Annotated in this window: 46 protein-coding genes and 2 tRNA genes (2 of these 48 cut by a window edge); 20 read left to right on the forward strand and 28 right to left on the reverse strand. The window is 62.7% G+C overall.

The window, feature by feature from the left end:
• The 8 genes from KYT97_RS26030 to KYT97_RS26065 form a co-directional block, all read left to right on the forward strand.
• Positions 1-1,403, forward strand: the 3' portion of a protein-coding gene (locus KYT97_RS26030; RefSeq protein WP_219111014.1) for an MFS transporter. 43 nt of this gene lie to the left of the window's left edge; only the last 1,403 of its 1,446 coding nucleotides appear in the window; the start codon falls outside the window, past its left edge; its stop codon occupies positions 1,401-1,403.
• Positions 1,400-2,266 (forward strand): ribokinase, encoded by an 867-nt coding sequence (locus KYT97_RS26035; protein ID WP_219111017.1) that lies wholly within the window; start codon positions 1,400-1,402, stop codon positions 2,264-2,266. Before KYT97_RS26030 ends, KYT97_RS26035 begins: the two co-directional genes overlap by 4 nt.
• A 3-nt stretch (positions 2,267-2,269) precedes the next feature.
• Positions 2,270-2,746, forward strand: coding sequence for a GyrI-like domain-containing protein (locus KYT97_RS26040; RefSeq protein WP_219111020.1), 477 nt, complete (start codon positions 2,270-2,272; stop codon positions 2,744-2,746).
• Positions 2,747-2,785: 39 nt separating this feature from the next.
• Entirely contained in the window at positions 2,786-4,885 is a 2,100-nt protein-coding gene (locus KYT97_RS26045) for a RecQ family ATP-dependent DNA helicase (RefSeq protein WP_095887773.1), read from the forward strand.
• A gap of 140 nt (positions 4,886-5,025) precedes the next feature.
• The gene (gene ectA, locus KYT97_RS26050; RefSeq protein WP_033232901.1) at positions 5,026-5,541 is read left to right on the forward strand and encodes a diaminobutyrate acetyltransferase; all 516 of its coding nucleotides are present in this window, start codon (positions 5,026-5,028) and stop codon (positions 5,539-5,541) included.
• 48 nt (positions 5,542-5,589) lie between these two features.
• On the forward strand, positions 5,590-6,852 hold the full coding sequence (ectB, locus tag KYT97_RS26055; protein WP_045066943.1) for a diaminobutyrate--2-oxoglutarate transaminase: 1,263 nt from the start codon (positions 5,590-5,592) through the stop codon (positions 6,850-6,852).
• A gap of 16 nt (positions 6,853-6,868) precedes the next feature.
• Positions 6,869-7,267, forward strand: a complete 399-nt coding sequence (locus tag KYT97_RS26060) for an ectoine synthase (protein ID WP_033232898.1) — start codon at positions 6,869-6,871, stop codon at positions 7,265-7,267.
• Positions 7,268-7,276: 9 nt separating this feature from the next.
• Positions 7,277-8,209: a D-isomer specific 2-hydroxyacid dehydrogenase family protein gene (locus tag KYT97_RS26065; RefSeq protein ID WP_095885903.1), complete on the forward strand. Its 933-nt coding sequence runs from the start codon at positions 7,277-7,279 to the stop codon at positions 8,207-8,209.
• Between the two features lie 3 nt (positions 8,210-8,212).
• Here the strand turns inward: KYT97_RS26065 and helR are convergent, their stop codons facing one another.
• Positions 8,213-10,396: an RNA polymerase recycling motor ATPase HelR gene (gene helR / locus KYT97_RS26070; RefSeq protein ID WP_219111023.1), complete on the reverse strand. Its 2,184-nt coding sequence runs from the start codon at positions 10,394-10,396 to the stop codon at positions 8,213-8,215.
• A 138-nt stretch (positions 10,397-10,534) separates the two neighbouring features.
• Here helR and KYT97_RS26075 point away from each other — a divergent pair, with 138 nt between their 5' ends.
• Positions 10,535-11,395 carry an NAD-dependent protein deacetylase gene (locus tag KYT97_RS26075; protein ID WP_219111026.1) on the forward strand — a complete coding sequence of 287 codons (861 nt, stop codon included), beginning with the start codon at positions 10,535-10,537 and terminating at the stop codon, positions 11,393-11,395.
• On the opposite strand, the gene proB is transcribed toward KYT97_RS26075, so the two are convergent.
• The 12 genes from proB to KYT97_RS26135 all read right to left on the reverse strand — a co-directional run bounded on the left by proB (position 11,368) and on the right by KYT97_RS26135 (position 30,800).
• A complete protein-coding gene (gene proB / locus KYT97_RS26080; RefSeq protein ID WP_033232894.1) occupies positions 11,368-12,471 on the reverse strand; it encodes a glutamate 5-kinase in 1,104 nt (367 codons plus the stop codon). The genes KYT97_RS26075 and proB overlap by 28 nt on opposite strands.
• 33 nt (positions 12,472-12,504) lie before the next feature.
• Positions 12,505-13,956, reverse strand: coding sequence for a GTPase ObgE (gene obgE, locus KYT97_RS26085; RefSeq protein ID WP_033232892.1), 1,452 nt, complete (start codon positions 13,954-13,956; stop codon positions 12,505-12,507).
• 215 nt (positions 13,957-14,171) lie between these two features.
• Entirely contained in the window at positions 14,172-14,441 is a 270-nt protein-coding gene (rpmA, locus tag KYT97_RS26090; protein ID WP_003944532.1) for a 50S ribosomal protein L27, read from the reverse strand.
• Between the two features lie 43 nt (positions 14,442-14,484).
• The gene (gene rplU / locus KYT97_RS26095; protein ID WP_033232889.1) at positions 14,485-14,796 is read right to left on the reverse strand and encodes a 50S ribosomal protein L21; all 312 of its coding nucleotides are present in this window, start codon (positions 14,794-14,796) and stop codon (positions 14,485-14,487) included.
• Positions 14,797-15,118: 322 nt separating this feature from the next.
• The gene (locus tag KYT97_RS26100; protein ID WP_219111029.1) at positions 15,119-18,373 is read right to left on the reverse strand and encodes a translation initiation factor IF-2 N-terminal domain-containing protein; all 3,255 of its coding nucleotides are present in this window, start codon (positions 18,371-18,373) and stop codon (positions 15,119-15,121) included.
• A gap of 452 nt (positions 18,374-18,825) precedes the next feature.
• Positions 18,826-19,245 (reverse strand): nucleoside-diphosphate kinase, encoded by a 420-nt coding sequence (gene ndk, locus KYT97_RS26105; RefSeq protein WP_045066939.1) that lies wholly within the window; start codon positions 19,243-19,245, stop codon positions 18,826-18,828.
• Between the two features lie 18 nt (positions 19,246-19,263).
• Positions 19,264-19,683 carry a DUF4233 domain-containing protein gene (locus KYT97_RS26110; protein ID WP_095885901.1) on the reverse strand — a complete coding sequence of 140 codons (420 nt, stop codon included), beginning with the start codon at positions 19,681-19,683 and terminating at the stop codon, positions 19,264-19,266.
• Positions 19,680-21,086 carry a bifunctional tetrahydrofolate synthase/dihydrofolate synthase gene (folC, locus tag KYT97_RS26115; protein WP_033233167.1) on the reverse strand — a complete coding sequence of 469 codons (1,407 nt, stop codon included), beginning with the start codon at positions 21,084-21,086 and terminating at the stop codon, positions 19,680-19,682. Before folC ends, KYT97_RS26110 begins: the two co-directional genes overlap by 4 nt.
• A 44-nt stretch (positions 21,087-21,130) precedes the next feature.
• Complete coding sequence (locus KYT97_RS26120) at positions 21,131-23,812, reverse strand: valine--tRNA ligase (protein ID WP_116102844.1); 2,682 nt, start codon at positions 23,810-23,812, stop codon at positions 21,131-21,133.
• 72 nt (positions 23,813-23,884) lie between these two features.
• On the reverse strand, positions 23,885-28,018 hold the full coding sequence (locus KYT97_RS26125; RefSeq protein WP_219111031.1) for a bifunctional nitrate reductase/sulfite reductase flavoprotein subunit alpha: 4,134 nt from the start codon (positions 28,016-28,018) through the stop codon (positions 23,885-23,887).
• Positions 28,019-28,164: 146 nt separating this feature from the next.
• The gene (locus KYT97_RS26130; RefSeq protein WP_033232878.1) at positions 28,165-30,192 is read right to left on the reverse strand and encodes an alpha/beta hydrolase family protein; all 2,028 of its coding nucleotides are present in this window, start codon (positions 30,190-30,192) and stop codon (positions 28,165-28,167) included.
• Entirely contained in the window at positions 30,192-30,800 is a 609-nt protein-coding gene (locus KYT97_RS26135; RefSeq protein WP_033232876.1) for a GNAT family N-acetyltransferase, read from the reverse strand. Before KYT97_RS26135 ends, KYT97_RS26130 begins: the two co-directional genes overlap by 1 nt.
• 82 nt (positions 30,801-30,882) lie before the next feature.
• On the opposite strand from KYT97_RS26135, the gene KYT97_RS26140 reads away from it, so the two are divergent.
• Together KYT97_RS26140 and fdhD are read left to right on the forward strand one after the other, a co-directional pair.
• Positions 30,883-33,192, forward strand: a complete 2,310-nt coding sequence (locus KYT97_RS26140; protein ID WP_172936710.1) for an FdhF/YdeP family oxidoreductase — start codon at positions 30,883-30,885, stop codon at positions 33,190-33,192.
• A gap of 1 nt (position 33,193) precedes the next feature.
• The gene (fdhD, locus tag KYT97_RS26145) at positions 33,194-34,063 is read left to right on the forward strand and encodes a formate dehydrogenase accessory sulfurtransferase FdhD (RefSeq protein WP_219111033.1); all 870 of its coding nucleotides are present in this window, start codon (positions 33,194-33,196) and stop codon (positions 34,061-34,063) included.
• Here fdhD and KYT97_RS26150 read toward each other — a convergent pair.
• From KYT97_RS26150 to aroQ, 3 genes are read right to left on the reverse strand one after another with little or no spacing between them, the layout of a single operon-like run.
• Positions 34,020-35,927 (reverse strand): sugar phosphate isomerase/epimerase and 4-hydroxyphenylpyruvate domain-containing protein, encoded by a 1,908-nt coding sequence (locus KYT97_RS26150; RefSeq protein WP_172936711.1) that lies wholly within the window; start codon positions 35,925-35,927, stop codon positions 34,020-34,022. The genes fdhD and KYT97_RS26150 overlap by 44 nt on opposite strands.
• Entirely contained in the window at positions 35,924-36,802 is an 879-nt protein-coding gene (locus tag KYT97_RS26155; RefSeq protein WP_172936712.1) for a shikimate dehydrogenase, read from the reverse strand. Before KYT97_RS26155 ends, KYT97_RS26150 begins: the two co-directional genes overlap by 4 nt.
• On the reverse strand, positions 36,802-37,251 hold the full coding sequence (gene aroQ / locus KYT97_RS26160; protein ID WP_033232866.1) for a type II 3-dehydroquinate dehydratase: 450 nt from the start codon (positions 37,249-37,251) through the stop codon (positions 36,802-36,804). Before aroQ ends, KYT97_RS26155 begins: the two co-directional genes overlap by 1 nt.
• 114 nt (positions 37,252-37,365) lie before the next feature.
• On the opposite strand from aroQ, the gene KYT97_RS26165 reads away from it, so the two are divergent.
• The 3 genes from KYT97_RS26165 (at position 37,366) to KYT97_RS26175 (ending at position 41,856) form a co-directional block, all read left to right on the forward strand.
• Positions 37,366-38,040, forward strand: a complete 675-nt coding sequence (locus KYT97_RS26165) for a TetR/AcrR family transcriptional regulator (protein ID WP_219111036.1) — start codon at positions 37,366-37,368, stop codon at positions 38,038-38,040.
• Between the two features lie 50 nt (positions 38,041-38,090).
• Complete coding sequence (locus KYT97_RS26170; protein WP_219111039.1) at positions 38,091-40,313, forward strand: glycoside hydrolase family 3 C-terminal domain-containing protein; 2,223 nt, start codon at positions 38,091-38,093, stop codon at positions 40,311-40,313.
• 205 nt (positions 40,314-40,518) lie between these two features.
• Positions 40,519-41,856, forward strand: coding sequence for an MFS transporter (locus tag KYT97_RS26175; protein WP_033232862.1), 1,338 nt, complete (start codon positions 40,519-40,521; stop codon positions 41,854-41,856).
• A gap of 85 nt (positions 41,857-41,941) precedes the next feature.
• Here KYT97_RS26175 and clpX read toward each other — a convergent pair whose 3' ends face one another.
• The 5 genes from clpX to KYT97_RS26200 form a co-directional block, all read right to left on the reverse strand.
• A complete protein-coding gene (clpX, locus tag KYT97_RS26180; protein WP_033232860.1) occupies positions 41,942-43,222 on the reverse strand; it encodes an ATP-dependent Clp protease ATP-binding subunit ClpX in 1,281 nt (426 codons plus the stop codon).
• Positions 43,223-43,466: 244 nt separating this feature from the next.
• On the reverse strand, positions 43,467-44,129 hold the full coding sequence (locus KYT97_RS26185) for an ATP-dependent Clp protease proteolytic subunit (RefSeq protein WP_033232858.1): 663 nt from the start codon (positions 44,127-44,129) through the stop codon (positions 43,467-43,469).
• Between the two features lie 48 nt (positions 44,130-44,177).
• Complete coding sequence (locus tag KYT97_RS26190) at positions 44,178-44,765, reverse strand: ATP-dependent Clp protease proteolytic subunit (protein WP_007730960.1); 588 nt, start codon at positions 44,763-44,765, stop codon at positions 44,178-44,180.
• Positions 44,766-44,965: 200 nt separating this feature from the next.
• The gene (gene tig, locus KYT97_RS26195; RefSeq protein ID WP_033232854.1) at positions 44,966-46,339 is read right to left on the reverse strand and encodes a trigger factor; all 1,374 of its coding nucleotides are present in this window, start codon (positions 46,337-46,339) and stop codon (positions 44,966-44,968) included.
• A 127-nt stretch (positions 46,340-46,466) separates the two neighbouring features.
• Positions 46,467-46,540: transfer RNA gene (locus tag KYT97_RS26200), tRNA-Pro, on the reverse strand.
• A gap of 318 nt (positions 46,541-46,858) precedes the next feature.
• Between KYT97_RS26200 and KYT97_RS26205 the strand changes: the two genes are divergently transcribed.
• Together KYT97_RS26205 and KYT97_RS26210 are read left to right on the forward strand one after the other, a co-directional pair.
• A tRNA-Gly gene (locus KYT97_RS26205) sits at positions 46,859-46,932 on the forward strand.
• Between the two features lie 164 nt (positions 46,933-47,096).
• On the forward strand, positions 47,097-47,852 hold the full coding sequence (locus KYT97_RS26210; protein ID WP_045067886.1) for a hypothetical protein: 756 nt from the start codon (positions 47,097-47,099) through the stop codon (positions 47,850-47,852).
• Between the two features lie 13 nt (positions 47,853-47,865).
• On the opposite strand, the gene KYT97_RS26215 is transcribed toward KYT97_RS26210, so the two are convergent.
• Genes KYT97_RS26215 through KYT97_RS26225 form a run of 3 tightly spaced genes read right to left on the reverse strand, consistent with a single transcriptional unit; the run spans position 47,866 to position 49,834 of the window.
• Positions 47,866-48,663 carry an Fpg/Nei family DNA glycosylase gene (locus KYT97_RS26215; RefSeq protein ID WP_033232850.1) on the reverse strand — a complete coding sequence of 266 codons (798 nt, stop codon included), beginning with the start codon at positions 48,661-48,663 and terminating at the stop codon, positions 47,866-47,868.
• A gap of 15 nt (positions 48,664-48,678) precedes the next feature.
• Positions 48,679-49,152, reverse strand: coding sequence for a ribose-5-phosphate isomerase (locus tag KYT97_RS26220; RefSeq protein WP_033232848.1), 474 nt, complete (start codon positions 49,150-49,152; stop codon positions 48,679-48,681).
• A 58-nt stretch (positions 49,153-49,210) separates the two neighbouring features.
• Positions 49,211-49,834 (reverse strand): DsbA family oxidoreductase, encoded by a 624-nt coding sequence (locus KYT97_RS26225; RefSeq protein ID WP_033232846.1) that lies wholly within the window; start codon positions 49,832-49,834, stop codon positions 49,211-49,213.
• 160 nt (positions 49,835-49,994) lie between these two features.
• Here KYT97_RS26225 and KYT97_RS26230 point away from each other — a divergent pair, with 160 nt between their 5' ends.
• Positions 49,995-51,239, forward strand: a complete 1,245-nt coding sequence (locus KYT97_RS26230; RefSeq protein WP_219111043.1) for an NAD(P)/FAD-dependent oxidoreductase — start codon at positions 49,995-49,997, stop codon at positions 51,237-51,239.
• Between the two features lie 57 nt (positions 51,240-51,296).
• The gene (gene pepN / locus KYT97_RS26235) at positions 51,297-53,876 is read left to right on the forward strand and encodes an aminopeptidase N (protein WP_219111046.1); all 2,580 of its coding nucleotides are present in this window, start codon (positions 51,297-51,299) and stop codon (positions 53,874-53,876) included.
• A 67-nt stretch (positions 53,877-53,943) separates the two neighbouring features.
• Here the strand turns inward: pepN and KYT97_RS26240 are convergent, their stop codons facing one another.
• The 3 genes from KYT97_RS26240 to KYT97_RS26250 all read right to left on the reverse strand — a co-directional run bounded on the left by KYT97_RS26240 (position 53,944) and on the right by KYT97_RS26250 (position 55,445).
• A complete protein-coding gene (locus KYT97_RS26240) occupies positions 53,944-54,423 on the reverse strand; it encodes a DUF5130 family protein (RefSeq protein WP_033232840.1) in 480 nt (159 codons plus the stop codon).
• Complete coding sequence (gene ctaJ, locus KYT97_RS26245; protein ID WP_033233164.1) at positions 54,410-54,673, reverse strand: aa3-type cytochrome oxidase subunit CtaJ; 264 nt, start codon at positions 54,671-54,673, stop codon at positions 54,410-54,412. Before ctaJ ends, KYT97_RS26240 begins: the two co-directional genes overlap by 14 nt.
• 82 nt (positions 54,674-54,755) lie before the next feature.
• The gene (locus tag KYT97_RS26250; RefSeq protein WP_172936716.1) at positions 54,756-55,445 is read right to left on the reverse strand and encodes an HNH endonuclease; all 690 of its coding nucleotides are present in this window, start codon (positions 55,443-55,445) and stop codon (positions 54,756-54,758) included.
• Between the two features lie 161 nt (positions 55,446-55,606).
• Here KYT97_RS26250 and KYT97_RS26255 point away from each other — a divergent pair, with 161 nt between their 5' ends.
• Complete coding sequence (locus KYT97_RS26255; protein WP_033233162.1) at positions 55,607-56,002, forward strand: globin; 396 nt, start codon at positions 55,607-55,609, stop codon at positions 56,000-56,002.
• Between the two features lie 4 nt (positions 56,003-56,006).
• Here the strand turns inward: KYT97_RS26255 and KYT97_RS26260 are convergent, their stop codons facing one another.
• A complete protein-coding gene (locus tag KYT97_RS26260; RefSeq protein ID WP_219111049.1) occupies positions 56,007-56,426 on the reverse strand; it encodes a cupin domain-containing protein in 420 nt (139 codons plus the stop codon).
• Between the two features lie 148 nt (positions 56,427-56,574).
• On the opposite strand from KYT97_RS26260, the gene KYT97_RS26265 reads away from it, so the two are divergent.
• Positions 56,575-57,671 carry the 5' portion of a glycoside hydrolase family 13 protein gene (locus KYT97_RS26265; protein ID WP_219111052.1) on the forward strand. 502 nt of this gene lie beyond the right edge of the window, so the window shows 1,097 of its 1,599 coding nt (coding positions 1-1,097); it begins with the start codon at positions 56,575-56,577; its stop codon lies off the right edge, out of view.

Genomic DNA, 57,671 nt, shown 5'->3' on the forward strand with positions numbered 1-57,671 from the left:
AATCACCTGATGTCACCGTCACCGACGACGCATCGGTGAAACGGGCAGTCAAAGCGACCATGCTCGGAAATGCCATGGAGTGGTTCGATTTCGGCGTCTACGCCTATCTGGCCACCACTATCGGCAAGGTATTCTTCCCAGAGGCCAGTGGCAGTGCGCAATTGCTGTCGACCTTCGCGATCTTCGCTGCTGCCTTCATCGTCCGGCCATTGGGTGGCCTGTTCTTCGGGCCACTGGGTGACCGCATCGGCCGCAAGAAAGTCCTGGCCACCACCATAATTCTGATGGCCGGCAGCACCTTTGCCATCGGTCTCGTACCGAGTTACGAGTCCATCGGCATGGCGGCGCCGATACTGCTCGTGCTCCTTCGCCTACTGCAGGGGTTTTCGACTGGCGGCGAATACGGCGGTGCCAGTACGTTTGTCGCCGAATACGCCCCGGACAAGCGTCGCGGCTTCTTCTCCAGCTTCCTGGAATTCGGCACCCTGGCCGGCTATGTTGCAGCAGCCGGCATCGTGACGATCATCCAGACAGTGGTCAGCCCGGAAGAGCTCCTCCAGTGGGGCTGGCGCATACCGTTTCTCCTTGCCGGGCCTCTCGGCCTGATCGGCCTCTACCTGCGCCTTCGACTCGAGGAGACGCCCGCGTTTCAGCAGATGGAACAGGCCGAAGAACATTCTCTCGCCGACGAATCCACGGGGAAGAAACTGCGCGAAACGCTGGTCGAGAACTGGCGACCACTTGTTCTGTGCATCGTGCTCGTCGCGACCTACAACATCGCTCACTACGGCCTGCTCAGCTACATGCCGACCTATCTGACAAATACCCTCGGCTACGACGAATCCCACGGACTGGTTCTCATGATCGTGGTGATGCTCGTCATGATGGTCGGCATCAGCTACGTCGGAAAATTATCCGATCGGGTGGGACGTAAGCCGTTGCTGCTCAGCGGTTTCATCGGATTCTTCGTGTTGTCACTGCCCGCGTACCTGCTGATCGGAGTGGGCAACTACGTCACCGTTTTCCTCGGACTCGCCATTCTCGGCGGACTGCTTCTCCTGTTTGTCGGAGTGTTCCCCTCGGTCCTTCCCGCACTGTTCCCGACCGGAATCCGATACGGCGGCTTGGCAATCGGATACAACCTTGCCGTGTCGATCTTCGGCGGCACCACTCCCCTGGTCTTGACGGCACTCGAGAGTTCGACCGGTAGCAATCTTGTCGCGCCGATGTACATGATGATCGCCGCAGTCATCGGCGGCATCGCGGTGCTGATGATTCCGGAAACAGCGCGCAAGCCACTCGAAGGCTCACCACCGGCGGTGTCCACCGACGAAGAGGCCAGGCGGATCATCCGCAGGGTTCGACGGAAGAAAACTGCTGCCGCCGATAACCTGGAGGTATGAGCAAGCCCCGCATTGTTGTCGTCGGCAGCATCAACATGGACCTGACCACCTCGGTCCCCCGATTTCCTGCCCCCGGTGAAACCCTGCTCGGCACTGCCTTTGCCACTACGCCAGGTGGCAAAGGCAGTAATCAAGCGATCGCGGCAGCAAAGGCAGGCGGTGACGTCACGTTCATCGGCGCAGTCGGCGACGACGGTTTTGCTACCCAATTGCGGAGCACTCTCGCCGACGCCGGGGTGGATACCTCACTGCTGCGTAGCGTGAACGGTGCCAGTGGAGTTGCCGCAATTACCGTCGACGCTGACGCCGAAAACAGCATCATCGTGGTTGCCGGCGCAAATGCTTCCGTCACCGAGTTGACCGAACACGACCTCGGTGCCATCGCTGGCGCGGATATCCTGCTGTGCCAGCTCGAAATTCCCCTTGCCACTGTTACCGCCGCGGCGCGACACGCCCGGCGCAACGGCACCGTCGTCATCCTCAATCCCTCACCGGTGCAGGACCTTCCGGAAGAGCTGATCGGCTCGGTGGACATCCTGATCGTAAATCACACCGAATCGACCCAGCTCGGCTCGGTCACCGATCGAGTTCCGTACCTCGTCACAACACTGGGCGCGGGTGGTGCCGATCTGCGCGAGCGCGACACGACCGTTCACGCGGATTCCCCGACGGTGACGCCCGTAGACACCACCGGCGCGGGTGACGCCTTCACCGGTGCCTTCGCGGTGGAATGGGTACTCGACAGCGATCGCGCTCTACACTTTGCCGCCATCGCAGGCGCTCTCGCAACTACTGTGAACGGCGCAGCGGTGTCATCGCCGACCCGATCCTCCATCGAGCGTCACTTACCGAAACGAGGCTGAAAGATGACCGACTACGAAGTTTCCGTGAAGTCCGTGCCCACCGTCCGGGTGGCGGAGTTGACCGGCACCGCCGAAGCCATGGACCCGTCGTCGATCGGCCCGGTTGTCCAAGGACTCTACGACCAGCTCAGCGCCGGATTAGGACGCGCCGGTCTGGTTCCGACCGGCCCCGCGATCGCGTACTACGAAGATGCCGATGACGGGGCGAAGACCGTCGTCCACGCCGCTTTGCCAGTAGAAACGGACCCCAGTGACGAATATGACTTCACCGTGACCGATCTGCCTGCCGAACCCCAGATGGCGACGCTTCTGCACACCGGGTCGGTGGACAACTGCCTACCCGCCTACCAGGCACTTGACCACTGGATCAAGCAGGGCGGATACCGCGCAACCGGGCCGAGCCGCGAGGTGACCTTGGCGTTCACGGGTGACGCCGACGGCTGGGTAACCGAACTTCAGCAGCCGATCGAGAAGGTCTGAAACGCCCACCTGTCGGTGCCGTCCTGCACCATGGAAGCCATGACCGCCACCACTGCACCCGTACTGCGCGATGAAGCCGAGCGTCTGCTCCGTGAACTCGCCGGGCCAGACGCCCGCCTGCGCGAGGACCAGTGGACGGCTATCGAGGCTCTGGTGGTGCAGCGCAAGCGCGCGCTGGTGGTGCAGCGCACGGGCTGGGGTAAGTCCGCGGTCTACTTCATCTCCGCGAAGTTGCTACGTGCGTCCGGTCACGGCCCGACTGTCATCGTCTCGCCACTGTTGGCCCTGATGCGCAACCAGGTTGCCTCGGCCGAGCGAGCGGGTGTTCGAGCCGCCACCATCAACTCCGGCAACGTCACCGAGTGGGACGACATCCACGCGCGGGTGGCTGCCAACGATCTCGACGTTCTACTGGTCAGCCCAGAGCGTCTCAACAACCCCGACTTCCGCGATCAGGTGCTGCCGTCATTGGCAGCTGATGCGGGCCTCGTTGTGGTGGACGAAGCGCACTGCGTGTCCGACTGGGGTCACGACTTCCGTCCGGACTACCGGCGCATCCGCACCTTGATCGCCGAACTCGGCGACGGCATTCCCGTCCTCGCGACAACGGCTACGGCCAATGACCGGGTAGTGGCCGACGTCTCGGCACAACTGGGTGTTGGCGGCGAGGAAACACTGATCCTGCGCGGCGGACTCGAGCGAGAATCGCTGCACCTGTCCGTCGTGCACATTCCCGAGGCAACAGCGCGCGCAGCCTGGCTTGCGCAGATGCTCGACACCTTGCCGGGTTCCGGCATCATCTACACCCTCACCGTCTCAGCTGCACGAGATCTGGCAAGTCTGTTGTCCGAGCGTGGGCATACTGTCGCCGCCTACACCGGACAGACCGACCCCACCGAGCGCGAATCCCTGGAACAGGACTTGCTGGGCAACCGCGTCAAAGCTCTGGTTGCAACGTCTGCACTCGGAATGGGTTTCGACAAGCCGGATCTCGGTTTCGTGATCCATCTCGGCGCTCCGTCGTCGCCGATCTCGTACTACCAGCAGGTCGGCCGCGCCGGCCGATCGACCGATCGCGCCGACGTCATCCTGCTTCCCGGCGCCGAAGACAAGCAGATCTGGAGCTACTTCGCGTCGGTTGCCTTCCCTCGCGAACACCTGGTACGCAGTGTGATCGAGCACCTGGACACCGAAAAGGCAACATCGACACCGGCATTGGAACCCCTTGTCGAACTGAATCGCACGCGCCTGGAGATGGTGCTCAAAGTGCTCGACGTCGACGGAGCCGTCAAACGTGTCAAGGGCGGCTGGATCAGCACCGGCGAACCGTGGGTCTACGACGCCGAACGCTACGGCCGTCTCGACGAAGCTCGCCTGAGCGAGCAGGCCGCCATGGTCGAGTACCAGAGCATCACCACCTGTCGAATGACTTTTCTCCGTGAACAACTCGACGATCCCGGACTCACGCCGGACAACTCGCAGTGTGGACGCTGCGACAACTGCACCGGTCAGCGGTACGACACTTCCGTCGACAGCGCAGCGCTCGACGAGACTCGGGCGCGCCTGCAGCGGCCCGGTTTCGACCTCGAACCTCGCAAGATGTGGCCGACCGGGCTGAGCAAACTGGGAGTCAACCTTTCGGGAAAGATCAAGGACGGGCCCGAATCCGGACGCATCCTCGGACGCCTGTCGGACCTGGGCTGGGGCCAGCGCCTGCGCGCGTTGCTCGACGGCCCCGATGCCGAGGCGCCGGACGCCGTGGTCAGCGCCTGCATCAGCGTGCTGGCGGCCTGGGATTGGGCCGAGCGACCCACCGGTGTGATGGCGCTCGAATCCCACACTCACCCACTGCTTGTCAGCAGCCTCGCAGCAAAGCTGGCTCAGGTGGGTCGACTCACAGATCTGGGTGTGCTGTCACTACGCCCAGAACACCCGCCCGTCTCAGCGGCAAACTCCGCCTATCGCGTAGCCGGATTGGTTGACGCCTGGGATGTCCCGGATATGAGTGCCCACAGCGGGCCAGTGCTCCTGGTCGACGCAACGGCCGACACCGGTTGGACTTTCACGATGGCAGCCCGCGCATTGCGTCAAGCGGGCGCACATTCGGTACTCCCACTGGCGCTCGCGAGCCCCAAATAGTCGCTCGGACAACACCAAAAGTTACACAATGTGAGGACCGTCACATACATGGCCTCACCTGGGCCGTACCCGCTTCCACACGGCCCTAAACGGACATCTGCATGACTTCTGTGTCGATGCTTGTTACGTTCAGATGACCGATGAAGCCAGTTGATACGAGAGCTATCCCGACCACCGCGCCGGACGCGGTGTTGTTACGAAGCCCACAGATCGATGACGGAGTCCGGCTCTGGCAGATCGCACGTGATTCACGAGTGCTCGACCTCAATTCGAGTTATGCATACCTGTTGTGGTGCAGGGATTTCAGTGCAACGTCCATCGTTGCGGAAGTTGACGGACGTGTGGTCGGATTTGTTTCCGGCTACACCCGGCCCAGCGAGCAGGAAACCCTGTTCGTGTGGCAGGTGGCTGTCGACGAAGACCAGCGCGGCAAGGCGATTGCCGGCCGCATGCTCGGCGCATTGATGGATCGCACTGCACCACTCGGCGTTACAACTATGGAGACGACGATCAGCCCCGACAACGAGGCTTCGATCGCACTCTTCACTGCGCTTGCCCGACGGCGCGATGTGCCGATCAGTAGGCAGAGCCTGTTCTCGCCCAACAACTTTCCCGATGGACACGAAGCCGAAGATCTGTACCGAATCGGCAACTAGCGCGTTTCCGCGTTGGTAAACAACCTGCCCCGGAGGAACAAAGAAGATATGAATACCGTCGAAGCAAGCATTTTCGAAACCCTCGAATCCGAGGTTCGCAGCTATTGCCGTGATTGGCCCGCAGTATTTACCAGCGCATCCGGATCCTGGATTCGTGACGAGAACGGCCGCGACTACCTGGATTTCTTCGCCGGCGCCGGCGCACTCAACTACGGGCACAACAACCCGGTCATGAAATCCGCACTCGTGGACTACATTCTCAGCGACGGAATTACCCACGGACTCGATATGTCCACCGTTGCCAAACGCGACTTCCTCGAGACTTTCCAGCGCAACATCTTGGAACCCCGCGGCCTGGACTACAAAGTCCAGTTCCCCGGCCCGACCGGAACCAATGCCGTCGAATCCGCGCTGAAACTGGCTCGTAAGGTGACCGGCCGCGAAGCAATCATCAACTTCACCAACGCTTTCCACGGCATGACTCTTGGTGCGTTGTCCGTCACCGGCAACTCGATGAAGCGCGCCGGCGCGGGCATACCACTCGTGCACTCGACACCGATGCCGTTCGACAACTACTTCGACGGCGTCACCGAGGACTTCCAGTGGTTCTCCCGCGTCCTCGACGATTCGGGTAGCGGAATCAACCGTCCCGCCGCAGTCATCGTCGAGACGGTCCAGGGCGAGGGCGGCGTGAATGTCGCTCGCCCCGAGTGGCTTCGGGCGCTCGCAACACTGTGCTCCGATCGCGAAATCCTCCTGATCGTCGACGATGTCCAAATGGGTTGTGGCCGTACAGGTCCGTTCTTCTCCTTCGAAGAGGCCGGCATCGTTCCGGATATCGTCACACTCTCGAAGTCGATCGGCGGCTACGGCATGCCGATGGCACTCACCCTGTTCAAACGCGAACTCGACGTGTGGGGCCCGGGCGAGCACAACGGAACGTTCCGCGGCAACAACCCGGCATTCGTGACGTCGAAGGTTGCACTCGATCACTACTGGTCGGACGACGCACTCACCAAGAGCACCCTGAAGAAGGGCGCGCGTATCAGCGAGTGCTTCGCCAATCTCGCCGATCAGTTCCCCGGTGAGGTCTCGACCCGCGGCCGGGGCCTGGTTCAGGGCCTCGTCTTCGAGCAGCCCGAGCGGGCCGGCAAGGTCTGCCAACTGGCATTCGACGAGGGATTGCTGGCGGAAACCTCCGGCCCGTCCGACCAGGTAGTGAAATTGCTTCCCGCGCTGACGATTACCGACGACGAGATCGAACACGGCCTGTCCATTCTGGCCGAAGCGACCGTCAAGGTATGCAGCTAGAGAAAGGAACTCCCCCATGATCGTGCGCACCACCACCGAGATCACCGACACCGATCGCGACATCACCAGCGAGGACGGCAACTGGCGCAGCAAGCGCATCGTCCTGGGTGGCGACCGCGTCGGATTCTCGTTCCACGAGACCACCATCAAGGCAGGATCGGTCAACACCTTCCACTACGCTAACCACGTCGAGGCCGTCTGGCTCGTCGAAGGCACCGGAAAGCTGATCGACCTCGACAACAACACCGAGTACGACCTCGCTCCCGGATCGATGTACCTGCTCAACGGGCACGAGCGTCACCGCGTCGAACCTGACACGGAAATGCGGATGCTGTGTGTGTTCAATCCGCCGGTCACCGGGCGTGAGGTACATGACGAGAACGGAATCTACCCACTCGTCGAGGTGCCCGCGTAGCGTCAAACCATGACGACTGACACCTCACCACGTGTAGCGATCGGCCCGTCCCCCGATGCACTGCTCGACAGTGCTGTGCTTCGGGGTGGCGGTTTGATCAGTCCGCTCGAGTCGGCCGACGCCCTGATCTGGGCCGGATCACCGGATTCGTTTCCGAGGGATTTGCCACCGTCGATCCGGTGGGTGCAGCTCCCCTCGGCCGGGATCGAGGACTGGTTCGAGGCCGGGGTGATTCCGAAGGACACCTACATCACGTGGACGTCTGCTGCGGGCGCGTTCTCGTCGTCGGTGGCAGAGCACGCCCTGATGTTGCTGCTGGCCGGAGTCAAACATCTGCCGGCCCACATCGAGGCAAAGACGTGGCGTCAGTTCGAGTTCTTCTCGAAGGTCGGCACACTGCGGGGTTCCACCGTGGCCATTATCGGCGCCGGTGGGATCGGCCGTGCGTTGATCCCGATGCTGGCCGCACAGGGGGCGGACAGCATCGCAGTCAATCGCAGCGGCAGCCCCGTGCCCGGCGCCCTGTCGACCTACCCGGCAATGCGTATGAACGAAATCTTTTCTCGCGCAGATCACTTCGTCATCGCGGCCCCGGCAACGCCCGAAACCCGCCATCTCATCGGAGCGACGCAACTCGCCGCGATGAAGCCACACTCCTGGGTGATCAACGTCGCCCGCGGTTCCCTCGTGGACACCGATGCGCTGGTGGACGCAATCGCGACGGAACGGATCGGCGGCGCCGGACTCGACGTCACCGATCCCGAACCGCTACCCGACGGCCACCCGCTGTGGGATCTGACCAACGCCATCATCACTCCCCACGATTCCAATCCCCCCGGAGTGCGGCCGGCCGCGTTCGCCGATCACGTGTCCAAGAACGTGACGCGGTTTGCGAACGGAGAGACCCTCGCAGCACTGGTCGATCCAATCGCGGGCTACTGATCCTCAGGCTTCGTCAAGTCCGGCCAGGGCTACCGGCAACGGGCCATGATGTAGGACGCCGAGGCGTTGGGTGGCACGGGTGAGGGCTACATACAGTTCGGCTGCACCTCGGGAACCCTCGGCCAGGATCCGTTCCGGTTCCACCACCAGAACGGCGTCGAACTCCAAGCCCTTCGTCTCCGACGCCGGCACCGTGCCCGGCACACCGTGTGGACCGATGACAATGCTTGTGCCCTCGCGACCGGCTTCATCGCGTACGAATTCCGCTATGGCGGAGCCGAGTTCAACGGGGTCGACTCGCTTCGACCACGGGGCTACGCCACACGACCTGACCGACTCCGGCGGCAAGACCGACGGCGCAAACTCCGCGAGCAGGGCCGCAGCGACGCTCATGATCTCGGCGGGAGTGCGGTAGTTCACCGACAGTGATCGGTAGACCCAACGGCCAGGCACGTACGGTTCCATCATCGCGCTCCACGTGGTCGCGCCGGCGGCCGACCGTCGTTGAGCAAGATCGCCCACCACGGTGAAGGATCGATCGGGGCAGCGACGCATCAACACCCGCCAGTCCATTTCGGATAGCTCCTGGGCCTCGTCCACCACGACGTGCCGGTACGTCCAATCCCGGTCAGCGGCAGCACGTTCGGCGAGGTCGCGGGTATCGAGCTCGACAAAGCGATCGGCCAGATCCTCGGCGTACAGCATGTCCTGAGCCAGCAGATGGTCCTCGTCGTCCATGAGGTCCTCGCGGCTGATCATCATGTCCAGCACGCCGGCGGCATAGGCGGCTTCCTCCTTGCGTTCGTGTTCGGCGGCCTGATCGACGGGTTTGTCTCGGCCCAACAGGTCGACCAATTCGTCGAGCAACGGCACATCCGAAACCGTCCACGCGTCACCCTGCGCGCGCAGCAGCACGTCGTCACCGCCCGCCGCCTGCAGTCGCGCGGTAGACGTATACAGCTCTGCAAGAAGCGTTTCCGGCGTCAGGATCGGCCACAGATCGTCAAGCGCGGCGATGAACCCGGCATGTTCCGTGAGCTCCTCGATCAGGTCCTCCCGCAGTTGTTCCCACGCGTCGCGATCCGACCGGCTCAGCCAGCCCCGGCCGATCCGGGATATCGCGCGCTCGGTGAGCGCCCACGTGAGTACCTCGGTGAACACCGCCCGGGCGTCGTTGTGCGCGTGACCACTGGCGCGTGCCTCTTCTCTGGCCCACTGCGCAGTCTCGGCGTCGATCCGCACCGTAGCGTCCGCGAGTTCGATCACCACCGGTTCCGTGGGCAGTTGTTGCCAGTCGGCAACAGCAGCCGCGAGCACGTCCAGGAACTTCAGGGAACCCTTGATTCGGGCAGCCTCCGGAAGGTCCTCAGCCGTGACACTGCGACCGGGCACCAGATCACCCGTCGTCATGAACACCACGTCGGATTCGCCCAGCGACGGTAGTACCCGGCCGATGTGGGTGAGGAATGCCGGGTTGGGCCCGACCACCAGTACGCCGTGGCGTTCCATCCGCGCCCGCTGGGTGTACAGGAGATACGCGACGCGGTGCAGCGCCACCACAGTCTTCCCGGTTCCTGGTCCACCCTCGATCACCAGTACCCCGGGGTGATCGAGTCGGACGATGTCGTCCTGCTCCGCCTGGATCGTTGCCACGATGTCGCGCATTCCGTCGCCACGCGGTGCATTGACCGCCGCGAGCAACGCCGCGTCGCCCCGCTCGGTACCACCCGGCCGGCCGAGCACCTCGTCGGTGAAATCGACCACACGACGCCCGCGCGTGTGGAACTGGCGGCGTCGACGCATGTTTTCCGGGTGAGCAGCGGTGGCGACGTAGAACGGCCGTGACGCCGGCGCCCGCCAATCGAGCAGCACCGGTTCGTACTCGTTGTCCGCGTCCAGAAGGCCGATGCGACCGATGTAACTGTGCTCACCATCGAGACTGTCCAGCCGTCCGAAACACAGCCCGTTGTCTGCCACATCGAGCCGCTTTGCCTCGGTGGCAAGGGCGCGCACCTCGTCGTCGCGTTGCAAGAGGTTTCCGCCGTCTCCCCGCAATGCTGTGGTGTACCTCCCCTTCACTCGCGCACGCTCGGCATCGAGCCGCGCGTAAAGCCCCTCCACGTAAGCCTGCTCGGCGCTCAATTCGTCTTCGTACCCCTGGGTTGGCACGTGCCCCTCCACTTCCATGGCTCTTCCGATCCCTCAGTCACCTGGGATCGGAAGAGCCATTCTGCGGCACTGCCCCGGCCTTGCCGCAAGCCCCCCAGTCGGCTATATATTGAAAGTGGAAGCGCGCGCCTACTGACGCCGACGGCCTATCCTGGAATGGTGCCAACCAGTGACAGTCGCCTCGACGCCCTTACCGAGCTCCTGTCCGGGCGCCGACTCGCAATTTTGACCGGCGCGGGCATCTCCACCGACTCCGGAATCCCTGACTACCGCGGGCCCGATTCCCCGCCGCGCAATCCGATGACTTTCCAGCAGTTCATCGGCGATTCCGCGTTCCGGCGCCACTACTGGGCGCGCAACCACATCGGCTGGCGGTACATGGACAGCTCCCGGCCAAACCAGGGCCACCGGGCGGTGGCGACGCTGGAGCGCGGTGGCCGAGCCGTCGGAGTCATCACCCAGAATGTCGACCTCCTGCACACCAAGGCCGGAGCCCGCAATGTCATCGACCTACACGGCACGTACGCACAGGTTCGCTGCTTGAACTGTCAGCGTTTGATCTCGCGGACAACACTGGCCGAACAACTCGAGGAAGCCAACCCAGGATTCGCCGAAACTGTTGCTGCGGCAAAGGGAGTCGAGATAGCACCGGACGCAGATGCGGTCATCGAGTCGACCGCCCATTTCCGGGTTGTCGACTGCGGCGCGTGCGGCGGAATTCTCAAGCCCGACATCGTGTACTTCGGTGAGTCCGTCCCCAAGGAACGAGTTGCCCGCGCGTACAACCTGGTCGACGAAGCCGACGCCGTACTGGTTGCCGGTTCGTCGTTGACCGTCATGTCGGGACTACGGTTCGTCCGCTACGCCGCGAAAGCGGGAAAGCCCGTTGCGATAGTCAATCGAGGACTCACCCGCGGAGACGAATTCGCCGCCCTCAAACTCGACATCGGTTGCACCGAAGCACTTTCCGCTCTCGCGGCGAGCGAAAGCTACAGCGCTACCAAGTCATCGGCGTGAACAACCGGACGCTGCATATCCGCCGGCAGATCCGCGGTGGAGCGTCCGAGGATTTCCTCGATCTCCGACGCATCGAACGCGACAACACCACGGGCAACGGGCTTCTCCCCCGGCCCCATCAACGACACCACGTCGCCGGCATGGAAATCACCTGAGACACCGACGATTCCGGCAGACAACAAGCTACGACGCTTTGTGACGACCGCCCGAACTGCGCCTTCATCGAGATGCACGTCGCCCTGCGTATCTGCGGCATGACGCACCCAGAACCTGCGGGCCGAGAGCCTGGTGGGCCGCGCGGCAAACGCGGTTCCCACATCGGCGCCGCTCAAGGCCGCAGCCGCGTCGGACGCAGCCGCAAGCAGAACGGGCACACCGGAATCGGCGGCCAAACGGGCAGCTGAGAGCTTGGACGCCATGCCGCCCGTACCCAGCGCGCCACCCGAACCGGCCACGACGCCGTCAAGATCCTCGGGGCTGTTGACCTCGGGAATCAGTGTGGCACTACCCTTCCGGGGATCACCGTCGTACAGACCGTCGACATCCGACAGGAGAATCAGCGCGTCTGCTCCGACGAGGTGAGCCACCAATGCGGCCAGTCGATCGTTGTCACCGAAACGGAGTTCTGTTGTTGCGACAGTGTCGTTTTCGTTGACGATCGCCACCGCGTGCAATGCCCGAAGTCGATCGAGGGTGCGCTGAGCGTTGCGGTGTTGTGTCCGCCGAGCGATGTCGTCAGCGGTGAGCAGAACCTGCCCCACGGTTCGCCCGTAGCGCGCAAAGGACGTACCCCAGGCATGAGCCAGCGCCAATTGTCCGACGCTGGCTGCCGCCTGCTTTGTTGCGAGGTCGCGAGGTCGTTTGGTGAGCCCCAGTGGAGCCAATCCGGCACCCACGGCACCGGAGGACACCACAACGACGTCCGAACCCGCACGCATGCGAGCTTCGATGGCGTCGGCCAGCAGATCCAGCCGATGGGTATCGAGGCCCGCAACCAAACTGGTCAGTGCGGACGACCCGATCTTCACGACAATACTGTGAGCCGACGCAATCGACTCCCTGGTGGAACCGAGCACAGTCCCGTTCCCTCGCTTCTGGTTTCGCGTGTGTTAGCTGTCTTCGTCGAGCAAACCGCGGCGAACGCGTCGAGCGTGCTTACGCTCGTCGGCGCCAATGCGCTCGACCTGATCGAGTCGCGGATCGGTACCGCGACCCGTACGGGTCAAGTCGATGCCGGCCGGAGTCATCGGCTCCCACTCGAAGCTGACGTCACCGATCGTGACCGATGCCCCGGGCTGTGCGCCCTTCTTGACCAGTGCATCTTCGACGCCCAACCGTGCGAGACGGTCGGCAAGGTAGCCAACGGCCTCGTCGTTGTCGAAGGCCGTCTGACGGATCCACCGCTCCGGACGCGTACCGCGGACGACAAATCCACCGGGAATATCGGGATCCTTCTCGATGGTGAAGCTGGAATCCTTGACCTTGATCGGCCTGATGACCTGACGCTTCGGCTCCGGCTTGGGGTTAGCCTCCTGGTAGTCGCGCACCATCTTCGCCAACGCGAATGTCAACGGGCGCAAACCTTCACGGCTCACGGCCGAAATCGTGAATACCGGCCATCCGCGGGCTTCGATCTCCGGTGTGACCATCTCGGCCAACTCCGCAGCCTCAGGCACGTCCGCCTTGTTGAGGATGACAACGCGCGGGCGCTTGTCGAGGTCACCGAGTCCCGAGTCGCCGGACAGCGCGGGCGTGTACGCGGCCAGTTCCGCTTCGAGGGCGTCGATGTCGGACATCGGATCGCGTCCCGGATCCAGAGTTGCGCAGTCGATCACGTGCGCGAGTACGGCGCAGCGCTCGATGTGGCGCAGGAAGTCCAGACCCAGACCGCGGCCTTCGCTGGCACCGGGGATCAGTCCGGGAACGTCGGCGACGGTGAACGTGGTCTCACCACTGGAGACGACACCGAGATTGGGAACCAGCGTCGTGAACGGGTAGTCCGCGATCTTCGGCTTGGCTGCCGAGAGGACGGAAACCAGTGAAGACTTACCGGCGGAGGGGAATCCGAGCAGACCCACGTCGGCAACCGACTTGAGCTCGAGAACCAGATCACGCTCGACGCCGTCTTCACCGAGCAACGCGAAGCCGGGGGCCTTGCGGGCCTTCGAGGCCAATGCCGCGTTGCCGAGTCCACCACGTCCACCTTGAGCGGCGTCGTAGCGGCTACCAACGCCGACGAGGTCAGCCAGGACATTGCCGTCTGTGTCGAGCACGACGGTGCCGTCCGGAACCTTCAGGATGAGATCTTCGCCGTTGGCACCTTCACGGTTGCTGCCGGCACCCTGCTTGCCGTTGGTGGCCTTCGCATTGGGATGGAAGTGGAAGTCGAGGAGAGTGTGGATGTTCTCGTCGACGACGAGAACGACGTCGCCGCCGCGTCCGCCGTTCGCACCGTCCGGGCCGCCGAGCGGTTTGAACTTCTCGCGGTGTACGGAGGCGCAACCATTGCCGCCTTTTCCAGCGCTGACGTGCAGCACAACACGGTCAATGAATCGGGACATGACTGCCGGATCCTTCCTCAGTCAATTGCGGGTCTCACGCGATGAGCTGAACTTCTGGTGAGCAGGGTTGCTCGGGGGGTATTAGGTACTGCTTAAACAAACAATAGGGGCGGACCGGGTTATTTCAACCCTGGTCCGCCCCTATTGGGAGCTTGGAACGCGTCACGGCCTCACTGAAAACAGCAGCACCTGTGACACACAACTAGCGAGAGAGACTAGACCTCAGCCGCAACGACGGCCGGAACGATGTTCACGGTCTTGCGTCCACGCTTCTGGCCGAACTCGACTGCACCGGCAGCGAGAGCGAACAGGGTGTCGTCGCCGCCACGGCCGACGTTGACGCCGGGGTGGAAGTGCGTGCCGCGCTGGCGAACCAGGATTTCGCCTGCGCTGACGGACTGGCCGCCGAAGCGCTTCACGCCGAGGCGCTGGGCGTTTGAATCGCGACCGTTACGGGAGCTGGATGCACCCTTCTTATGTGCCATGCTATTGACCCTCCTCGGGTGAAATTAGCTAGAAAGAACTTAGTTACTTGATGCCCGTGACCTTGAGCACCGTAAGCGGCTGCCTGTGGCCCTGACGCTTGTGGTAACCGGTCTTGTTCTTGAACTTGTGGATGCGGATCTTCGGGCCCTTGGTGTGCTCGACGATCTCACTGGTGACTGCGACCTTGGCCAGCTTGGCCGTGTCGGTGGTCAGGTCAGATCCGTCAACCACGAGAACGGGAGCAAGCGAGACAGCAGTGCCGGGCTCACCCTCGATCTTCTCGACCTTGACGAGGTCACCAACAGCGACCTTGTACTGCTTTCCGCCGGTCTTGACGATCGCGTACGTTGCCATCGGAGGGCTACCCCTTGCTTCTTCGAACTTGCTCGCGCTGCTGCCTGAGGCGTCAAATGCATCGCGACTGGTCTGGTTTATGTCACCTCGGCTCGATGCTGATGCATCGGGACATTCCCGCACTCTAGGCACACGGAATCTCTACCGCCGGGTGGCGACTATGCAAGGTTACGGGAAAGCAACCGTCATGGTCAAACCGCCCCGCCGAGGGGTGAAACGATCCTGCATTTACTGCGTCTACCAGCAGAAACTTCGGGTCATGGCTTCGGCGCCCGCCACAGCGGGTCGGGCACCGAAGCCAATTTCCGAAAGGAGGTAGTTCTTACTCGCCGTCAACCGGCGGACCGGCCGGACGGGCTGCTGCTCGGCGTCGACGCGGCCTCTTGACCACAACGACGTCGTCTTCGACCGGCGCCGCTGCGCTGGCAGCAACAGGCTCCGCTACGGCTTCCGCCACAGGTTCGGGCGTCGGCAGGACAAAGACCGTGCCGACCTCGGGTGCCTCGACACTGGGCGCTGCCGCAGCCCGAGACGCCCTGCGACTGCGACGACGACTCCGCGGAGCGGTCTCAACTGCTGCGGCATCACCAGCGCTATCTGCCTGCGCCGCAACACCATCCACAGCAACATCAGTAGCCCGGCCAGAATCGGCAGCGGACGAATCCGCGGCCACCGGCGTCGGCTCGGCACTTTTGGATGCATCTACCTCCGCCGGCACAGCGCTCTGCTCGTCGTGACTGTGCTCGTCGTGACTGTGCTCGTCGTGATGTGCAGCCATCGCCAATGCCACGGGATGTGCCCGCTTAACTGTCGCGTCGACTGCCGGAACCTCCGGCGTCGGCGCTTCGTGTCCGTTGGACTCTGCGGCGGCCGGCTTGTCCGAGCGGCCACGCTTGTTCTTGCGTGAGCTTCCGGATTCGCTGCGCTGCTGCGATGACCGTGCACCGCCGTCGTCAGCGGTCTTCATCTCGACCGGTTCGGAATGGACGATGATGCCGCGACCGTGGCAGTGCTCACAGGTTGTCGAGAAGGCCTCGACCAGCCCGGTGCCCAGCTTCTTACGGGTCATCTGGACCAAACCGAGCGACGTGACCTCGGATACCTGGTGACGCGTGCGATCACGGCCCAGGCATTCGGTCAGTCGACGCAGGACTAGATCGCGATTCGATTCGAGAACCATGTCGATGAAGTCGACGACGATCATTCCGCCGATGTCGCGCAAGCGCATCTGACGAACGATCTCCTCGGCAGCTTCGAGGTTGTTGCGCGTCACGGTCTCTTCGAGGTTGCCGCCGGCGCCGGTGAACTTGCCGGTATTGACGTCGACGACAGTCATGGCCTCGGTGCGGTCGATCACCAGCGTGCCGCCGGACGGCAACCACACCTTGCGATCGAGAGCCTTGGCCAACTGCTCGTCGATGCGACGGGCCTGGAAAATGTCGATGCCGTTGTTCGGCGTGTACTTCTCGAGGCGCGGCAGGAGATCCGGAGCGACGGAGTTGATGTAGTTCTCCACCGTGCCGTGAGCCTTGTCGCCCTCGATGACCAGCTTGGAGAAATCCTCGTTGAACAGGTCACGAATAACCTTGACCAGCATGTCCGGCTCTTCGTACAGCGCCTGCGGGCTGCCCGACTTTCCGGAGTCCGCCGCGGCGGCCTGCTCTTCGATTCCCGCCCACTGAGCCTGCAGACGAGTGACGTCGCGCGCCAACTCCTCTTCGCTGACACCTTCGGACGCCGTGCGGATGATCACGCCGGCATCGGCCGGAACGATGTCGCGCAGGATTTCCTTGAGACGCTTGCGCTCGGTGTCTGGCAGCTTGCGGCTGATACCGGTGGACGAACCACCGGGCACGTAGACGAGGAAACGTCCGGCCAGAGAGATCTGCGTGGTCAGACGGGCACCCTTGTGTCCGACCGGATCCTTGCTGACCTGCACCAGAACCTGATCGCCCGGCTTGAGAGCCTGCTCGATCTTGCGGGAATTGCCGCCGAGACCGGCAGCTTCCCAGTTGACCTCACCGGCATACAGCACACCGTTGCGTCCACGTCCGATGTCGATGAACGCGGCTTCCATGCTGGGCAGCACGTTCTGGACGCGGCCCAGGTACACGTTGCCCACCATCGACGCGGCGGCCGAGTTGGTGACGAAGTGCTCGACGAGGACGCCGTCTTCGAGGACTGCTACCTGCGTCGTCGCGTGCGGCTGACCGCTGTCGGCGCGATCGCGTACAACCATCACGCGATCAACGGCCTCGCGGCGGGCCAGGAACTCGGACTCGGTCAGGATCGGCGGACGACGACGCCCCGCATCACGCCCGTCGCGGCGACGCTGACGCTTGGCTTCGAGTCGCGTGGAGCCACTGATTCCCTGAACCTCGTCGCGCACGACACGCGTCTTGCTGCGCGGTTCGCGCTCGTGAACGACCGTGTTGGGCGGGTCGTCCTCGGACGTCGTTGTGGCATCGGCTCCGCTGTCGGAGCCGGTCTTACGACGACGGCGACGACGGCGACGACGGTTGTTGCCATCCGCGTCGAGATCGGAATCTTCGCTGCTCTCGGACTCGGCGTCGCTCTCGGCTTCTTCGGACTTGACCGCGACGTCCGTCGACGTGCTCTTGGCGGTATCAGGAGCCGACTCGGAGGTCGATTCGTCCGATTCGGACTCGTCCTCATTCTGTTCGCCTGCCTGCTCACCGCGCCCACGGCCACGGCCACGGCGTCCACGGCGACGACGACGCGGCTGGTCGTCGTCTTCCTCGTCGGATTCAGCCTCGGCGTTCTCGCCCTCAGCCTGCGGTGCGGTGACGGTCTCCGGCGCCTGCCCGGTTTCGACTCCAGCTGCTTCGACTGCCGCTGCCTCGACGACAGCTGTTTCGGCCGGTGCGCTCTCGGTCTCGACCGGTGCGCTCGACTTCTCCTCGACCACCGGTGCTGCCGGTTCACGACGAGCCCGGCGACGACGCGGCGCAACCTCGACCGCTTCCATGTCAGGCTGCAGGAAGAGCGGGACCTGAGCCGGTGCCTGCTCCGCTTCGGGTGCGTGAGTCTGCGCTGCTTCGAAGGACGTGAAGAGATCCGACTGCTCGGGCTCGCTAACCTGCAACGCTGCGGCCGCATCAAGATCTGCGGCGATCTCGGCAACCGCGGGGTCAACCACAGCGGGCTCAGCGACTGCGGACTCAACCACTGCCGGCTCTTCTGCGACAACCTTCTTGCGTGAACGACGCGCACGGGCCGGCTTTTCCGCAACGGACGGAGCCTCAGGCGTCTCGACAGGCGTCTCGACAGGCTTCTCGACAGGCTTCTCGACAACGGGGTCGATCAGAGCGTCGAGTTCTGCAGCTACCGGCTCGATGGCATCGGCAACAGCATGCAGAGACGCATGGATGCGCTCGGCGACATCACGGTGCACGCTCGACTGAGCGCTGCGAATCTCGGTTCCGAGCGCAGCAGCCTCCGCGAGGACCTGCTTGCTGGTGATTCCCAGCAACTTAGCCAGCGCATGTACGCGCATCTTGTCCGGAAAGACCGGAGTTTCGTTCGATTCTGAATCTGTTGGGGCTTGATCGGCCACGTAAGTCTCCTCAGCCCCCGGGCGCGTCCAACTCTGCAATCGAGTTGTCACGCGGCCACGCAGGGGCGCGCTGTGTGTACTCGCACTCAGAAGTGAGTGCGAGATTGTAAGGTCTCGCTCCGCATGGTCCGTAGTGCCCGTTATTCACTGCGTACACATGAAGTGCCTGGCTGGATGGCTGTTGTCCGTGAGGTTCGTGGCCCGAGCGCCTGATCATCCAGCGTGCAAAGGTCCAGGGATTTCCTGTTGACCGATAGCAGCGATGAAAGGGCATCGAGCGCAATGTCACGTCGAACCTGGTGTCACATCGAAACTTGGGTGTCATCCGGTTGAACACACGTAGAACAAAAATTGCGCTTCAACCAATAGCAGTATCCCACACCGATGCGCCCGTTACTTGCAAGGGCGCACCAATGTGGGACAAGTACTGCTCGGGGAAACGCGTCGAAGAGTCAGATGGACGACAGAGCCGGGAACCACAGCGCAATCTCGCGCTCGGCAGATTCGACGGAATCGCTTCCGTGCACCAGGTTCTGCTGCGATTCGAGACCGAAGTCGCCACGAATCGTGCCCGGTAGCGCCTTCTCGACGGGGTCGGTACCGCCGGCGAGCTGACGGAATGCGGCGATGGCGCGAGGGCCTTCGAGCACTACGGCAACCAACGGACCGGACGTGATGAACTCCAACAAGCTCGGGTAGAACGGACGCTCGGCGTGCTCCGCATAGTGGCTACCAGCCACGTCTTCGGAAGCGGTGCGAAGGTCGAGTGCTGCGATGGTCAGGCCTTTGCGCTCGATACGACTCAGGATTTCTCCCACGTATCCACGGGCAACGGCGTCGGGCTTGATCAGTACGAGGGTGCGCTCAGTCACGTCGGCCAGCCTAAATGGTCAGTCGCGCTGACCCGGAAGCAGGCCCTCATCCATCCGTCGCGCGATGTCCTTACGCAGGTAGACCAGGTACGCCCACACCAAGGCAAAGACGATTCCCATGATGCCGATGGAGTAGTGAACGAAGAACCCGAGGATCAGTAGGACCTGCAGAGCAATGTTGTACTTCATCGCCCACGGACGTCCCTGGATACCGCAGCCCAGGATCATCAACACTGCCAAGCCCAGAATGTACGTACCGGAGAACCAGTTCAGTCCGTCGCCGACAACCTGCACGACGGGGATCGTCAGCAGGACAACGATCACCTCGAGAATCAAGGTTCCCGACGCAATTCCGCGGAAACCCTTCCACGGATCCTTGGTCGGCGCGCCGAACTGAGATCGACCGGGCTCCGGGTTCGATTCTGACGGGGTACTCACGCTGGATCCTTTCCGAACAATGTGCGGGCCGCGCCGGCTGTCACGACGGATCCGGTGACCACAACACCTGCCCCGGATACTGCTTCGCCTGGTTCGGCTACTTGTTCCGCAATTTCGATGGCGGTCTCCAAGGCGTCCACCAACTGCGGAGCGACGACCACCCGCTCGTCGCCGAACTTGGCGACGGCGATGTTCGCGAGTTCCTCGACGTCCATCGCGCGCGGTGAACCGTTATGCGTCACCACGATCTCGTCGAAGACGGACTCGAACGCGGTCATGATCGCGTCGACGTCCTTGTCCTTCATGACGCTGACAACTCCGACGAGCTTGCGGAAGTCGAACTCGGCCGCCAGCGCCGCCGCGAGTGCGCGCGCTCCGTCCGGATTGTGTGCCGCGTCGAGGAAAACCGTCGGCGCACTCCGAACTCGTTCGAGGCGACCAGGATTGACGACGGAGGAAAAACCGGCGCGAATGGCGTCCTGATCGAGTTGCCGATCGGGCCCCGCCCCGAAGAAGGCTTCGACGGCTGCCAGGGCTAGTGCCGCATTTCGCGCTTGGTGCTCACCGTGGAGCGGCAGGAAGATCTCGGTGTAGACGCCGCTGAGTCCTTGAAGTTCGAGCTGTTGTCCGCCGACGGCGATCTGGCGGCCAAGCACCTTGAACTCGGATCCTTCGCGGGCCACCGCAGCGTCGACCTCGACGGCGCGGCGCAGCAGCACCTCCATGACTTCGGGGGTCTGCTCGGCGATGATCGCGACAGTGTCGACCGGCACCAGGCTCTCGCGGCCCTTCTTGATGATCCCGGCCTTTTCCTCCGCGATTCCCGCGAGGTCGTTACCCAGGTACTCGGCGTGATCGAGGCTGATCGGGGTGATGACCGCAACCTGGCCGTCGATGACGTTGGTGGCATCCCATCGTCCACCCAATCCGACCTCGACAACAGCCACATCGACGGGCGCTTCCGCAAACGCGGCGTACGCCATCGCGGTAAGCACCTCGAACTTGCTCATGGCCGGTCCCCCGGCGGCTTCGGACTGCTGATCGATCATCTGCACGTACGGTTCGATCTCGCGGAACGTGTCCACGTACAGACGCGGCGAGATCGGCGCCCCGTCGATGCTGATCCGCTCGGTCGCGATCTGCAGGTGCGGACTGGTGGTCCGGCCAGTGCGGCGATGCAGCGCGGTCATGAGCGAGTCGATCATCCGGGTCACCGAGGTCTTGCCGTTGGTTCCGGTGACGTGCACGGACGGATAGTTGTGCTGCGGCGAGCCGAGCACATCCATGAGGGCCTCGATGCGCGTGAGTGACGGCTCCATCTTGGTTTCCGGCCACCGCTTGTCGAGTTCTGCCTCGACCAGCGCCAACTCGGCGATGTCGACCGGAGTCGGCACCGAACTGATCGGCGGGAAACCGGACTCCCCGAATTCCGGAGGTTCTACCGAGCTCACTTGTCGCCCAACTCCTTCAAACGGTTGGTGATGCGCTCGATCTCTTCGACGGCGATCTGACGGCGCGTCTTGATCTTGTCGACGACGGCGTCGGGAGCCTTCGCGAGGAAGGCTTCGTTGGCGAGCTTGTTGTCTGCGGTGACCAGTTCCTTCTGTGCTGCCGTCAGGTCCTTCTCGAGCCGCTTCTTCTCGGCGCCCAGGTCGATGGTGCCCGAGGTGTCGATGTCGACCGTGACTGTGCCCTTGCTCAGGCGCACCTCCACCGAGATGGAGGCGGTGAAGCCTTCTTCGGGTTCGGTGAGCTTGGCGAGGGCCTGGACATACGCAAACTGGCCGTCGAGGCCGGCTTCGGAGAGACCGGACGCACGCGCCGGAACCTTCTGAGAAGGCTTGAGGCCCTGATCATTTCGGAAGCGGCGAACCTCGGTGATCAAACGCTGGGTGTCCTCGATGCGAGTAGCAGCATCAGCGTCGACAGCATTGCCGGACTGAGTCGGCCACTCGGCAACAACAACCGATTCACCGCCCGTGAGGACCTTCCACAAGGTCTCCGTCACAAACGGGATGACCGGGTGCAGCAGGCGCAGCAATGCGTCGAGCACGTTGCCGAGCACCGCGCGGGTGTTGGCGGCGACGGTTTCGTCGGCGGCAAACTGAACCTTCGCCAATTCGAGGTACCAGTCACAAACCTCGTCCCACGCGAAGTGGAACAGGCCTTCGCAAGCCTTGCTGAACTCGTAGCGATCGAACGCCGAATCGGCCTCGGCTGCAACGGTATCCAGGCGATCGAGAATCCACCGGTCGGCGTCGGTGAGCTCACTGCGCGCCGGCAGCGGTGCCGGTGCAGCGCCGTTCATGAGTGCAAACTTGGTGGCATTGAACAGCTTTGTAGCGAAGTTGCGCGAGGACTGTGCGGAATCCTCACCAACGGAGAGGTCACTGCCGGGGTTTGCACCGCGGGCGAGTGTGAACCGCAGGGCGTCGGCGCCGAAACGCTCGACCCAATCCAGCGGGTCGATACCGTTGCCACGCGATTTCGACATCTTCTTACCGAACTGGTCACGGACCAACCCGTGCAGGAACACGTCCTTGAACGGAACTTGCGGACCCGTTTTGCCGGCTCCGGCAGTGATCGACTCGTCTTCCGAGACATACGTGCCGAACATCATCATGCGAGCAACCCAGAAGAACAGGATGTCGTAACCCGTCACCAAAACGCTGGTGGGGTAGAACTTTTCGAGTTCGGCGGTGCTCTCCGGCCATCCCATGGTCGAGAAGGGCCACAGACCCGAGGAGAACCACGTGTCGAGAACGTCAGGGTCCTGGACCCAGCCTTCTGGTGCCGTCTCGTCAGGACCGAAGCTGGCAACTTCGCCTTCGGGGCCGTACCAGACGGGGATGCGGTGACCCCACCACAGCTGACGCGAGATGCACCAGTCGTGCATGTTGTCGACCCAGTCGAACCAACGCGGCTCCTGGCTGGCCGGATGAATGACGGTGTCGCCGTTACGGACTGCGTCACCGGCAGCCTTGGCCAGGCTTTCGACCTTGACCCACCACTGCAGCGACAGGCGCGGCTCGATGGCTTCACCACTGCGCTCGGAGTGTCCGACGCTGTGCAGGTACGGGCGCTTCTCGGCGACGACGCGACCCTGCTCGGCCAGAGCTTCGCGAACCTTGACGCGCGCTTCGAAGCGGTCCATGCCGTCAAATTGTGTTCCGGTGTCGGCGATCTTGCCGGTCTTGTCCATGATGGTGGGCATGGGCAGGTTGTGCCGCACGCCCATCTCGAAGTCGTTGGGGTCGTGAGCCGGCGTGATCTTGACTGCGCCGGTTCCGAACTCGGGGTCGACGTAGTCGTCCGCGATGATCGGGATCTGACGGCCGGTGAACGGGTGCTCGAGTGTGGTTCCGAGCAGGTGCTTGTAGCGCTCGTCGTCGGGATGGACCGCCACCGCGGTATCACCGAGCATCGTCTCCACACGAGTAGTGGCGACAATCACGTGCGGCTCGCTGTCGTCGAGTGAACCGTAGCGAAGGGAAACGAGCTCACCTTCGACGTCCTCGAACTTGACCTCGATGTCGGAGATCGCGGTCTGCAGCACGGGCGACCAGTTGACCAGACGCTCGGCGCGGTAGATCAGGCCCTCGTCGAACATGCGCTTGAATACGGTCTGCACCGCACGCGAGAGGTTCTCGTCCATCGTGAAGCGCTCGCGGCTCCAGTCGACACCGTCACCGATGCGGCGCATCTGGCCGCCGATGGTGCCACCGGATTCGCGCTTCCACTCCCAGACCTTTTCGATGAAGGCTTCGCGGCCCAGGTCTTCCTTCTTGGTGCCCTCTGCTGCCAGCTGCTTCTCGACGACGGACTGCGTCGCGATACCGGCGTGGTCCATGCCCGGCAGCCACAGAACTTCGAAGCCCTGCATCCGCTTGCGGCGGCTCAGAACATCCATGAGGGTGTGATCGAGCGCATGGCCCATGTGCAGGCTGCCGGTCACGTTCGGCGGCGGAAGCACGATCGAGTATCCGGGCTTGTCGCTGGTGGCGTCGGCGCGGAAGTAACCCGCATCCACCCAGCCCTGATACAAATCAGCCTCTACAGCACTGGGGTCCCAGCTTTTGGGGAGGGCGTCGGCGGGGGTCTGCGGGTTCTCTGGAGCTGCACTGGTCACGCCTTGATCCTAATGACTCCCCCGTCCAGCGTGAATTTGCACCTCTCACCGCCGCAACTGAGGCTTCGTAAATCAGTAGACGTCACGCACGTAGCGTTTCTCCGCTGCCAGTGCCTTGACGTATGCCTCGGCGCTACGGGGTGCAAGCTTTCCGTATTGTGCAACCACACCGCTCAAGGCGCCGTCGACATCCTTGGCCATCCGCTCGGCGTCACCACACACGTAGAAGTGTGCGCCGTTCTGCAGCCACTCCCACAGCTGCGCACCCCGCTCACGCATTCGGTCCTGGACGTAGATCTTCTCCGATTGGTCCCGGGAGAACGCGACGTCGAGTTCTGTGAGGAATCCGTCTCTGCGGAGCTCTTCGATTTCTTCGCGGTAGTAGAAGTCGGTAGCGGCGTGCTGTTCCCCGAAGAACAGCCAGTTCGGTCCGGTATGCCCCAATGCTCGCCGTTCGTGCAGGAACGCTCGGAAGGGCGCGATGCCAGTGCCCGGCCCCACCATGATCATGGGAGCCGCAGGATCCGACGGCGGCCGGAAATGACTGGATTTTTGCACGTAGATGCCGATGTCGTCACTACCGGCGTAATCGGCCAGGTACGTCGAGCACACCCCACGTCGCGGGACACCCACGACGTTGTACCGGACGGCGGAGACAGTCAGCTGCACCTCGTTGGGATTCTCCTTCGGGCTCGACGAAATCGAATACAGCCGCGGTTGAAGAGGTTTGAGCACACCGAGCCAGTCGTCGACGGAAGCCCGAACCGGAGACTGGGCCAACACGTCGACGGATTGCCTGCCCCACGACCAATCCTTGAGCACAGCCTTGTTCTCCGGCTTCAGCAGTTCCGCCAGATCAGTGTCCCGGGTCCGCTGATGCACGAATCGCAGCAGATCACTGTTGACGCGCGTGATCTCGAGGCGTTCGGAGAGCGCGGTACGCAGCGTCATCGCGCCGTACTCCCCCAGTTCGACTGTGCTCTCGCCGTCGAGACCGGCAACCGAGAGCCATTCGTCCACGATCGGAGTGCTGTTGCGGGGCCAGACACCCAGGGCGTCGCCGGCCTCGTAGCTGACGGTGCCCTCCGGCAGATGAAAGCCCAACTGGCGCACATCTTTTGTCGAACCCGGGCGATTGAGAACAACATTTCGGGTCAGGCTGGTGATCAGTGGAGATTTCTTGCTGTACTGGCGCGAACTGTCCGGCGGTGAACTCACACGAGACGTTCCGACCACAACGGGGCTGGGCTGATCTCCTACTGCAGTCGCGTCCCCCACTGCAGCCGCGACTGCGTCCAACCAACCGGCAGCATCGTCCTCGTAGTCCGGTTCACAATCGACACGATCGACGATGCGGGTTGCGCCGAGTTCAGCCAGCCGAGCGTCGAGTTTGCGCCCGTGACCACAGAAGTCGTCGTAGTTGGAGTCACCGAAAGCGATGACGGAATAGCGGGTCCCCGCTAGCGAAGGCGCTTCGTCCCCGGTCAACGCGTCCCACAATCCGCTGCCATTGTCCGGCGGATCTCCGTCGCCGGTCGTGCTGGTGATCAGCAGCAGTTCACGAGTGTCCGCAAGATCGGCGACCGAGAACTCATCCATCCCGTATACCCGCACCGGCAAGCCGACTCCCCCCAACCGAGTCGCACAGGCTGCGGCAAATTCCTCGGCGTTGCCGGTTTGCGACGCCCAGAGCACAACGATCTGTTCCCGCTGCGCGTCGGGCTTCGGGGGGCCACCCGAAACGAGAGATCGTGAGTACAAGCCGGCCAGGACACCGTCGACCCACATCCGCTTGCCCGAATCGAAGGGCGCAGTCGGTGGCAAGGTCGGAACCCCAGGCGTACGGTCGGCATCCGATCGCAGCGCGGCGAGAAGTCCGGCGAGATACTGCTGTTCGAGTGGATCGAATGCTGGTGCAGGCGCATCGGTTTGACCGAAGACATCAGCGAGAACGTCGACCCTCGACACGTGCGTTGTCCTCTCGACGGGAGTAGCTTCCGGCGCTCTGACGGCGACCTTGGTCAAGGTGACAGCGCAGGCCTTGAACTCCGGTTGCTGCGACGCCGGATCGATTGCATCGTTGGTGACGGCGTTGATGGTCAGGTATTCACCGAATGCGTCGTTCCAGTGAAATGGCGCAAAGCAGTTCCCCGGGCGCACCCGGTCGGTGACCAGAGCGGGCAGCACCGCGCGGCCGCGGCGTGAGGCAACCTCGATCGCGTCCTTGTCGGCGATACCGAACCGAGCGGCGTCGTCGGGATGCATTTCGACAAATGGGCCGGGGTTGAGTTTGTTGAGTTTGGCGACCTTGCCGGTTTTGGTCATGGTGTGCCACTGATGTGCCAGACGTCCGGTGTTGAGCAGGAACGGGTAGTCGTCGTCTGGCATTTCGGCGGGCAGCATGTGTGGCCGGGCGAAGAACGACGCGCGGCCACTGGCGGTAGGGAATGCGAGGCGCGGAGTACTGCCGTCGTCCCGGACAAGCAATTGCTGACTGACACCGTCATTGAGGTATCGAATGGGGTGGCGGTCCTGATCACTGTTAGGTGGGCAGGGCCACTGGATCGAGTTCTTGCGGAGGCGCTCGTACGTCACGCCCCGCAGGTCGTAACCGGTCTTCGGATTCCAGAACTGCTTGATCTCCTCGAACACGTCCTCTGCACACGTATAGGTGAATGCGTCGGCATAACCCATCTCGCACGCGATCCGGGCGATGATCTGCCAATCCGGTAATGCTTGGCCGACCGGGTCCAACGCCTGCTGGAAGAGCGTCAGGTTGCGTTCGGAGTTGATCATCACTCCGTCGGACTCGGTCCACAACGACGCCGGGAGCAGAACGTCGGCGTATTCGTTCGTTTCGGTGCCGAGGAATGCGTCCTGTGCGATGACAAGCTCAGCTTGCTCCAGGCCGGCGAGCACCGTCTTTCGATTGGCCACCGTTGCAACGGGATTGGTGCAGATGATCCAGCACGCCTTGATCTCTCCGGCCGCCATCCGGGTGAACATGTCGATGGTCCCACCGCCGACGTCCGTGCGCAGCGACCCGTGTGGGATGCCCCACCGGTCCTCGACGAATTCACGGTCGCCGTCGAACATCACCGCACGCTGACCAGGCAAACCTGGCCCCATGTATCCCATTTCGCGGCCACCCATGGCGTTCGGCTGACCGGTCAGCGAGAACGGGCCACTACCGGTTTTGCAGATCGCGCCGGTGGCGAGATGCAGGTTGCAGATTGCGTTGGTGTTCCACGTTCCGTGGGTACTCTGATTCAAACCCATTGTCCAGCAGCTCATCCAGTTGCCGGCCTCACCGATGAACCGGGCGGCGGCGCGGATGTCCGCCTCGGGAATACCGGTGATCTCAGCAACCTTGTCCGGCGTGTACTCCGCGAGGAAGCTGGGCATGACCTCCCAGCCTTCGGTGAACTCGGCGATGAACTCGGGATCGGTGTGACCGTCCTCGACCAGGAGGTGCAGCAGTCCGTTGAGCAGCGCAAGATCCGTGCCGGGTGCAATCTGAAGAAACAGGTCTGCCTTGTCGGCAGTGGCGTTGCGTCGAGGGTCGACGACGATCAATGTCGCGCCCGCCTTGACGCGTTCCATCATCCGCAGGAACAGGATCGGATGGCAGTCCGCCATGTTCGCGCCGATCACGAAGAACACATCTGCGTGTTCGAAGTCCTGGTAGGAACCGGGCGGTCCGTCGGCGCCCAGGGACTGCTTGTAACCGGTGCCGGCACTGGCCATGCACAGCCGAGAATTGGATTCGATCTGATTGGTTCCGATGAATCCCTTGGCCAGTTTGTTCGACAGGTACTGGGCTTCGAGGGACATCTGCCCCGACACGTACAACGCAACGGCATCCGGGCCATGCTCGTCGACCATCGCGCGCAGACGGTTCGCCGTCTCGGTGATCACAGCATCGATGTCCGCTGCCTCGATCGCACCGCCGCGACTGGGCCGTAGGTATGCGGACTCCATGCGCCCAGGTCCGGCCAACATGTCCGCAGTTGTGCTGCCCTTGGTGCACAACCGCCCGAAATTCGTGGGGTGAGTCTTCAGACCCGACGACTGTGCCGCTTTCCTACGTCCCGTTTCCGGATCGGTGATGATGTCGAGCACCAGACCGCAACCCACTCCGCAGTATGCGCAGAGTGTGTCGACACTAGTGGTTCCGAGCTGAGTAGTACCGAGTTGAGCGCCCATCGTTCCTTGCATCCCTTCGACCGAGAATCAAGGTCGATATTGATCATCGGATGCCGATGTTTCGGGCCTTCGTGTCCGACGTTGCGGGTCAATCACTCTTTCCTCACGGCGACGTTTGCCGCGATGTGAGGCGCCGACAGTCCTGATCAGCCGAGTATCTCCGGCAGGGAGACGTCCTCACCCAGGATGTGCTCGGACAGGAAAGCGATCACCACCTCGTACCAAATCTTGGTGTGCGTCGGTTTGAGGACCCAGTGGTTCTCGTCCGGGAAGTAGAGGAACCGATGATCGGTCTTTCCGTCAGCGTCGGCAGGCAATCCGGACTCCGCAAGAAGTTCGTACCAAAGGCGCAGCCCCTCACCGATCGGAACGCGGTAGTCCTTGTCGCCGTGAATCACCAACATCGGGGTGTTGATATCCGCCACGTAGAGGTGCGGTGAGTTGTCGACGGCCATTTCCGGTGACATTTCCCGTTGCCAATACCACGCCGAATCCGTCGTCGGACCGAATTGATCCAGCGCCCACAGGCTCGCGTGGGTGACAATCGCGTCGAACCTGTCGGTATGGCCGGCAATCCAATTCGCCATGTAGCCACCGAATGAACCGCCCATTGCGCCGGTGCGGTTCGGATCGATCTCGGGAAGTGCCACGGCGGCGTCGGTCACAGCCATCAAGTCGGTGAAGGGAGCTTTGCCCCACTGGCCCCACCCCCGCTGCACGAAGTCCTGGCCGTATCCCGTGGACAAGGCCGGGTCCGGCAACAGCACCGCGTACCCCTTTGCCACCAACAGCCAGGGGTTCCACCGCCACGACCACGTGTTCCACGAATTCAACGGACCACCGTGCACCCACAACAACAACGGCACCGGCGCATGAGCAGCAGCACCGGTCGGCAACGCCAACCAACTCCGAACCTGTGTCCCGTCCTGCGCCCTGGCGCTGATCTCCGTCAGGGTGCCGGGCAGTTCCGGCAACGCGTCAGGCCCGCGCAACGGCAATACCTCACCCGAGCGAAGAGCAATACGCACCACGTGCGGCGGAGCCTCGTACGATGCGCGCAGCGCGTAGAGGAACTCACCCTCCGCAGACACTCGAATGTCGGTGTAGGCGGCAGCATCCTTGGTCAGCCGCACAGGCTGACCCCACAGATCGATGGTGAAGACGGGCCCGCGACCGCCATCGTCGGCAGTGACGACCAAGCCCGATCCGTCCGAGAGCCACGCGAGCGACGTCGGCCAGCGATCCCAGCCGTCGGCAACAGCGGTTACGGCGCCCGTTCGGAAATCGTAGAGCCCCAAGGACACTCGTGGCGCATGATCCGGAGTTGTGAGAGTTTCGCGAATGAACGCGACGCGAGTGCCGTCCGGAGATACGGACGGACTGTGCACGTCGGCCTCGGCATCGTCCACCAGTGTGGCTCGATCCCCACTCACCGTGTCGATCCGCACGATGGTCGAGCGACGGGCAGCGCCGGAATCTCCCACGGCCCACGTGGACACGACAAACAAACCGTCAGCGCTGATCGACATCGAACCCTCGCGCAGTGCCGCACCGGCGCTCGGTGTCACGTCGCGCAGAACAACAGCACCCTCCGAATCGGATTCCCCGACAACAAGATGCGGTTGATCCGGCCCCAGATCGTGATCCCAGTGCCGCACCGGATAACCGGTGTGGAGCATCGCCGTGACCTTGCCGTCCTTGCGGGCCGCGCGGATCTCGTCGTCGTGCTCCAGCCCACGCGCCGACGCCATCACCGGGGTGTGCGCAACAAAGGTCGGGGCCGACCGCGCGGCCGTCACCGAAGACACGCCGCTGCCGCGACGGCACACCACGCTCGCCTCACCACCGTCGGCAGGTAACCGCCACAGTGCCGGTTGCGGCGAGTCCTCCCCCGGCACGGAACGTGTTGCGGTGAAGAGGATGTCGCCGTCGAAAGCAAACGTGGCACCGGACTCGCTGGTTGTGCCCCAGGTCAATCGCCTGGCCTGCCGACGGCCTTGCGGATCGAATTCCCACAGCGACGATACGTATTCGGTACCGGTGTCGTCGAGAACCGCGCGCCCACAGATCAGCCTCGATCCGTCCACCGAGAGTGCCAGACCCGACAGTCTCGGCAAGGCGATGTAATCGTCCAACTCGTCGAACGGCGTACCGCCGTGCAGCTCAGGCAACATCACTTCGGCTCCCGCAACATCGGATAAACGGTAGGTCCTCCATCAGGTATCACGATTTCATCGGTCACTACGAACCCGAAACGGTTGTAGTACGGGATGTTCTCCTTCTTACTGGATTCGAGATAAGCCGGTATCCGATCGCGATCGCACCGATCGAGCCTTGAGTTCAGCAGCGCCTTGCCGTACCCGCCGCCGCGCGCCTGTGCTCCGGTACCGATGGTGGCGAGATACCAGTGCGGCGTCTGTGGGTGAGCCTTCTCGAGGACCCCACCCACTTCGGCACCCACCATCATGCGGGTTCCCAATGCGCGCACCACCGCCGGAAAACTGATCACGGACTCCCACGTCGACTGCTTCCATCGCCCCGGCGGATCCCAGAGTGCCGCTCCCCCGATCACGCCGTTCTCGTCGACCGCTACTTCCGACCCACCTCCGGCCAGGTGGTGATAGCGAACTTCGGCGGCAAACAAACGTGCCAACCGCGCGCGTCGAGATTCCTCGTCGGGCAGTATCCACACCATCAGCGGGTCATCCTCGAACGCGTCTGCGAGGACTTCTGCAAGTGCTGGAATATCTGCGGTTTCAGCCGGCCGCACGTTCACACCCATCGTGCGAGCGTACCGGCAAGGCGACGCGACACACATTTCCGCTTTCATGGCATACCCGTCGCATTCGGGAGAGTATGGAGTCATGACGCGCAAGGGCCCCATCAAGGACATCGACGAATCCGACCTCGAGGTCACGCACCCGAAGGATTACGCCGCGGGCGTTCCCGCTGTCCTCGTCTCGTTGCAACGTGGTGTCGAACAGATGGGCGCTCTCCGGACCGCGCGCACCTTGGCCAGGCTCAATCAACGCCACGGTTTCGACTGCCCCGGTTGCGCGTGGCCCGAAACTCCAGGTCACCGCAAGCCCGCCGAGTTCTGCGAGAACGGCGCAAAGGCTGTTGCCGAGGAAGCGACTCTGCGCACCGTCACACCGGAGTTCTTCGCCGAGCACTCGATCGCGGAACTCGACGGCAAGACCGACTTCTGGCTCGGTCAGCAAGGACGCCTGACGCACCCGATGGTGCTCACTCCCGGTGCGACGCACTACCAACCCATCGATTGGGAAGGCGCCTACGCGCTGATCGCCGATCACCTGACTTCCCTCACCTCCCCTGACGAAGCCGTGTTCTACACGTCCGGTCGCACCTCCAACGAGGCCGCGTTCCTGTACCAGTTGATGATTCGCAGCTACGGCACGAACAACATGCCGGACTGCTCGAATATGTGTCACGAATCGTCGGGCAGCGCCCTCACCGCGTCGATCGGCATCGGCAAGGGCTCCGTGACGGTTCCCGACCTCGAAAACGCCGACCTCATACTCATCGCCGGGCAAAACCCGGGCACCAATCACCCTCGAATGCTCTCGACACTCGAGAAGGCAAAAGGCAACGGCGCCAAGATCATCGCAGTCAACCCGCTTCCCGAGGCCGGACTGCGACGCTTCAAGGATCCGCAGAAGGTCTCCGGCGTGGTCGGTCACGGTGTCGACATCGCGGACGAATTCCTGCAGATTCGTCTCGGCGGCGACATGGCGTTGTTCCAGGGACTCGGCAGACTTCTCCTCGAGGAAGAGGACCGCAACCCGGGCACGGTCGTCGACCGCGCATTCGTCGACACGTACTGCGCGGGCTGGGACGACTACGAAAAGAACGTTCGCGCTGTTGATCTCGACACCGTTCTCGAAGCAACCGGGCTGACGATGGCGCAACTGACCGAAACAGCGTCGGCCCTCGCTCGTTCCGAACGCACCGTCATCTGCTGGGCGATGGGTCTGACTCAGCAGGCACACGGAGTCGCGACCATCGAGGAAGCCGTCAATCTCCTGCTGATGCGCGGAATGATGGGCAAGCCAGGCGCCGGTGTCTGCCCCGTTCGCGGGCACTCCAATGTCCAGGGCGATCGCACGATGGGCATCTGGGAAAAGATGCCGGAAGAATTCCTGGCCGCTCTCGACACCGAGTTCAAGATCACGGCGCCGCGAAAGCACGGCTGGGACACCGTCGACGCGATCCGGGCCATGAACGCAGGCAAGGCAAGCTTCTTCATGGCGATGGGCGGCAACTTCATCCAGGCCAGTCCCGATACCGCGGCCACCGAAACCGCGCTGCGCCAATGCGAACTCACCGTTCAGGTCTCCACCAAACTGAACCGCAGCCACGTTGTCCACGGGCAAACCGCGATCATCCTCCCCACCTTGGGCCGCACCGACCTCGACGTCCAAGCCGGCGGCAAACAGCTGGTATCCGTGGAGGATTCCATGTCGATGGTGCACCTCTCGCGCGGGCGACTGAACCCGGTCAGCCCATACCTGCGCAGTGAAGTCGCCATCATCTGCCAACTCGCCCGCGAACTCCTCGGCAGTGATCACTCCGTACGCTGGTCCGCCTTCGAGGGAAACTACGACCTGATCCGCGACTCCATCTCACGCGTCGTGCCGGGCTGCGAGAACTACAACACCCGCGTCCGCCAACCCGACGGATTCCAATTGCCACACCCGCCGCGCGATTCGCGCGAATTCCACACGCACACCGGCAAAGCCAACTTCGGCGTCAACGAACTGAAGTGGCTGCCCACCCCTAGCGGCCGATTGATTCTGCAGACCATGCGAAGCCACGACCAGTACAACACCACGATCTACGGCCTCGACGATCGTTACCGCGGGATCAAGGGCGGCCGCAAGGTCATTCTCGTCAACGCCGACGACATCACCGCACTCGGATTCCGCGACGGCGATCTCGTCGACATCGTGTCCGAGTGGACAACACCTGACGGCACACTGGAAGAGCGGCGGGTCACGGAATTCCGCATCGTCTCCTACGACACGCCGCGTGGCAATGCTGCGGCGTACTACCCGGAGACAAATCCGCTCGTTCCCCTCGAACACGTTGCAGCCAAGTCGAACACGCCGGTCTCGAAGGCCGTCACCGTTCGACTCGAAGCATCAGGCGCATGAGATGGGACGAGTCACCGCACGAACACCGGTCGTTCGAATCTCGGGCGATCGAGTGCTCACCCGCCCCGACACACTTGCCGTCGAGGAACCACTCGAAATGAGGGTCGGCGGCCAGGTGCTGGCGGTGACGATGCGAACACCGGGCAACGACGTCGACCTCGTGCACGGATTTCTTCTCAGCGAGGGCGTCATCGCCACCCGTGACGATGTCAGCATCGTTCGCTACTGCGACGGCGTCGACGAGACCGGTGCAAACACGTACGACGTCCTCGACATCGCTCTGGCTCCCGGAGTGCCGTTGCCCGACCACACCACCGACCGCAACACCGTCGTCAGTTCCGCGTGCGGAGTGTGCGGCAAAACCTCACTCGACGCCGTCCGGACAACCACCAAGCACCCGTTGGTCGGCGACACCACCACCGTCCGCTCGACCACGCTGTCGTCAATGCCGCTCACGCTTCGACGACGACAGCGCATCTTCGAGACCACCGGCGGCTTGCACGCAGCCGGATTGTTCACCACCACAGGCGAACTGCTTGCTCTCCGCGAGGACGTCGGCCGTCACAATGCGGTAGACAAGGTGATCGGCTGGGCCATCACCGACGGCCGAGTACCCCTGTACGACACGATCTTGATCGTCAGCGGCAGGGCGTCGTTCGAACTCGTCCAGAAGGCCGTCATGGCCGGCATTCCGATCCTCGGTGCCGTCTCGGCTCCGTCGTCACTTGCCGTGGAACTGGCAAAGGAGTCGGGACTGACGCTTGCCGGTTTCATCCGCGGCGATTCGATGAACGTCTACTCCCACCCGCACCGAATCGAGGTCGTCGCTACTCCGCGCGCAGCTGAGCCGACAGTCGCACAGCGGAGTTGACCTCGCCGTAACCCTCGTACCCACCCACGCGTTGAACGACCTCGAAGAACAGGTCGGCGCCGACGGTCGGGGTGAACAGGTGGAAGAACTCGCCGTGAGCATCCGCGTCGTAGAGGATTCCCGCGCCGCGCATACGGTCGAGCAGTTCGGCATTGAGACCGAAGCGCGCTTCGAGATCTTCGTAGTAATTCGGCGATATGGGAAGCGGCGCATAGCCCCAGTCCGCCATGGTGGCTGCCGCGGCAAAAATATTCTCACACGAGAAGGCAACGTGGCTGACGCCGCCGCGGCGCACGGTGGGCAACCCACTTCGGCTGCCGTCCACCATGTTCAGCGAGATACGCAGAGTGTTTCCCGAACCGTCCTGAACGAGGGTGAGCGCCTGGCTCCGCATGAGTCCCACAGAATCGGTGACATCCAGCCCCTCGTGCGGATGCATCTCGAAGACAGACCGCAGGAGCAGCATGACGGAGTCCCAACTCTCGGCCGGGACGGCAAGGGCAACATGGTCGATGCCCGTGAGCACCGACGCCTCCGCGCGGTTGCGGGCGGCCGAGAGCGGGTAGATGTCGAACGCCGATTCCCACGCCGCCGCACTGCCTGGGCCGCGTAGGTCGATCGACGTCGCGTCGGTGACCTTCAGGCGGACGACGTCCGGAACTTCGGCATTCTCGTCCGCCGAACCTGGCAACCGCACCTGTTCGACCGGCACCTCCAGCGCGAGTGCTCGCCGGCCCCACACCTCGGGTTCAGTTGCGCGGATACCGATCTGAGTGAGAACCGGCAGGTCGGCCGGGAGACCGGGCGCGCTCCACACCGTCCCAGCCGTCGCGTCGACGGCGATGGTCAGAAGGCCGTGGCGCCACAACTGCAGATCGTGATCACGATGGCGTCCGACCAGGTGAAAGCCCACCGAAGACAGCATCGTGTGAAGCTGATCCTGCTTGGCCGGTCCGGCCGCGACGCGCAGCGAGACGATACCTTCGAGCGGAGTCCGCTCCGGTGCCGTGAACAACTCGGGTCCATCCCCGACCGACACGGCGGCGGACACCTGCTCCTCCAAGTGGAGCAGCGACCGGTGGGCGTCGACTGCCGTTCGCTGTGTGTCGGCCCGACGAAACACGTCGTTGAAGATTTCGAGTGACCACGGTCCCGTGTAGCCGGCGGCGTGGACGTGCCCGGCAAAAGTGCTCAGGTCGAAGCTGCCCTGCCCCGGGAAGTTTCGGTGATGCCTGCTCCACTGAAGGATGTCCATCGCCATGAACGGTGCGTCGGCCAACTGCAGGAAGAATATCTTCTCACCGGGGATATCCCGGATTCCAGCGGGATCGTCACCGCGGGACAGGATGTGGAAGCTGTCCAAGCAGGTTCCGAGTGACGGGTGATCGACTTCCTCGACGATCTTCCACGCATGCCGGTAAGTATTGACGTGTCCGCCCCAGGCCAGCGCCTCGTACGCCACCTTCTTGCCGTGCTCGGACGCCAGCTCTGCCAGCGCCGAGAATTGTTCGACCAACTGACCGTCGTCATGGCTTGCCGTCGGCAACGGCGAGGAACACACAAGCAGTGTTTCGCAGCCCAGCTCTTCCATGAGCTCGAACTTGCGCTGCGCCCGAACAAGATTCCGGGCGAATTGATCCTCGCTCCGGGAATCGAAATCACGAAACGGTTGATACAGATCCAGGGTCAGCCCCAGATCCGCGGCCCGCGTGCGCAGTTCCTTCGGCGACCACGGCGAGGCGACAAAATCCGGCTCGAACACCTCAAAACCGTCGAAGCCCGCCGCGGAAATCGCAACCAGCTTTTCTTCGAGGGTGCCACTGAGTGACACGGTTGCTATCGACGTTCGAACCGGCGTGTTCATCGGGCTACCGCCGCCTGCTCGCCCTGGACAAGGGCAGTCATGTGGGCGAGCATCCGATCACTGTCCGGCTCGATACCGGTGAAGATCCGGAAGGCGTCGACGGCTTGGAAAACGGTCATCCCGCCGCCACTGAGCGTCGGGGCACCGATCAAGCGCGCCTGGCGAAGGAGCTCTGTTTCGAGGGGGCGGTACACGATCTCCGCAACCCACAGGTCCGGGCGCAGAAGATCCGGGGAGAACGCCATACCGGGGTGCGCGGCCATTCCCATCGGGGTGGCATGAATCAACCCGTCGGCGCCGGCGAGTGCATCGGCCAGGTCGTCGGTGTGCTTCGCTACCACGCTCTGAGTGGGAAACTGCACTGCCAACGTCCGCGCAAGTTCCTGCGCCCGAGCAAGACTCGAATCCACCAATGTCAGCACGCGAGCTCCGCGCGTCAGCGCCGCATACGCAACGGCAGCACCCGCGCCGCCTGCACCGAGCTGGACCACCCGGTCCAGCTTCGCGCCGGGGAGTCCCGTGTCGAAGTTACGTCCGAAGCCGGACCAGTCGGTGTTATGACCGATCGCTTTGCCGCCCTCGAAGAGAACCGTATTGACGGCTCCGAGTTTTGCTGCGTCAGCCGACAATTCGTCGAGATGCTCGATCACCAGCTGCTTGCATGGGTGGGTGATGTTGAGGCCACGGAAGCCGAAACGCTTGGCGTAGGTGAGCAGTTCACCGATATCCGACGGCGCCAGCCCCATCACGTCGAGATCGAGGATGCGGTAGACGTACGGCAGAGACTGCGCCCGTCCCTCCTCCTCGTGCATGATCGGTGTCAAGGACGCACCGATTCCTGTGCCGATAAGGCCACAGAGAATTGTCTCGCTCATCAGTTCTCTTCTCCTCGGACGCACACGAACTCGACTGCGGCGCTGTATCCGTCGATCCCCAGTCCGCAGATGACGGCGTCTGCAATTCCGGACACGTACGAGTGCTGACGGAAGCCTTCACGACTGTGAATGTTACTGATATGGACCTCGACAACGGGAGCTTCCAGCGTGACCAGCGCATCCCGCAAGGCGACCGACGTGTGCGAATAGCCGCCGGGATTGATCACGATGCCGGCAACTCTTCCGCGCGCCTCGTGGATCCAGTCGATGAGCTGACCCTCGTGATTCGATTGCTTTGCCTCGACGACGGCACCGAAGTTTGCGGCCGCGACCTCACAGCGGGCAACTACGTCATCAAGGGTGTCCCGACCGTAGAACTCCGGTTGGCGCTGCCCCAACAGATTGAGATTGGGTCCGTTGAGAACCAGGATCGGTCTTGATACTGCCATCGGGTCACCTCGAAGCTAATGTACGAACTAGTGAGTTAATTTATCGGACACTACTCCTCCGACGCGCACTCGACAAGGAACTCACCCAACTCCGTCGCAGATAGAGTGAGGTCCATGGTCTCCGAGCACTCCGCGAATGCACTGGCATCCAAGCCCGAGAAACGACGTCGAAACAGCGATCTCACCCGAGTGAACATCATCGCCGTCGCGACCGAGGAGTTTGCCGACAAGGGTTTCGCCGGAGCCCGCGTGGACGAGATCGCCACCAAGACTCACACCACAAAACGCATGATCTACTACTACTTCACCGACAAGGAAGGGCTGTACAAGTCGGTTCTGGAACACGCGTACAGCGTAATCCGGGCGCAGGAGCGTGAACTCGATCTCGAGGGCCTTGATCCGACGGCAGCTGTTCGCGCACTTGCAGAACTCACCTTCGATCACCACGAGCAGCACCCGAACTTCATTCGCCTGGTGGCCAACGAGAACATGCTGCGCGGCGAGTACATCGAGAAGTCCGAAGTTCTCAGCGGACTCGGCGCTCCCGCCGCGGACCTGGTGTCACAGATCCTCCTCGACGGCCAGAAGGCCGGCACGTTCCGAGAAGACGTCGATGCTCTCGACGTGCACATGCTGATCAGCAGTTTCTGCGTCTTCCGCATCGCCAACCGCTACACATTCAAAGCGCTCTTCGACCGCGACCTCATCGCCCCGACGCATCGCGAGCACCTGCGAACCATGCTCGGCGACATGGTCGTCGCTTTCCTGACGGCGCCTACCCCCGCCTGACCGACTACCAACTAATTGACTTCGGAGCACTCGCAACCGGGAGGACACACGTGACCGAGAACAGCGCGCAGGGACTTTCACTCGAGGACAAGGCTTCCTTGACCTCGGGATCGGATTTCTGGCACAGCCAGGATGTCGCCGGAATTCCGTCGATACTGCTGACCGACGGCCCGCACGGCGTTCGCAAACAACCGGAGGGCGGTGACGCGCTCGGGCTCGGTCAGAGCATCCCGGCCACGTGTTTCCCGCCGGCCGTCGGACTCGGTTCGTCCTGGAATCTCGACCTCATCCGCCGCGTCGGCGAAGCGCTGGGCGACGAAGCCAAAGCCGAGCAGGTCTCGGTCCTTCTCGGCCCCGGTATCAACATCAAACGATCCCCCTTGTGCGGGCGGAACTTCGAGTACGTCTCCGAGGATCCCTTCGTATCCGGCCGCGTTGCTGCCGCACTGATCATCGGTATTCAGTCCCGCGGCGTCGGTACGTCGCTCAAGCATTTTGCCGCCAACAACCAAGAACACGACCGCATGCGGGTCAGCGCCGATATCGACGAGCGAACCCTGCGGGAGATATACCTCGCTGGATTCGAGTACGCGGTCACCACGGCAGCGCCCACCACGGTGATGTGCTCGTACAACAAGATCAACGGCGTCTACGCGAGCCAGAACCATTGGCTGCTCACCGAAGTTCTGCGCGAGCAGTGGGGATTCGACGGCCTTGTCGTTTCCGATTGGGGAGCCGTGAACGACCGGGTTGCGGCGATTGCCGCCGGTCTGGATTTGGAGATGCCTCCCTCGGGCGCCGACGGACAGATCGTCGACGCCGTGCGCAACGGCCACCTCGGCGAATCCGTCGTGACCACAGCTGCCGAGCGGGTGGCGACGCTGGTCGACCGTACCGCAGGCGCTCGGATCGAGGGCCACACCTACGACGCTGCGAATCACCATGAACTCGCCCGGACCGCTGCCGCCGAATCCGCGGTCCTCCTCGAAAACGACGGCGAGATCCTCCCCCTGACCCCGGGAGGGCAGACCGTCGCGGTCATCGGCGAGTTCGCTTGCAGTCCGCGGTACCAGGGCGCCGGCAGTTCGCAGGTAGTACCGACCACCCTCGACAATGCGCTGGACGCAATCCTGGCCATCGCGGGTTCCGACCGCGTGACCTTCGCTCCGGGATTCACCTTCGACGGCACCCCGGACAGCGACAAAGTCACCGAAGCCGTCGACGCTGCCCGCAGGTCCGACGTGGCCGTCCTCTTCCTCGGCCTCCCGTCAGCCACCGAATCCGAGGGGTTCGACCGCTCGGACATCGACTTGCCCGCCGACCAGATCGCCCTGCTGAAAGCAGTGCACAGCACCAATCCGAACACCGTCGTGGTCTTGTCCAACGGTGGCGTCGTCTCGATCAACCCGTGGCGCATGTACGCCGCCGCCATCCTCGAAGGATGGCTTCTCGGCCAGGCAGGCGGGTCGGCGATCGCCGACATCCTGTTCGGTCTCGTCAACCCGTCCGGCCACCTCACCGAGACGATTCCCCTTCGGCTGCAAGACAACCCGTCATACCTTCATTTCCCGGGATCTGCGCAACACGTCCGATACGGGGAAGGTTTGTATGTGGGATACCGCTACTACGACTCCGTCGACCACGACGTTGCCTACCCCTTCGGCTTCGGGCGAAGCTACACCACCTTTGCCGTCACCGACACCGCAATCACCACTGGAGAAAATTCTGCCGAGATCACGGTGACCGTGCTCAACACCGGTGATCGAGCCGGCAGCACGGTTGTCCAGGTATACGTCCACGACGCGGGCTCTGCCGTCGACCGCCCTACCCAAGAGCTGAAGGGCTTTGCCAAAGTCCACCTCGAAGCCGGGCAATCGACAACCACGACGATCACACTCGACCCGCGCGCATTTTCCTACTGGTCCGCCAAGGACCAGGACTGGGCCGTCGAAGCCGGTGACTACGACGTTCGCGTCGGCTTCTCCTCGCGCGACATTGCAACCACGGACAGGATCACCCTGCCGGGAAACATCGGACCTCGCCCGCTGAACGCCATGTCGACCATCGCCGAGTGGTTCGCACATCCGGTCGGAGGCCCAGTTCTCGGCGCCGCGATGGCCGCTGCCGCCACCGAAGATTCCCCGCCGATAGCGCCCGAACTGATGGCCATGGCCGGTTCCATGCCGCTCGGCAAACTCGCGGCCTTCGGCCTCGGCATCACGCAGGAGCAGGTAGCCGAACTGGTTGCGGCCACACAGCGGCCTCAGCCATAGCTCTCTGAACTGGGGTTTCGATAACCAACCGAAACGTAGCTAGATTTTTATGAACTATTTGGTTAATAATCTTGTGTAGTCGGTGTGGCGTCAGTTACATTCTGTGTATCGCTCTCCGCACAAACGTTCAAAGTACGAACAAGTACGCCGAACACCACGTCGCGGATGTAGAGCCCTCCACTTTCGCTTCCACCAGGAGATGAGCATGTCAGCTAGCACGGTCACACCGTCGGGACCTGAGGCAGGGCACTTGCCCACAACAGACACCACCAAGGTCAAACGCGCCGCTACGTCGTCGTTCCTCGGCAGCATGCTCGAGTACTACGACTTCTACATCTACGCATCAGCCGCCGCGCTCATCTTCCCGACGGTGTTCTTCCCCGACAGCGGGCACGCGGCACTGCTCTCCCTCGCGACATTCGGAGTTGCCTATATCGCGCGTCCCGTCGGCGCCGTGGTTCTCGGACACTTCGGCGACCGCGTCGGCCGCAAGAAGATCATGCTGCTGACACTCATCATGATGGGCGCGGCCACCTTCTTCATCGGATGCATCCCGAGCGCCGACTCGATCGGAGTGTTCGCGCCGATACTGCTCGTCCTGATGCGCATCGCCCAGGGCATCTCCGCGGCCGGCGAGCAGAGTGGCGCGAGCTCACTCACTCTCGAACACGCACCGGAAGGCCGACGCGCCTTCTTCTGCAGCTGGACGCTCAACGGCACTCAAGCCGGATTCATCCTCGCCAGCCTGGTATTCCTCCCCATCGCGGCGCTGCCCGACGACATTCTCTACACCTGGGGTTGGCGAATCCCGTTCTGGGGCAGCCTGATCGTTCTCATTGCCGCCTACATCATGCGACTCAAGCTCGAAGAGCCCGAAGAGTTCATCGAGCAGCAGGAATCCAAGGCCGTTGCGAAGCTCCCCGTCGCCGACCTGCTTCGCACACACAGCGCAAATCTGGTCCGCGTCATCTGCTGCGCCTTCATCGCCGTCGTGTCGACCATCTTCTCCGTGTTCGGTCTTGCCTTCGCTACCACTGAAGAAGTGGGAATCCCGAAGTCCACGATGCTGTGGGTTGCCATTGCCGCAAACGCTGTCGCACTGATCAGCCAGCCTGCCTGGGCGATATTGTCCGACCGAATCGGCCGTCGACCGCTCTTCGTCGGTGGCGCACTGGGCAGCGCGGTCTTCATCTACGTCTACTTCGGTGCGATCGCCAGTGGAAACGTTCCGCTCATCTTCCTTGCGGCAATCGGCTTGATGTCCGTCTTCTACGCGGCACCCAACGCCATCTGGCCGTCGTTCTACTCCGAGATGTTCAACACCAAGGTCCGCTACTCGGGTATCGCAATCGGAACCCAGGTCGGATTTGCGCTCGCCGGCTTTGCACCCGCCATCGGCAACGCTCTGATGGGCGGCGACAAGACACACTGGATGCCCGTCGCAATTCTGACCTCGGTCGCCTGCGTCATCTGTGCGATCTCAGCCTTCACCGCCAAGGAAACCTTCCGCACCCCGCTCAAGGAACTCGGCAACCCGATCTAGCCGAACACCCCACAAACAACTGTGGCCCGGCATCTCGCGAGAGATGCCGGGCCACAGTTGTTTTGACGTTAAGCCTGTTTTGACGTTAAGCCGTCTTGTCGCGGCGTTCGCCGCGCTCCGGCTTACGCGGGACGATAGTCGGCAGAACGTTGTCGATGACGGTCTCGGCGGTCACCACAACCTTCTCGACGTCGTCGCGACTGGGGATGTCGTACATCACGGGGAGAAGAACTTCTTCCATGATGGCGCGCAGCCCACGGGCACCGGTGCCACGGAGAATGGCCTGATCGGCAATCGCGTCGAGGGCTTCCTCGGTGAACTCGAGTTCCACGCCGTCCATGTCGAACAGTCGACGGTACTGCTTCACCAGAGCGTTCTTGGGCTCGGACAGAATCTGGACGAGCGACGCCTTGTCGAGATTGGTGACCGACGCGATCATCGGCAAACGGCCGATGAACTCGGGAATCAGACCGAACTTGATCAGATCCTCGGGCATGACCTCGGCAAAACGATCGACTGTGTCGAGTTCTGCCTTGGAGCGCACCTCGGCACCAAAGCCGATGCCGCGCTTGCCTACCCGATCGGACACGATGCGTTCGAGGCCGGCAAACGCACCAGCGACGATGAACAGCACGTTCGTGGTGTCGATCTGGATGAATTCCTGATGCGGATGCTTGCGCCCACCCTGCGGCGGAACGCTGGCCTGCGTGCCTTCTAGAATTTTGAGCAGAGCCTGCTGAACACCCTCACCGGAGACGTCCCGGGTGATCGAGGGGTTCTCGCTCTTGCGAGCGATCTTGTCGACCTCGTCGATGTAGATGATGCCGGTCTCGGCGCGCTTGACGTCGTAATCCGCAGCCTGAATCAGCTTGAGCAGAATGTTCTCGACGTCTTCACCGACGTAACCCGCCTCGGTCAGGGCCGTTGCGTCCGCAATCGCGAACGGAACGTTGAGCATCTTCGCCAAGGTCTGCGCGAGATACGTCTTACCGCAGCCGGTGGGGCCGAGCATCAAGATGTTGGATTTTGCGAGTTCGACGGTTTCGCCGCGGGCATCGCGGCCCTTGTCGCCGGCTTGAATACGCTTGTAGTGGTTGTACACAGCCACTGCGAGCGTCCGCTTGGCGGAGTCCTGACCGATGACGTAGTTCTCGAGGAAATCGCGGATCTCCGCGGGCTTCGGCAGCTCGTCGAGTTTGACCTCACTCGACTCGGCCAGTTCTTCCTCGATGATCTCGTTGCAGAGGTCGATGCACTCGTCGCAGATGTACACCCCGGGTCCTGCAATGAGTTTCTTGACCTGCTTCTGGCTCTTACCGCAGAAAGAACACTTGAGCAGATCCCCGCCGTCGCCGATGCGTGCCATCTCGTGAGGTCCCTACTTCCTTCGTGTACGTGCACTCGCCAGAACGCAGATCCAGAACCAGCCCGTGATGTGACGGTACCCGTTGTTCCGAACCACGGTCGACCTGTTGTCGGCGATTCGTCGACGGATTATCAAGAATATTGTCGGGGAAATAGTTCAGGCATGTCTTCCACCTGGTACTTCCCGACCGATCCGCCTCGCATCGCGCACCGAATTTCGGTGGTCGACACGAGGCGGAAAACGACTACTTCTGTGCGCTGAGCTTCCGGTACGCCAGAACGTCGTCGATGATGCCGTATTCCTTGGCCTGCTCGGCCGTGAGGATCTTGTCACGATCGGTGTCGACGCGGATCGTCTGCGGATCCTTGCCGGTGTGCAGAGCCAACGTGTTCTCCATGAGACGACGCATACGCTCGATCTCGGCTGCCTGGATCTCCAGATCGGAAACCTGGCCCTGGATACCGCCGGTGGCCGGCTGGTGAATCAGGATGCGCGAGTTGGGGAGCGCAAAACGCTTACCCGGCGTACCGCCGGCGAGCAGAACAGCAGCAGCCGACGCGGCCTGGCCGAGGCAGACGGTGGAGATGTCTGCACGCACGTACTGCATCGTGTCGTAGATCGCCATCAGCGCGGTGAACGAACCACCGGGCGAATTGATGTACATCGTGATGTCGCGGTCCGGATCCTGCGATTCCAGAACCAACAGCTGTGCCATGAGGTCGTTCGCGGACACGTCGTCGACCTGCGAGCCGAGGAAGATGATGCGCTCCTCGAAAAGCTTGTTGTACGGGTCGGACGTCTTGACGCCGTAGCTGGTCTGCTCCGTGAACTGGGGCAGGATGTAGCGCGACTGCGGGCCCGACGGCGCCTGGCCGCCCAGCGAGTTAGCTCCGAAAAGGTTTGTCATCAGTTCTCCAAAGTATGAATTGGGCAGCAATAGGACGGATCAACCGACTCAGTTGCCGGTGCCGCCGGCCTGATTCGCACGAGAGACGACATGGTCGACGAAGCCGTACTCGAGGGCTTCCTTCGCCGTGAACCAACGATCACGGTCCGAGTCAGCGGTGATCTGCTCGACCGTCTGACCGGTGTGCTGAGCGATCAGCTCGGCCATTTCACGCTTGGTGTGCTTGAACTGCTCGGCCATGATCGCGATGTCGCTGGCGCTACCACCGATACCGGCGGACGGCTGGTGCATCATGATGCGGGCGTGCGGCAGGGCGTAACGCTTGCCCTTGGTGCCTGCCGAGAGCAGGAACTGCCCCATCGACGCGGCGAGACCCATGCCGAACGTCGCGATGTCGCACTCCGCGAACTGCATGGTGTCGAAAATCGCCATACCGGCGGTGACGGATCCACCAGGCGAGTTGATGTAGAGCGAGATGTCTCGCGTCGGGTCCTCGGCCGAGAGAAGCAGGATCTGCGCGCACAGCTTGTTTGCGATGTCGTCGTCGACCTGGGTACCGAGGAAAATAATGCGCTCACGGAGCAAGCGCTCGTATACCGAGTCGCTGAGGTTCAACCCAGCGGTGGCTGAAGTCATGGCGGGACTCTGCAAAGTCTCCAGGTGATTGGAAGTCACGGTACCTGCCTTCTATGTGGATCTTCTTTGCCAAATACGAATTGCTGACACAGACACTAACCAAGTAGGGCGGCACCGGAGTCCCGGTGCCGCCCTACTTCGCTCAAAGCGGAAAACTCATTGCAGCCGATCGCGGTGAAAACACCCGATAACCTGCTTTTTTACTTGTCTTCGCTCTCGGCAGAATCAGACGCCTCTGCGTCCTCGTCAGCCTTGCCGTTACCGAAAAGCTCAGCGGTGTCCACAGCAGCGCCGCTGCTGTCGGTGACGCCGGCAGCCTCGACGACGGCTGCGAGAGCCTTGCCGCGACGGACATCGGCGAACATCGCACCAAGCTGGTTGGCCTGCTGGATCTGCTGGATGAACTGCTCAGGAGCCATGCCGTAACGCTGTGCCTGGAACAGGATGCGCTCGGTGAGCTCGTCCTGGCCGACGGTGACGTCGTTGGCGTCCGCGATGGAGTCGAGCAGGAGCTGCGTCTTGACGGAGCGCTCAGCGGCCTCCAACGTGTCCTTGTCGAACTCTTCGCGGCTGCTGCCCTGCTCTTCGAGAGCCTTGTTCAGAGCCTCTTCGTCGTGATCGAGACCGTGAACGGCGTCGTGCAGCGCAGCGTCGACCTCAGCCTTGACGATGGCCTCGGGCAACGGAACCTCGACCGTCTCGAGCAGCTGCTCGAGAACCTTGTCGCGGATCTGGCCGGCCTGCTCGACCTTGCGGACGCGTCCGACGCGCTCGCGGAGGTCTGCCTTCAGTTCGTCGAGGGTGTCGAACTCGCTGGCGAGCTGAGCGAACTCGTCGTCCTCGTCCGGAAGCTCGCGCTCCTTGACCGTCTGAACGGTCACGGTGACAACAGCTTCCTTGCCTGCGAATTCACCGGCGACCAGAGTCGACGTGAAGTCCTTGGACTCCCCCGCCTTCAGGCCGATGATGGCTTCGTCGAGGCCCTCGATGAGCTGGCCCGAACCGACCTCGTGCGACAGTCCGCTAGCGGTAGCCTCGGCAACGTTCTCGCCGTCGACGGTGGCCGACAGGTCGATGGAGACGAAGTCGCCGTCCTCGACTGCACGGTCGACGCCCGTGAGGGTGCCGAAACGCTGACGCAGCGAGAGCAGCTGCTCTTCGATGGCCTCATCGGTGATCTCGATCGGATCGACCGTGACGTTGATGGAGCTGAAATCGGGGAGTTCGATCTCGGGGCGCACGTCGACCTCGGCAGCGAATTCGAGGACGTCGCCGTCTTCGAGCTTCGTGACCTCGATCTCGGGCTGGCCGAGTGCCTTGACGCCGGCGCTGGTGACAGCCTCGGAGTAACGCGACGGCAGAGCGTCGTTGATGACCTGCTCGAGCACAGCGGCGCGACCGACGCGCGCCTCGAGGAGGCGGGCCGGGGCCTTGCCCGGACGGAAGCCTGGGAGACGAATCTGCTGCGCGAGGGCCTTGTAGGCCTTGTCGAAATCAGGCTTGAGTTCCGCGAAGGGCACCTCAACGTTGATACGGACTCGCGTCGGGCTGAGCTGCTCGACGGTGCTCTTCACGAAACTTCGCTCCTTCGTCTGGTCTTGCTCATAACTGGCTTACTGCAGGTTTTCGGTCTTGCTCGTGTGGTCTTGCACGACACTCCACTCCTGCGTGTGCAGTAGTGGAGTCTCGTATACGTACTTGTCGGGATGACAGGATTTGAACCTGCGACCCTCCGCTCCCAAAGCGGATGCGCTACCAAGCTGCGCTACATCCCGTTACTCGCAAACATGCTTCTTACGAACACGCTCGCGAAAACAGCCGCGTACTTGCGACTGCGCCAAACCTTATCGCGCTCACTACTCTCTCACGAACCCGCCCACCATTTGTACACGGATAGCCGTAAGCACGTGCAGCCTGCATCCGGCTCGAAACTCCGGCCGCACCGGCGCCACCGAGCCTCGACCACACACCCTCGCCGGAGATTCCCCTGGTGAGAACGCTTTCGACCCCCCGATTATGAAATCCGCGCCCGCATTGGGTACAGTTTCGAATCGCAGACGACGAACACGGCGATCCCGAGTTCGCGTGTGCACGGGGATGTAGCTCAATGGTAGAGCCTCAGTCTTCCAAACTGATCACGCGGGTTCGATTCCCGTCATCCCCTCCATCGGAGGGAAACTTCCACAAAGATCCGCATCGGCCTCGCCGGTGCGGATTTTTTGTTGCAGCGATCCGTATCCTGGAGTTGTCCGGATCGATACTGCTCGGAGGCCACCCGTGACCACGATTCTTCTCATCCTCGTCGTTCTGGCTGTTGTCGTGTTCCTGGTCATGAAGAGCCAGCAACGCGGTTCCACCCACAGCGCGACACAACTCGACGACGCCAAAGCTGATGCCAGGCAGGCAATCGAGCGTCTCGGCGGCCAGGTGTACAACCTCACCGGCACCGACGAACCGTCACGGCAAGCACTCGCCGACGCAGCCGAGCGCTACACAGCGGCGGGCTCGCAGATCGATCAGGCCGCTACCCCGGTTCAAGCGCGTCTCGCGAAACAGACTGCGCTGGAAGGGCTTTACTACATTCGCGCGGCACGAGTCGCCATGGGAATGGATCCGGGCCCTGACGTTCCCACCATCGACGGCCAGAAAGCCGCCGGCGCGGTGACCGAGTCCCGCGAGGTCGAGTTCGAGGGCCGCAAGGTCGCGGCATCGCCTACCCCGTCGTCGCGTACCCCCAACTACTACCCCGGCGGTCGCGTCGCCGGCCGGCCCGTTCCGGCCGGTTGGTACTCCGAGCCGTGGTGGAAGCCCGCCCTCGTCGCAGGCGCCTGGGGCCTGGGTTCGATGATGCTGTTCTCGACCATGTTCTCCGGGATGGCCGGAGTTCCTTACGGCGCAGAGGCTTTCGCAGCGGGCGGTGATACCGACGCAGATCAAGGCGCAGATGCAGGTGATCAAAGCCAAGGCGACGCCGGCGATCAGAGCTACGACCAAGGCGACCAGGGCTACGACTCAGGTGACAGCGGATTCGGCGACAGTGGATTCGGCGACGGCGGCGGGATGGACTTCGGCGGCATGGACTTCTAGACCGCAGGGTCGTCTACACAGCCTGACACACCGGGCACCAGAACAGGTTTCGTGCCTTCATGACGGAATGAAGGACCGGTGACCCGCAGACCCGGCAGGGTGATCCCGCGCGCCGGTAGACGTAGGTGCGCGGACGATCCTTGGCGTAGGCCGGATCGCCGTTGTCGTGTTCGGCCCGCACGACGTGCATTTTTCCGCGTCGCACGCCGACCTTCATGAGTTCGACGAGGTCCGCCCACATGGCAGTCCATTCGTCGTAGCTGACGAGGTTGCCGGGGCGTTCGGGGTTGATGCCGTGACGGAACAGCAATTCGGCGCGGTAGACGTTGCCGACCCCGGCCAGCACTGCCTGGTCCATGAGCAGTGCGCCGATTGCCGTCTTGGACTTCGAGATTCGCGCCCACGCCTGCTGCGGATCCGCGTCGCGGCGCAATGGATCGGGGCCGAGCCTGGCTTCGATAGCGGCTACTTGCGGCGGCAGCAAGACTTCACAGGCGGTGGGACCACGAAGGTCGGTGCCGAAGCCGGCACCGACCATTCGCATCCGGACCTGCCCAACCGGTTCTTCCATCGGGAGGGCGCTGTCGGTGAACTTTCCGTACAAACCGAGGTGTACGTGGACGATCAGACCGTTGTCGTACGTGTGCCACAGGTGTTTGCCCCAGGCATCCGACGACGTGAGTACATGCCCGTCCACCAGAGCCGCGTCCGTGGCAAATCGCCCCTGCGGGCTGAGTACGCGCACTGGTGAACCGACAAACTTCTTGGCATGCAACCGTGCCAGTCGATGCAGGGTATGACCTTCTGGCACGGGACTACTTCTCGATCAGGCCTGCGGCAATGCCGGTGCGACGCCGGTCTTCTCGTACTCCGAGAGGATGTCGATGCGGCGCTGGTGACGCTCTTCGCCTGACCACTCGGTGGCAAGGAAGGCGTCGACGATGGCAAGCGATTCCTCGAGGGAATGCATGCGTCCACCGATGCCGATGAGCTGTGCCTTGTTGTGCTCGCGGGCCAGCTTGGCGGTTTCGACGCTCCACGCCAGAGCGCACCTGGCGCCGGGAACCTTGTTCGCGGCGATCTGCTCGCCGTTGCCGCTTCCGCCGAGGACGATGCCCAGGCTTCCCTCGTCGGCGACTACCCGCTTGGCTGCCTCGATGCAGAATGCCGGGTAGTCGTCCACGGCGTCGTACTCGTGAGCACCACAGTCGATGGCCTCGTGGCCATTGGCTGTGAGATGTTCGATGATCTCGTTCTTACGTTCGAATCCGGCATGGTCGGCACCCAGGTATACGCGCATGGGGACAATTCTCTCAGGCTCATCCCCCGGCGCGCACCCGGCCCTCACACTGCTGGACTCAGTCGAACTGGGGGTCTTCGTTGCGCGTGCGCTTGAGTTCGAAGAAGTGCGGGTAGCTCGCCAGCGCAACTGCGCCGTCCCACACTCGTCCTGCGTCCTCGCCGCGCGGGATGCGCGAGAGAACCGGGCCGAAGAAGGCAACGCCGTTGACGTGGATGGTGGGAGTTCCGACGTCGGGGCCAACCGCGTCCATGCCGTGATGATGGCTCTCACGCAGGGCTTCGTCGTACTCGGTCGACTCGGCTGCGTCGGCAAGTTCAGCCGGGAGTCCGACCTCGTCGAGTGAACGCTTGATGACGTCGGCAAAGTCCTTGTTGCCTTCGTTGTGGATCTTGGTTCCCATGGCCGTGTACAGCGGCAGCAGGATGTCGTCGCCCTTCAGCTTCGCAGCGGCGATTGCGACGCGCACCGGTCCCCATGCCTTGGTCATCATCTCGCGGTACTCCTCGGGCAGGTCACGTCCTTCGTTGAGGACGGCCAGGCTCATGACGTGGAATTTCGCGTCGATGTTGCGCACCTGCTGCGCTTCGAGGATCCACCGCGAGGTGATCCAGCACCATGGGCACAGAGGATCGAACCAGAAATCAGCTCGGTCGGCACTCTTGTTCTCGACTGCACTCACGTAAACAACTCCCTATCGGTCACGGTCCTAGCGGGAACGAAAAATTGCGTACCCCGCCATGGCAACAATCATCCCCCACCAATCCTTCCCACATACTCCCGAACCACCTTCTCTCACCAGTAATGTCGAAAGAACACGAGTGCGAAGGAGTGGTTCAACCATGAGCGCAAATCGGAGATTCGTCATCATCGGCGGCGGCTTGGCCGGAGCAAAAACTGCGGAGGCCCTGCGAGAGCGGGATTTCGACGGAGACATCGTCCTTCTGAGCGAAGAGGACCATCTGCCGTACGAGCGTCCACCGCTGTCCAAGGAGTTCTTTGCGGGCAAGAAGACCCTCCCGGAATTCACGGTCCACGACGGTGAATGGTTCCGCGATCAGCGAGTGGACCTGCGGCCCGGAACAACCGCAACCGCTTTCGACCCCGTTGCGCACACCGTGACTCTCCCCGACGGTTCCACGCTCTCGTACGACAAACTGGCGCTCGCCACCGGTTCGCGTTCTCGGCGACTCGACATTCCAGGGGCGGACGCCGACGGCGTGCACTACATCCGCACCATCGACCAGGCGTCGGCGCTGCTGAAGGCTCTGTCCGCGGACAAGAAACTGGTTGTGGTGGGCGCCGGCTGGATCGGCCTGGAAATCGCCGCGTCCGCGCGCGGATTCGGTGTCGAGGTGACGATCCTCGAGCATGCGAGTCTTCCCCTCGAAGCAACGCTGGGGCCGGAGATGGGCGAAGTGTTTGCGGCACTGCACCGCGCGAACGGCGTTGACCTACGAACGAGCACCGACGTGAAGTCCATCGCGGTGACAGACGGAGTTGCTTCCGGCGTCACCCTGGCCGACGGCAGCGTAGTTCCCGCCGACGCCGTCCTGATCGCTGTGGGCGCTCTCCCCAACACCGAGTTGGCCACGGCCGCCGGTATCGAGGTCGACGGCGGAGTCCTCGTCGACGCGGGTCTGCAGAGCAGCGACCCAGACGTCGTGGCGATCGGCGATATCGCGGCGGCGACGCACCCGATCCTGAACGCGCGAATTCGAGTGGAGCACTGGGCAAATGCTCTCAACCAACCGGCGACAGCCGCGGACACCATGCTCGGCAAACCGGCAGAGTACGTGCGGATGCCGTATTTCTTCACCGACCAGTACGACCTCGGAATGGAGTACGTCGGGCACGCCCCGCATGGCCGCTACGCCTCCGTCGTCACGCGCGGTGACGTCGACAACCGCGAGTTCCTGGCCTTCTGGCTCGACGGCGACAACAAGGTTCTGGCGGGAATGAACGTCAACATCTGGGATGCCGGTGACGCAATCAAGGAGTTGGTGGCGTCGAGTGCACCGGTGGATCCGAAGCGCCTGGCAGATCCCTCGGTTCCATTGACGGAGGCGTCCGCGATCACGAAGTAGTCCCCGCCGTGATGGGATGGACGCATAAAGATCCACACCATCGACGAGGAGATCTTCGTGGCCGCACCGAACCTGACACGCGAGACGGCAGCCGAACGGTCAGCGCTGCTGACCGTCGACAACTACCTGATCGAACTCGATCTCACCGACGGCAGCGATGCCCCTGGTGAGGAGACGTTCTTCTCCAAGACCACCGTGACCTTCTCGGCCACAGCCGGCTCGAGCAGTTTCATCGACATCATCGCTGCCCGAGTTCATTCCGCAGTGCTCAACGGCACCCCGATCGATATTTCCGACTACGACGAGGCCACCGGAATAGCCTTGACGGACCTCGCCGCGAGCAACGAACTGGTGGTCGAGGCCGACTGTGTGTACTCGCACACCGGAGAAGGTCTGCACCGCTTCGTCGACCCGACGGACAGCGCCGTGTACCTGTACTCGCAGTTCGAGACCGCCGACGCCAAGCGCATGTTCGCGTGTTTCGATCAGCCGGATCTCAAGGCCACGTTCGATGTCCGCGTCACTGCGCCGACCTCGTGGAAGGTCATCTCCAACTCTGCCGTCGTGGAAACCCTTGCCGCCGATCCCGGCAAGCATGTCTTCCGCACAACACCGAAGATGAGCACATACCTCGTTGCGCTCATCGCCGGCCCGTACGCCGTGTGGACCGACAACTACTCCGACGAGCACGGCAACATCCCCCTCGGAATCTTCTGCCGCGCCTCACTTGCCGAGTTCATGGACGAAGAGCGCCTGTTCACCGAAACCAAGCAGGGCTTCGATTTCTACCACCGCAACTTCGGTGTGCCGTATGCCTTCGGGAAGTACGACCAGTTGTTCGTCCCGGAGTTCAACGCAGGCGCGATGGAGAACGCGGGAGCGGTGACGTTCCTGGAGGACTACGTCTTCCGGTCCAAGGTCACTCGCTACTCGTACGAGCGTCGTTCCGAAACCGTGCTTCACGAAATGGCCCACATGTGGTTCGGCGACCTCGTCACCATGACGTGGTGGGACGACCTGTGGCTCAACGAATCCTTTGCGACTTTCGCGTCTGTGCTCTGCCAGACCGAGGCCACCGAGTACAAGAACGCCTGGACAACCTTTGCCAACGTCGAGAAGTCGTGGGCTTACCGTCAGGACCAGTTGCCGTCCACCCACCCCATCGCCGCCGACATCCCGGACCTGGCAGCAGTCGAGGTCAACTTCGACGGAATCACGTATGCCAAGGGCGCCAGCGTTCTCAAGCAATTGGTGGCCTACGTCGGCCTCGATCCCTTCCTCGCGGGACTGCGGGAGTACTTCCGTGAGCACGCATTCGGCAACGCCACCTTCGACGACCTCCTCGGCGCTCTCGAAAAGTCCTCCGGCCGCGACCTTTCCGACTGGGGAACCCAGTGGCTCAAGACCACCGGCCTCAACATCCTTCGCCCCGACTTCGACGTCGACGCAGACGGAAAGTTCACCCGTTTTGCCGTGTTGCAGGACGGCGCAGCTCCCGGTGCCGGTGAGCGACGTGTTCATCGCATCGCGGTCGGCATCTACGACGACGTCGACGGCAAGCTCGTGCGGAGCCGCCGCGTCGAACTCGATCTCGACGCCGCCGAAACCACCGACGTTCCTGAGCTTCTCGGAGTTCATCGCGGTCAATTGATTCTGCTCAACGACGACGACCTGACGTATTGCTCGGTGCGACTCGATCCGCAGTCCCTCTCGACGGCAATCGAGCGCGTCGGCGACATCGCCGAATCACTCCCCCGCACTCTGGTCTGGTCCGCAGCGTGGGAGATGACTCGTCAGGCCGAACTCAAGGCCCGCGATTTTGTCGCTCTGGTTCAGCGAGGCATCAGCGCCGAAACCGAGGTCGGTGTGGTTCAACGCCTCCTGCTCCAAGCACAGACTGCCATCGGAAGCTACGCCGATCCGGTCTGGGCCTCGGCCGAAGGCTGGGCGGATTTCGCCAACCGGCTTCTCGAACTTGCCCGCGAAGCCGAGGCCGGTTCCGATCACCAACTCGCATTTGTCAACGCGCTCACCGGAGTTTCGCTCTCCCCGTGGCACACCGAGGTCCTGAACGAATTGCTCGACGCCGACCCCGCGACCGTCGGCCTCGACGGTCTGGTTGTCGACACCGATCTGCGGTGGCGCATTGTCGGAGCTCTCGCCGCGGCAGGCGAGGTGGATGCCGAGGGGCTGGAGACCCCGTTCATCGACGCCGAGGCCTTGCGCGACCCGACTGCGGCAGGTGCCAGGCAGGCCGCTGCCGCAGCTGCCGGTCGACCGCAAGCTGCGGTGAAGGAGCAGGTGTGGGCAAAGGTGGTCGGCGACGATTCGGTGCCCAACATCACGGCGCGGTCCATCATCGGTGGTTTCGCGCGCGAAGGACAGGACGATCTCCTCGAACCCTTTGTCTCGCGCTATTTCGACGACATCGCCGGCGTGTGGGAACGCCGCTCGAGTGAGGTGGCGCAGACCGTCGTCGTCGGTCTGTACCCGTCGTGGTCAGTCAGTGAAGAGTCCGTCGCAGCGGCTGATCGTTTCCTCGAGGGCGACATTCCTCCCGCGCTGCGTCGCCTTGTCGTAGAGGGCCAGGCCGGTGTAGTTCGATCGCTCACCGCCCGAAAGTTCGACGCAAGCTGATACAAAAGGCCGGTGCCCGCCTCGAGGAAATCGAGGCGGGCACCGGCCTTACTGCAAGGACTGCGAACTACGGCGCAGAGATTGCTGCTGCCATGACACGGATTCCGCTGATCAGTCCGTCGATCAGGTTTCCTTCACTGATGGAGCTCACCGCTGCGGTTGCGCCGAGCTGCGCAACGCGGTCGGTGACCCGATCGGCAACGACGCGGCCACTGCGGACCTCTACGACACGCTGGTTGGGCGATACGGCGATGAGAACCGAACGCTCCGCCTCAGGTGTGGTCGGGAACAGTGCATCGGCACCGGCGGCCGGGTCTGCGCCCAGGTCGCCGACGTACGCATTGAAACGCACCTTGGTGGAACGGGTGGCCTCGGTCAGCGCGACGTCGAGGGCTACCAGGTCCTTGGTCGTGAACGGAAGGTCGTCAACGAACGGCTCTCCCACACGATGCACGCCGGAGATACGGCCACTGGTCGTGATGACGCTGCCGACGGGCAGGTTTTCGGGCGCTACTGCGACCGCTGTCGAATGATCACCACTTGCCACTTGCGGTTCCTCCAATCAGATCAGCCGAGCCGGCTTCGATCGCGTGTGCGCTGCCGTGGTGACCGCCGCGAACGGTCACTTCGTCGACAGCACTCCACAGGATGGGGGCGTGATCCCACGACTCACCCAGATGGAACGCCGGCGGAACCGGACCCGGCGTCTTCTTCCCGAGGAAGGACGCACCCGCGAAGAAGGCGGTGATCAGGGCCGGGATCCCAACGTATATCAGTACTACCTCGAGAATGCTCACACCAGATAACGTAGCCCAGAACGCCAGGAAGGACAGCGTCAGGGCCACAAATTATCGAGCAATTTGTTCCGGGCAGTTCGAGTCAGGCGGCACCGACACCGAGATACGGCACCCACGACGGGTGCAGTTCCTTGGTTGCGGCCAGCAATCGCCAGTGCGGACCGGAGGGCGGAACCAATTCCGCGCGCAGTGTCCACCCCAGTTCGCTGAGCATCTTGTCGGCTTTGCGGTGGTTGCACGGCGCGCAGCACGCTACACAGTTCTCCCATGAATGCCCGCCGCCGCGACTGCGCGGTACCACGTGATCGATGGTCTCGGCCTTTGCGCCGCAGTACGCGCATCGGAAATGGTCACGATGCATCAGTGCCGCGCGGGTCATGGGAATACGGGCGCGGTACGGGACGCGCACATAAGTTCGTAGGCGAATGACCGATGGCACCTGCACCGACCAGTCCGCAGAGTGGACTATGGGTCCGAATTCGTCTTCGTGAACCGTGTCGGCTTTACCGCAGGCCATCAAGACCACGGCCCGTCGTGCCGGCAGGGCCGTCAGCGGTTCGTAGGTGACATTGAGTAGTAGCACTCGGCGTTTGATCCACTCGGGGACCACGTGATCCGTGGCGAACTCGGTGGTCTGACCGAATCCGTCAGGAACAACTTCCAGAACAGCCCCTGACGCGTGCTCATGCCGCGCGTCTGCGCGAGCGATGGCACCACGGCCGCCAGCGGGCTGAAGTTGTCGGTGATTTCGTGCAGCGTGTCGGTTCTTCATACGACCTCCGGGAGACTGCCCCCAAGTTGACCACGGATATTCCGGTTACGCACTCCCATTTCGCACAAAATTGCTCGGATTGCCGGTGAATTTCGGGTGAACGGACCTCCGGTCGACCCGGAAACCGACCACGCCCGCCATCAGGCACAATGGAACACGCCATGAATGACGTACAGCAGACCTTCTACGACGCCGTCGGCGGAGCCGAGACGTTTCACAAGCTCACCGCGCGGTTTTACGAGGAAGTCGCGAAGGACGAGGTTGTTCGCCCGCTGTATCCGGAAGAGGATCTCGGTCCAGCCGAGCGCCGCATGCGGATGTTTCTCGAGCAGTACTGGGGCGGCCCGCACACCTACTCCGACGAGCGCGGACACCCTCGCTTGCGGATGCGGCACAATCCGTTCGTGATCGGCCCGATCGAGCGGGACGCGTGGCTACGCTGCATGCACGTTGCGATCGCGTCCATCGACGAGAAGACCTTGGACGCCGCACATCGCCAACAGTTGATCGATTACATGGAGATGGCTGCAGCATCCATGGTCAATTCCGCCATCTGAACCGCTAGCGTCTGACCGTTCGTCCGAGCTTGCGGACAGCCCGAACACCGAACGACACGCTCGGGTGCAGCGGCACGCTCAGAATCGCGTGTTTGCGGACGTAATCCTCGACGTGCCATTCCGACCAACTGCCGGCGCGGAAGAGCGCGGCGTCACCGACAGACAGAGTGCGCTTCTCGACCCCCGCGGACTCGACCGTCACCGATCCTTCGAGGATCTGAACGATCTCGTCGGCGCTGAAGTACCACCGGAACCGCCCTTTGGTGCAGTCCCACACGTGCGTTGTCGTGGTGCCGTCCTTGCTGGCAGACCATTGCGCGGCGCGGGCGACCGGATCCCCGGAAATGATCCAGTCCGCGTTGATCGGATCGTCGTTCAACGGAAGTTGGTCCAGACTCACTGCTTCGATTGCCGACAAACTCATGATTTTCCCCCCTCGAGAAATCGGTAGCGCAAAGATTGCCGACGGCAGAGTCTTCGCTCCTGGAAAGTACACCAAGGTGAGGTAAAGAACCACCAAACAGCCGTGTCCAAGTCGTGCGAGTGCTCGAGGTTTGGCACTATGAGAACTTGTGAGTAGCCCCGCGGATTCGACCGTTACCAACCCGTCCACTCCGCCTTGGTGGAACGAGGCAGTTTTCTACCAGATCTATCCGCGATCTTTTGCCGATTCCAACGGCGACGGCATCGGTGACCTCGGCGGAATCGAGGACAAACTCGGGTACCTGGAACTGCTGGGCGTCGACGCCCTCTGGTTGAGTCCGGTCATGCGCTCGCCGATGGCCGATCACGGGTACGACGTCTCAGACCCGCGTGACATCGATCCCCTGTTCGGCGACATCGCCGCGATGGATTCACTGATCAGCGCGGCACATGAGCGCGATATCAAGATCACGATGGACTTGGTCCCCAACCACACCAGCGACCAGCACGAATGGTTCCAAGCTGCGCTGGACTCCGCACCAGGTAGCCCGGAACGATCCCGCTACATCTTCCGCGACGGCAAGGGTGAGAACGGCACCGAACCACCCAACAACTGGCCAAGCATCTTCGGCGGCCCGGCCTGGACCCGCATCACCGATGCCGACGGAAACCCTGGGCAGTGGTACCTCCACATCTTCGCGAAGGAACAGCCCGATCTGAACTGGGACAACCCGGAGGTTTTCGAGGATCTGGCCAAGACTCTGCGCTTCTGGCTCAGCCGGGGTATCGACGGATTTCGGATCGATGTCGCCCACGGAATGGCCAAGCCGGAGGGTTTGCCGGACCATGACTGGGACCTCAACGAGCTCATGCGCAACGACGACGACGACCCGCGATTCAACAATCCCGAGGTCCACCAGATCCACCGCGGAATCCGCAAGGTCATGAACGAATTCCCCGAGGCGATGACCGTGGGAGAGATCTGGGTTCGCGACAACGAGCGCTTCGGTGAGTACATCCGTCCGGACGAGCTTCACCTCGGATTCAACTTCCGCTTGGCAGAAACCGAATTCTCGGCGGAATCCGTGCGGGCAGCGGTGGAGAACTCCCTCGCCGCCGTAGCCGAGGTCGGCGGCGTTCCGACGTGGACGCTCTCCAATCACGATGTCGAACGTGAGGTCACCCGCTACGGCGGAGGCCAGATCGGAACTCTGCGCGCACGCGCGATGGCCTTGGTCGAGCTTGC

This window comes from Rhodococcus globerulus, from assembly GCF_019334125.1.
Taxonomy (GTDB): Bacteria; Actinomycetota; Actinomycetes; order Mycobacteriales; family Mycobacteriaceae; genus Rhodococcus_F; species Rhodococcus_F globerula.

Coding starts and splice junctions, on each gene's coding strand:
- rplU (WP_033232889.1), bottom strand. CDS start 14,796: ATGGCAACGTACGCGATCGTCAAGACCGGCGGAAAGCAGTACAAGGTC.
- KYT97_RS26130 (WP_033232878.1), bottom strand. CDS start 30,192: ATGTTGCCTGAGCTGCACGGCGGTACGCCGTTCGACGAGTTGGACGAT.
- KYT97_RS26045 (WP_095887773.1), top strand. CDS start 2,786: ATGACCGCCACCACTGCACCCGTACTGCGCGATGAAGCCGAGCGTCTG.
- KYT97_RS26260 (WP_219111049.1), bottom strand. CDS start 56,426: ATGAGTTTGTCGGCAATCGAAGCAGTGAGTCTGGACCAACTTCCGTTG.
- KYT97_RS26190 (WP_007730960.1), bottom strand. CDS start 44,765: ATGACTTCAGCCACCGCTGGGTTGAACCTCAGCGACTCGGTATACGAG.
- ectA (WP_033232901.1), top strand. CDS start 5,026: ATGAAGCCAGTTGATACGAGAGCTATCCCGACCACCGCGCCGGACGCG.
- KYT97_RS26220 (WP_033232848.1), bottom strand. CDS start 49,152: ATGCGCGTATACCTGGGTGCCGACCATGCCGGATTCGAACGTAAGAAC.
- KYT97_RS26140 (WP_172936710.1), top strand. CDS start 30,883: ATGACGCGCAAGGGCCCCATCAAGGACATCGACGAATCCGACCTCGAG.
- KYT97_RS26210 (WP_045067886.1), top strand. CDS start 47,097: ATGAAGAGCCAGCAACGCGGTTCCACCCACAGCGCGACACAACTCGAC.
- KYT97_RS26230 (WP_219111043.1), top strand. CDS start 49,995: ATGAGCGCAAATCGGAGATTCGTCATCATCGGCGGCGGCTTGGCCGGA.
- KYT97_RS26175 (WP_033232862.1), top strand. CDS start 40,519: ATGTCAGCTAGCACGGTCACACCGTCGGGACCTGAGGCAGGGCACTTG.
- KYT97_RS26065 (WP_095885903.1), top strand. CDS start 7,277: ATGACGACTGACACCTCACCACGTGTAGCGATCGGCCCGTCCCCCGAT.
- helR (WP_219111023.1), bottom strand. CDS start 10,396: ATGGAAGTGGAGGGGCACGTGCCAACCCAGGGGTACGAAGACGAATTG.
- ectB (WP_045066943.1), top strand. CDS start 5,590: ATGAATACCGTCGAAGCAAGCATTTTCGAAACCCTCGAATCCGAGGTT.
- KYT97_RS26165 (WP_219111036.1), top strand. CDS start 37,366: ATGGTCTCCGAGCACTCCGCGAATGCACTGGCATCCAAGCCCGAGAAA.
- KYT97_RS26135 (WP_033232876.1), bottom strand. CDS start 30,800: ATGGGTGTGAACGTGCGGCCGGCTGAAACCGCAGATATTCCAGCACTT.
- fdhD (WP_219111033.1), top strand. CDS start 33,194: ATGGGACGAGTCACCGCACGAACACCGGTCGTTCGAATCTCGGGCGAT.
- aroQ (WP_033232866.1), bottom strand. CDS start 37,251: ATGGCAGTATCAAGACCGATCCTGGTTCTCAACGGACCCAATCTCAAT.
- KYT97_RS26035 (WP_219111017.1), top strand. CDS start 1,400: ATGAGCAAGCCCCGCATTGTTGTCGTCGGCAGCATCAACATGGACCTG.
- clpX (WP_033232860.1), bottom strand. CDS start 43,222: ATGGCACGCATCGGCGACGGCGGGGATCTGCTCAAGTGTTCTTTCTGC.
- KYT97_RS26150 (WP_172936711.1), bottom strand. CDS start 35,927: ATGAACACGCCGGTTCGAACGTCGATAGCAACCGTGTCACTCAGTGGC.
- KYT97_RS26075 (WP_219111026.1), top strand. CDS start 10,535: ATGGTGCCAACCAGTGACAGTCGCCTCGACGCCCTTACCGAGCTCCTG.
- KYT97_RS26155 (WP_172936712.1), bottom strand. CDS start 36,802: ATGAGCGAGACAATTCTCTGTGGCCTTATCGGCACAGGAATCGGTGCG.
- KYT97_RS26250 (WP_172936716.1), bottom strand. CDS start 55,445: ATGAAGAACCGACACGCTGCACGAAATCACCGACAACTTCAGCCCGCT.
- obgE (WP_033232892.1), bottom strand. CDS start 13,956: ATGTCCCGATTCATTGACCGTGTTGTGCTGCACGTCAGCGCTGGAAAA.
- KYT97_RS26185 (WP_033232858.1), bottom strand. CDS start 44,129: ATGACAAACCTTTTCGGAGCTAACTCGCTGGGCGGCCAGGCGCCGTCG.
- KYT97_RS26255 (WP_033233162.1), top strand. CDS start 55,607: ATGAATGACGTACAGCAGACCTTCTACGACGCCGTCGGCGGAGCCGAG.
- KYT97_RS26040 (WP_219111020.1), top strand. CDS start 2,270: ATGACCGACTACGAAGTTTCCGTGAAGTCCGTGCCCACCGTCCGGGTG.
- rpmA (WP_003944532.1), bottom strand. CDS start 14,441: ATGGCACATAAGAAGGGTGCATCCAGCTCCCGTAACGGTCGCGATTCA.
- KYT97_RS26125 (WP_219111031.1), bottom strand. CDS start 28,018: ATGGGCGCTCAACTCGGTACTACTCAGCTCGGAACCACTAGTGTCGAC.
- KYT97_RS26060 (WP_033232898.1), top strand. CDS start 6,869: ATGATCGTGCGCACCACCACCGAGATCACCGACACCGATCGCGACATC.